This is a genomic window from Deinococcus sp. YIM 134068 (assembly GCF_036543075.1).
In the GTDB taxonomy this organism is placed as follows: domain Bacteria; phylum Deinococcota; class Deinococci; order Deinococcales; family Deinococcaceae; genus Deinococcus; species Deinococcus lichenicola.
In genome coordinates, this window is record NZ_JAZHPF010000001.1 from 328,291 (window position 1) to 384,069 (window position 55,779).

59 protein-coding genes (2 of these 59 cut by a window edge) are annotated in these 55,779 nt (G+C 66.5%); 38 read left to right on the plus strand and 21 right to left on the minus strand.

Going from position 1 to position 55,779, the window contains the following annotated elements:
• The 4 genes from V3W47_RS01780 to V3W47_RS01795 form a co-directional block, all read left to right on the plus strand.
• A protein-coding gene (locus tag V3W47_RS01780; RefSeq protein ID WP_331823427.1) for a S8 family peptidase crosses the window boundary here: on the plus strand, positions 1 to 1,955 show its 3' portion. It extends 463 nt beyond the left edge of the window; only the last 1,955 of its 2,418 coding nucleotides appear in the window; the start codon falls outside the window, past its left edge; its stop codon occupies positions 1,953 to 1,955.
• Between the two features lie 158 nt (positions 1,956 to 2,113).
• Positions 2,114 to 3,682 (plus strand): class I SAM-dependent DNA methyltransferase, encoded by a 1,569-nt coding sequence (locus V3W47_RS01785; RefSeq protein ID WP_331823428.1) that lies wholly within the window; start codon positions 2,114 to 2,116, stop codon positions 3,680 to 3,682.
• A complete protein-coding gene (locus tag V3W47_RS01790) occupies positions 3,675 to 4,862 on the plus strand; it encodes a restriction endonuclease subunit S (protein ID WP_331823429.1) in 1,188 nt (395 codons plus the stop codon). Before V3W47_RS01785 ends, V3W47_RS01790 begins: the two co-directional genes overlap by 8 nt.
• 601 nt (positions 4,863 to 5,463) lie before the next feature.
• Entirely contained in the window at positions 5,464 to 6,453 is a 990-nt protein-coding gene (locus tag V3W47_RS01795) for a hypothetical protein (protein ID WP_331823430.1), read from the plus strand.
• 14 nt (positions 6,454 to 6,467) lie between these two features.
• Here V3W47_RS01795 and V3W47_RS01800 read toward each other — a convergent pair whose 3' ends face one another.
• From V3W47_RS01800 to V3W47_RS01810, 3 genes are read right to left on the minus strand one after another with little or no spacing between them, the layout of a single operon-like run.
• Entirely contained in the window at positions 6,468 to 8,801 is a 2,334-nt protein-coding gene (locus tag V3W47_RS01800) for an argonaute/piwi family protein (protein WP_331823431.1), read from the minus strand.
• Complete coding sequence (locus V3W47_RS01805) at positions 8,798 to 9,193, minus strand: hypothetical protein (RefSeq protein ID WP_331823432.1); 396 nt, start codon at positions 9,191 to 9,193, stop codon at positions 8,798 to 8,800. The genes V3W47_RS01800 and V3W47_RS01805 overlap by 4 nt, the downstream gene beginning before the upstream one ends.
• Positions 9,194 to 9,211: 18 nt before the next feature.
• A complete protein-coding gene (locus tag V3W47_RS01810) occupies positions 9,212 to 9,451 on the minus strand; it encodes a hypothetical protein (protein WP_331823433.1) in 240 nt (79 codons plus the stop codon).
• An 812-nt stretch (positions 9,452 to 10,263) separates the two neighbouring features.
• Here V3W47_RS01810 and V3W47_RS01815 point away from each other — a divergent pair.
• From V3W47_RS01815 to V3W47_RS01825, 3 genes are read left to right on the plus strand one after another with little or no spacing between them, the layout of a single operon-like run.
• A complete protein-coding gene (locus V3W47_RS01815; RefSeq protein ID WP_331823434.1) occupies positions 10,264 to 11,973 on the plus strand; it encodes a PD-(D/E)XK nuclease family protein in 1,710 nt (569 codons plus the stop codon).
• Positions 11,970 to 14,324 (plus strand): UvrD-helicase domain-containing protein, encoded by a 2,355-nt coding sequence (locus V3W47_RS01820; RefSeq protein WP_331823435.1) that lies wholly within the window; start codon positions 11,970 to 11,972, stop codon positions 14,322 to 14,324. The genes V3W47_RS01815 and V3W47_RS01820 overlap by 4 nt, the downstream gene beginning before the upstream one ends.
• 15 nt (positions 14,325 to 14,339) lie before the next feature.
• The gene (locus V3W47_RS01825) at positions 14,340 to 15,293 is read left to right on the plus strand and encodes a UvrD-helicase domain-containing protein (protein WP_331823436.1); all 954 of its coding nucleotides are present in this window, start codon (positions 14,340 to 14,342) and stop codon (positions 15,291 to 15,293) included.
• Positions 15,294 to 15,362: 69 nt separating this feature from the next.
• Here V3W47_RS01825 and V3W47_RS01830 read toward each other — a convergent pair whose 3' ends face one another.
• Positions 15,363 to 15,947: a hypothetical protein gene (locus V3W47_RS01830; RefSeq protein ID WP_331823437.1), complete on the minus strand. Its 585-nt coding sequence runs from the start codon at positions 15,945 to 15,947 to the stop codon at positions 15,363 to 15,365.
• 74 nt (positions 15,948 to 16,021) lie between these two features.
• On the opposite strand from V3W47_RS01830, the gene V3W47_RS01835 reads away from it, so the two are divergent.
• A complete protein-coding gene (locus tag V3W47_RS01835) occupies positions 16,022 to 16,294 on the plus strand; it encodes a helix-turn-helix domain-containing protein (RefSeq protein WP_331823438.1) in 273 nt (90 codons plus the stop codon).
• Here V3W47_RS01835 and V3W47_RS01840 read toward each other — a convergent pair.
• From V3W47_RS01840 to V3W47_RS01850, 3 genes are all read right to left on the minus strand, one after another.
• On the minus strand, positions 16,287 to 17,621 hold the full coding sequence (locus tag V3W47_RS01840) for a zinc ribbon domain-containing protein (RefSeq protein WP_331823439.1): 1,335 nt from the start codon (positions 17,619 to 17,621) through the stop codon (positions 16,287 to 16,289). The genes V3W47_RS01835 and V3W47_RS01840 overlap by 8 nt on opposite strands.
• A 443-nt stretch (positions 17,622 to 18,064) precedes the next feature.
• Positions 18,065 to 18,247, minus strand: coding sequence for a hypothetical protein (locus V3W47_RS01845; RefSeq protein WP_331823440.1), 183 nt, complete (start codon positions 18,245 to 18,247; stop codon positions 18,065 to 18,067).
• Positions 18,248 to 18,371: 124 nt separating this feature from the next.
• Positions 18,372 to 18,587 (minus strand): hypothetical protein, encoded by a 216-nt coding sequence (locus V3W47_RS01850; RefSeq protein ID WP_331823441.1) that lies wholly within the window; start codon positions 18,585 to 18,587, stop codon positions 18,372 to 18,374.
• Positions 18,588 to 18,746: 159 nt separating this feature from the next.
• On the opposite strand from V3W47_RS01850, the gene V3W47_RS01855 reads away from it, so the two are divergent.
• Entirely contained in the window at positions 18,747 to 19,502 is a 756-nt protein-coding gene (locus V3W47_RS01855; protein WP_331823442.1) for a hypothetical protein, read from the plus strand.
• Here V3W47_RS01855 and V3W47_RS01860 read toward each other — a convergent pair.
• Positions 19,447 to 20,136: a hypothetical protein gene (locus tag V3W47_RS01860; protein ID WP_331823443.1), complete on the minus strand. Its 690-nt coding sequence runs from the start codon at positions 20,134 to 20,136 to the stop codon at positions 19,447 to 19,449. The two genes, V3W47_RS01855 and V3W47_RS01860, sit on opposite strands and share 56 nt — an antisense overlap.
• 213 nt (positions 20,137 to 20,349) lie before the next feature.
• Here V3W47_RS01860 and V3W47_RS01865 point away from each other — a divergent pair, with 213 nt between their 5' ends.
• Together V3W47_RS01865 and V3W47_RS01870 are read left to right on the plus strand one after the other, a co-directional pair.
• Entirely contained in the window at positions 20,350 to 20,847 is a 498-nt protein-coding gene (locus V3W47_RS01865) for a hypothetical protein (protein WP_331823444.1), read from the plus strand.
• An 87-nt stretch (positions 20,848 to 20,934) separates the two neighbouring features.
• Complete coding sequence (locus V3W47_RS01870) at positions 20,935 to 21,237, plus strand: HNH endonuclease (RefSeq protein WP_331823582.1); 303 nt, start codon at positions 20,935 to 20,937, stop codon at positions 21,235 to 21,237.
• A 108-nt stretch (positions 21,238 to 21,345) separates the two neighbouring features.
• On the opposite strand, the gene V3W47_RS01875 is transcribed toward V3W47_RS01870, so the two are convergent.
• Positions 21,346 to 24,117, minus strand: a complete 2,772-nt coding sequence (locus tag V3W47_RS01875; RefSeq protein WP_331823445.1) for a phage/plasmid primase, P4 family — start codon at positions 24,115 to 24,117, stop codon at positions 21,346 to 21,348.
• Positions 24,118 to 25,079: 962 nt separating this feature from the next.
• Here V3W47_RS01875 and V3W47_RS01880 point away from each other — a divergent pair.
• Positions 25,080 to 25,763 carry a hypothetical protein gene (locus tag V3W47_RS01880; protein ID WP_331823446.1) on the plus strand — a complete coding sequence of 228 codons (684 nt, stop codon included), beginning with the start codon at positions 25,080 to 25,082 and terminating at the stop codon, positions 25,761 to 25,763.
• A gap of 253 nt (positions 25,764 to 26,016) precedes the next feature.
• Here V3W47_RS01880 and V3W47_RS01885 read toward each other — a convergent pair whose 3' ends face one another.
• Entirely contained in the window at positions 26,017 to 26,148 is a 132-nt protein-coding gene (locus V3W47_RS01885) for a hypothetical protein (RefSeq protein WP_331823447.1), read from the minus strand.
• Positions 26,149 to 26,649: 501 nt separating this feature from the next.
• On the opposite strand from V3W47_RS01885, the gene V3W47_RS01890 reads away from it, so the two are divergent.
• The 3 genes from V3W47_RS01890 to V3W47_RS01900 are packed head-to-tail and all read left to right on the plus strand — an operon-like array spanning position 26,650 to position 29,571.
• Positions 26,650 to 28,320, plus strand: a complete 1,671-nt coding sequence (locus tag V3W47_RS01890) for an AfsR/SARP family transcriptional regulator (protein ID WP_442877196.1) — start codon at positions 26,650 to 26,652, stop codon at positions 28,318 to 28,320.
• A 22-nt stretch (positions 28,321 to 28,342) separates the two neighbouring features.
• A complete protein-coding gene (locus V3W47_RS01895; RefSeq protein WP_331823449.1) occupies positions 28,343 to 28,945 on the plus strand; it encodes an NUDIX domain-containing protein in 603 nt (200 codons plus the stop codon).
• On the plus strand, positions 28,936 to 29,571 hold the full coding sequence (locus tag V3W47_RS01900; RefSeq protein ID WP_331823450.1) for an IMPACT family protein: 636 nt from the start codon (positions 28,936 to 28,938) through the stop codon (positions 29,569 to 29,571). The genes V3W47_RS01895 and V3W47_RS01900 overlap by 10 nt, the downstream gene beginning before the upstream one ends.
• Positions 29,572 to 29,574: 3 nt before the next feature.
• Here V3W47_RS01900 and V3W47_RS01905 read toward each other — a convergent pair whose 3' ends face one another.
• Complete coding sequence (locus V3W47_RS01905) at positions 29,575 to 29,952, minus strand: hypothetical protein (RefSeq protein WP_331823451.1); 378 nt, start codon at positions 29,950 to 29,952, stop codon at positions 29,575 to 29,577.
• A gap of 79 nt (positions 29,953 to 30,031) precedes the next feature.
• On the opposite strand from V3W47_RS01905, the gene ispF reads away from it, so the two are divergent.
• Positions 30,032 to 30,514 (plus strand): 2-C-methyl-D-erythritol 2,4-cyclodiphosphate synthase, encoded by a 483-nt coding sequence (ispF, locus tag V3W47_RS01910; RefSeq protein WP_331823452.1) that lies wholly within the window; start codon positions 30,032 to 30,034, stop codon positions 30,512 to 30,514.
• Positions 30,511 to 30,984 carry a TrmH family RNA methyltransferase gene (locus V3W47_RS01915; protein WP_331823453.1) on the plus strand — a complete coding sequence of 158 codons (474 nt, stop codon included), beginning with the start codon at positions 30,511 to 30,513 and terminating at the stop codon, positions 30,982 to 30,984. Before ispF ends, V3W47_RS01915 begins: the two co-directional genes overlap by 4 nt.
• Positions 30,985 to 31,003: 19 nt before the next feature.
• On the opposite strand, the gene V3W47_RS01920 is transcribed toward V3W47_RS01915, so the two are convergent.
• Entirely contained in the window at positions 31,004 to 31,300 is a 297-nt protein-coding gene (locus V3W47_RS01920; RefSeq protein WP_331823454.1) for a hypothetical protein, read from the minus strand.
• A 212-nt stretch (positions 31,301 to 31,512) separates the two neighbouring features.
• Between V3W47_RS01920 and V3W47_RS01925 the strand changes: the two genes are divergently transcribed.
• The 11 genes from V3W47_RS01925 (at position 31,513) to purL (ending at position 40,821) form a co-directional block, all read left to right on the plus strand.
• The gene (locus V3W47_RS01925; protein ID WP_331823455.1) at positions 31,513 to 32,130 is read left to right on the plus strand and encodes a DUF2087 domain-containing protein; all 618 of its coding nucleotides are present in this window, start codon (positions 31,513 to 31,515) and stop codon (positions 32,128 to 32,130) included.
• A gap of 10 nt (positions 32,131 to 32,140) precedes the next feature.
• Entirely contained in the window at positions 32,141 to 33,382 is a 1,242-nt protein-coding gene (locus V3W47_RS01930) for an aminopeptidase (RefSeq protein WP_331823456.1), read from the plus strand.
• A gap of 105 nt (positions 33,383 to 33,487) precedes the next feature.
• Complete coding sequence (locus tag V3W47_RS01935) at positions 33,488 to 34,075, plus strand: peptidylprolyl isomerase (protein WP_331823457.1); 588 nt, start codon at positions 33,488 to 33,490, stop codon at positions 34,073 to 34,075.
• Positions 34,076 to 34,179: 104 nt separating this feature from the next.
• Positions 34,180 to 34,764 (plus strand): Jag family protein, encoded by a 585-nt coding sequence (locus V3W47_RS01940; RefSeq protein WP_331823458.1) that lies wholly within the window; start codon positions 34,180 to 34,182, stop codon positions 34,762 to 34,764.
• A 26-nt stretch (positions 34,765 to 34,790) separates the two neighbouring features.
• Entirely contained in the window at positions 34,791 to 35,660 is an 870-nt protein-coding gene (prmC, locus tag V3W47_RS01945; RefSeq protein WP_331823459.1) for a peptide chain release factor N(5)-glutamine methyltransferase, read from the plus strand.
• Between the two features lie 274 nt (positions 35,661 to 35,934).
• Entirely contained in the window at positions 35,935 to 36,672 is a 738-nt protein-coding gene (purC, locus tag V3W47_RS01950) for a phosphoribosylaminoimidazolesuccinocarboxamide synthase (RefSeq protein ID WP_331823460.1), read from the plus strand.
• Between the two features lie 57 nt (positions 36,673 to 36,729).
• The gene (purS, locus tag V3W47_RS01955) at positions 36,730 to 36,996 is read left to right on the plus strand and encodes a phosphoribosylformylglycinamidine synthase subunit PurS (protein ID WP_331823461.1); all 267 of its coding nucleotides are present in this window, start codon (positions 36,730 to 36,732) and stop codon (positions 36,994 to 36,996) included.
• Positions 36,993 to 37,364 (plus strand): cupin domain-containing protein, encoded by a 372-nt coding sequence (locus tag V3W47_RS01960; protein WP_331823462.1) that lies wholly within the window; start codon positions 36,993 to 36,995, stop codon positions 37,362 to 37,364. Before purS ends, V3W47_RS01960 begins: the two co-directional genes overlap by 4 nt.
• 127 nt (positions 37,365 to 37,491) lie before the next feature.
• A complete protein-coding gene (gene purQ / locus V3W47_RS01965) occupies positions 37,492 to 38,151 on the plus strand; it encodes a phosphoribosylformylglycinamidine synthase subunit PurQ (protein WP_331823463.1) in 660 nt (219 codons plus the stop codon).
• 12 nt (positions 38,152 to 38,163) lie between these two features.
• Positions 38,164 to 38,508: a hypothetical protein gene (locus V3W47_RS01970; RefSeq protein ID WP_331823464.1), complete on the plus strand. Its 345-nt coding sequence runs from the start codon at positions 38,164 to 38,166 to the stop codon at positions 38,506 to 38,508.
• Positions 38,509 to 38,574: 66 nt separating this feature from the next.
• Entirely contained in the window at positions 38,575 to 40,821 is a 2,247-nt protein-coding gene (purL, locus tag V3W47_RS01975) for a phosphoribosylformylglycinamidine synthase subunit PurL (protein ID WP_331823465.1), read from the plus strand.
• A 77-nt stretch (positions 40,822 to 40,898) separates the two neighbouring features.
• Here purL and V3W47_RS01980 read toward each other — a convergent pair whose 3' ends face one another.
• Positions 40,899 to 41,348, minus strand: coding sequence for an endonuclease domain-containing protein (locus V3W47_RS01980; protein ID WP_442877197.1), 450 nt, complete (start codon positions 41,346 to 41,348; stop codon positions 40,899 to 40,901).
• Between V3W47_RS01980 and purF the strand changes: the two genes are divergently transcribed.
• The 7 genes from purF to V3W47_RS02015 all read left to right on the plus strand — a co-directional run bounded on the left by purF (position 41,347) and on the right by V3W47_RS02015 (position 45,114).
• Complete coding sequence (purF, locus tag V3W47_RS01985) at positions 41,347 to 42,765, plus strand: amidophosphoribosyltransferase (RefSeq protein WP_331823583.1); 1,419 nt, start codon at positions 41,347 to 41,349, stop codon at positions 42,763 to 42,765. The two genes, V3W47_RS01980 and purF, sit on opposite strands and share 2 nt — an antisense overlap.
• 38 nt (positions 42,766 to 42,803) lie before the next feature.
• Entirely contained in the window at positions 42,804 to 43,082 is a 279-nt protein-coding gene (locus V3W47_RS01990) for a BrnT family toxin (RefSeq protein WP_331823467.1), read from the plus strand.
• Positions 43,083 to 43,084: 2 nt separating this feature from the next.
• Positions 43,085 to 43,450, plus strand: coding sequence for a hypothetical protein (locus V3W47_RS01995; RefSeq protein ID WP_331823468.1), 366 nt, complete (start codon positions 43,085 to 43,087; stop codon positions 43,448 to 43,450).
• A 111-nt stretch (positions 43,451 to 43,561) separates the two neighbouring features.
• On the plus strand, positions 43,562 to 44,092 hold the full coding sequence (locus V3W47_RS02000) for a hypothetical protein (protein WP_331823469.1): 531 nt from the start codon (positions 43,562 to 43,564) through the stop codon (positions 44,090 to 44,092).
• Positions 44,093 to 44,120: 28 nt separating this feature from the next.
• The gene (locus tag V3W47_RS02005; protein ID WP_331823470.1) at positions 44,121 to 44,603 is read left to right on the plus strand and encodes a hypothetical protein; all 483 of its coding nucleotides are present in this window, start codon (positions 44,121 to 44,123) and stop codon (positions 44,601 to 44,603) included.
• Positions 44,604 to 44,633: 30 nt separating this feature from the next.
• Entirely contained in the window at positions 44,634 to 44,870 is a 237-nt protein-coding gene (locus V3W47_RS02010; protein WP_331823471.1) for a CopG family ribbon-helix-helix protein, read from the plus strand.
• A 43-nt stretch (positions 44,871 to 44,913) separates the two neighbouring features.
• Complete coding sequence (locus V3W47_RS02015; protein WP_331823472.1) at positions 44,914 to 45,114, plus strand: YwbE family protein; 201 nt, start codon at positions 44,914 to 44,916, stop codon at positions 45,112 to 45,114.
• A 47-nt stretch (positions 45,115 to 45,161) separates the two neighbouring features.
• On the opposite strand, the gene fumC is transcribed toward V3W47_RS02015, so the two are convergent.
• From fumC to V3W47_RS02030, 3 genes are read right to left on the minus strand one after another with little or no spacing between them, the layout of a single operon-like run.
• A complete protein-coding gene (fumC, locus tag V3W47_RS02020; RefSeq protein ID WP_331823473.1) occupies positions 45,162 to 46,565 on the minus strand; it encodes a class II fumarate hydratase in 1,404 nt (467 codons plus the stop codon).
• 9 nt (positions 46,566 to 46,574) lie between these two features.
• Positions 46,575 to 47,372 (minus strand): MFS transporter, encoded by a 798-nt coding sequence (locus V3W47_RS02025; protein ID WP_331823474.1) that lies wholly within the window; start codon positions 47,370 to 47,372, stop codon positions 46,575 to 46,577.
• 3 nt (positions 47,373 to 47,375) lie between these two features.
• Entirely contained in the window at positions 47,376 to 47,828 is a 453-nt protein-coding gene (locus tag V3W47_RS02030) for an MFS transporter (RefSeq protein WP_331823475.1), read from the minus strand.
• A gap of 93 nt (positions 47,829 to 47,921) precedes the next feature.
• Here V3W47_RS02030 and V3W47_RS02035 point away from each other — a divergent pair, with 93 nt between their 5' ends.
• From V3W47_RS02035 to V3W47_RS02045, 3 genes are all read left to right on the plus strand, one after another.
• Positions 47,922 to 48,533, plus strand: a complete 612-nt coding sequence (locus tag V3W47_RS02035; RefSeq protein WP_331823476.1) for an ArsR family transcriptional regulator — start codon at positions 47,922 to 47,924, stop codon at positions 48,531 to 48,533.
• A gap of 94 nt (positions 48,534 to 48,627) precedes the next feature.
• Positions 48,628 to 49,638, plus strand: coding sequence for a YpdA family putative bacillithiol disulfide reductase (locus V3W47_RS02040; RefSeq protein ID WP_331823477.1), 1,011 nt, complete (start codon positions 48,628 to 48,630; stop codon positions 49,636 to 49,638).
• Positions 49,639 to 49,831: 193 nt separating this feature from the next.
• On the plus strand, positions 49,832 to 51,202 hold the full coding sequence (locus V3W47_RS02045) for a VanW family protein (RefSeq protein WP_331823478.1): 1,371 nt from the start codon (positions 49,832 to 49,834) through the stop codon (positions 51,200 to 51,202).
• 65 nt (positions 51,203 to 51,267) lie between these two features.
• On the opposite strand, the gene V3W47_RS02050 is transcribed toward V3W47_RS02045, so the two are convergent.
• The 5 genes from V3W47_RS02050 to mnmG form a co-directional block, all read right to left on the minus strand.
• On the minus strand, positions 51,268 to 52,119 hold the full coding sequence (locus V3W47_RS02050) for a ParB/RepB/Spo0J family partition protein (protein WP_331823479.1): 852 nt from the start codon (positions 52,117 to 52,119) through the stop codon (positions 51,268 to 51,270).
• On the minus strand, positions 52,103 to 52,852 hold the full coding sequence (locus V3W47_RS02055; RefSeq protein WP_331823480.1) for a ParA family protein: 750 nt from the start codon (positions 52,850 to 52,852) through the stop codon (positions 52,103 to 52,105). Before V3W47_RS02055 ends, V3W47_RS02050 begins: the two co-directional genes overlap by 17 nt.
• Positions 52,849 to 53,583 carry a 16S rRNA (guanine(527)-N(7))-methyltransferase RsmG gene (gene rsmG / locus V3W47_RS02060; RefSeq protein ID WP_331823481.1) on the minus strand — a complete coding sequence of 245 codons (735 nt, stop codon included), beginning with the start codon at positions 53,581 to 53,583 and terminating at the stop codon, positions 52,849 to 52,851. The genes V3W47_RS02055 and rsmG overlap by 4 nt, the downstream gene beginning before the upstream one ends.
• Positions 53,580 to 53,897, minus strand: a complete 318-nt coding sequence (locus tag V3W47_RS02065; protein ID WP_331823482.1) for a hypothetical protein — start codon at positions 53,895 to 53,897, stop codon at positions 53,580 to 53,582. Before V3W47_RS02065 ends, rsmG begins: the two co-directional genes overlap by 4 nt.
• Before the next feature lie 85 nt (positions 53,898 to 53,982).
• Positions 53,983 to 55,779, minus strand: partial view of a tRNA uridine-5-carboxymethylaminomethyl(34) synthesis enzyme MnmG gene (gene mnmG, locus V3W47_RS02070; RefSeq protein ID WP_331823483.1) — the 3' portion only. 12 nt of this gene lie beyond the right edge of the window; the window shows 1,797 of its 1,809 coding nt (coding positions 13-1,809); its start codon lies beyond the right edge, outside the window; it ends in the stop codon at positions 53,983 to 53,985.

The window sequence follows — 55,779 nt, forward strand, 5'->3', positions numbered from 1 at the left end:
GGGAGGTGTGGACAAGCCGGGACGGGGCATCCGCGCTGACGAGCGTGGTACGGCAGATGGAGTTACCGGTCGGGGAGGAGCACCTTACATTCCCCGACCGGGAAGTGTTTATCGTGCAGGCCACGTCCGAACGAATGGATCAGTTGTATGTGAATTCCTCGGCCATCGAGGAACTGCGGCTGGCGCTGGACTCTCCCGAACCGTTCATCGATATGCCGCGCTCGGAGCAGCAGGAGTGGACGGACGAATTGCTGGAACGGGTTTCATATGAGGCGACAGACCCCGAGGTTGCGATTCTTCTGCTGGATGGCGGAACGACGCAGGCTCACCCGCTGCTCGCCCCCTTGCTGCACGTGAACGACTGGCAGGCGTATGACCCGACATGGTCCCCCGGTGAGGACTCGCGGTTCCATGGCATTCTCGGACACGGAACGAAAATGGCAGGTCTCGCCCTGTATGGCGACTTGAGAGACGCCTTCCTCGCCACGCAACCTATCCTGATGAAGCATCGGCTGGAAGCCATGAAGGTGCTTCCCCCTACGGGACAACACCGTCCCCACCTGTTCGGCTTCGTGACACAGCAGGCGGTGGAAGGGATGGAGGTCACCAACCCCTTTCGCAAGCGGGTGATCGGGATGGCGTTGACCACGCGCCACGGAACCCGCTCCGGGCGACCCTCCTCATGGTCTGCCGCTCTCGATCAACTGGCATTCGGCAACGATGATGAGGACTACCGCCGTCTGCTTGTGGTTGCGGCAGGCAACATCCGTGACCCCATCGACCCAACTCTATATAGGGATTACACCGATTTGAACCGGGAAGTGACGAGCGAGGTCGAGAGCCCGGGGCAGGCATGGAACTCTCTGACGGTCGGGGCCTACACGGAGAAGTGCAATGTTCCGCCTCAGCTGCACGGGTACCGAGCCTACGGCACGGCGGGTGATCTCTCGCCAACAAGTCGCACTTCCTACGCGTGGGACTCCCAGTGGCCGATGAAGCCCGATGTCGTGTTCGAGGGCGGCAACTTGCTGACGGACAATGTAATAACAGACCCCCATCCTGCGGTGGCCCTGCTCACGACCCACCACGAACCTGCCCGGACCCACCTCACGGATATGGGAGACACCAGCGCGGCCACCGCGTTGGCTTCGCGGATGGCTGCCCAACTCTACGCCGAGCACCCGGTGCGCTGGCCCGAGACGATTCGGGGATTGACCGTACACTCGGCCCGGTGGACGCCCGCCATGCAGGCCCGTCTGGGGCGCACCAAGCGGGACCTCGTGGATGCAATGCGGCACTACGGGTATGGCGTGCCCGATCTGCAAAGGGCGACGTTCAGCGCCGAGAACGACGTCACCCTCATCGCCGAGGAACGCCTCCAGCCTTTTCGGCTCGAGGGGGGCGAGATGCGGTTCAATGAGATGCATTTTCATCCCCTGCCGTGGCCGAATATCGGGTTGGAGAACCTCGAAAACACGATGCTCGAATTACGGGTGACGCTCTCGTACTACATTGAGCCTAACCCCAGTGAGCGCGGCAGGAACATCCGCTATCGTTACGCCTCTCATGGTCTGCGCTTCGATCTAAGGGGCCGAACTGAGGACGAACGAACGTTCAGGCAGCGTATGAATGCTCTCGCCCGGCAAGAAGGAGGGTACAGCTCGGGAACATTTCGTCCACCACCATGGGCCATCGGCACGCAGACCCGGCAGATGGCGGGCTCGATCTTCTCCGACTGGTGGTCTGGCCCTGCCGTGGAGCTTGCGGCGTGCGACTCTATTGCGGTGTATCCGACCGGCGGATGGTGGAAGGCTAAGGCGCGTCTGCCCTATTCCGAGCGACAAGCCAGGTACAGCCTAATCGTGACGGTCAGAACCCTAGACCCCACCGCGACCATTGACATCTACACGCCGATTGCGACACTGCTTGAAGTAGAGAACATCGTAGAGACCTAAGGCTTGTTCCTGGTTTTGTAGGTGCCCAAGATCCGGTCAAGTTTCTGGCGAACAGGGGTCTACCCCGGTGGACGCACACGTTCATGGTGTAACGCGTACCGCATCAGAGGAGTGTTTTGGCCCTCCTCTTCTGTTTTGTGGTGGGAGAATGTCACTCGATGACCCGCACTCGCCCCCCCAAACTCAAGGCTGAGCAGACCACCGCCCAGCGCCTGTCCAGCGTCGTCAAGAGCGTGCGCGACATCATGCGCAAGGACAAGGGCCTCAGCGGCGACGCCGACCGCCTCCCGATGCTGACCTGGCTAATGTTCCTGAAGTTCCTCGACGACCTCGAGCACAACCACGAGGCCGAGGCCGAGTTCGAGGGCCGCCCCTACCGCCCCGTGCTCGAAGGTGTCTACCGCTGGCGCGGGTGGGCCAGGAGCGACCTGACCGGCGACGACCTCCTCGCCTTCGTGAACCAGGAGAAGTTCGAGGTCGAGCCCGGCCAGCCCATGCCCGGCCTGCTGGCCTACCTGCGCGGCCTGCAAGGGGAGGGCGCCCGCGACCGCCGCACCGTCGTCGCCGAGATCTTCCGGGGCGTGCAGAACCGCATGATCAACGGCTACCTGCTCAAGGAGGTCGTGCAGAAGCTCGACAGCCTGGACTTCACCTCCAGCGAGGAGAGCCATACCCTGGGGGCGCTGTACGAGGGGATGCTGCGGGAGATGCGCGACGCCGCCGGGGACGCGGGCGAGTTCTACACCCCCCGCGCCGTCGTGCGCTTCATGGTGACCACGCTGGACCCCCGGCTCGGCGAGACGGTGCTCGACCCTGCTTCCGGTACGGGCGGCTTCCTGGTCGAGGCCTTCGAACACCTCAAGGCGCAGGTGAAGACCACCGAGGACGCCGAGGTTCTGCAAGAGCGCAGCGTCCTGGGGGGCGAGGCCAAGCCGTTGCCCTACCTGCTGGCGCAGATGAACCTCACCCTGCACGGCATGGAGTCGCCGCAGATCGACTCGGGCAACAGCCTGCGGTTCAACCTCGCGGAGATCGGGGACCGCGAGCGGGTGGACGTGATTCTCGCCAACCCGCCCTTTGGCGGGGAGGAAGAGCGGGGCATCCAGAACAACTTCCCCGCCGACAAGCGTACCGGCGAGACAGCGCTGCTGTTCATGCAACTGATCATGCGCCGCCTGCGCCGTCAGACCCCCACTCAGAAGGGCGGACGGGCGGGCGTAGTCGTGCCCAACGGTTTCCTGTTCTCCGACGGTGTGGGCGCACGGGTCAAGCAGGAGCTGTTGGAAGACTTCAACTTGCACACCATCGTCCGGTTGCCCAACGGCATCTTCGCGCCCTACACCAGCATCCCCACCAACATCCTGTTTTTCGACCGGGGCGGCCCCACGCGGGAAGTCTGGTACTACGAGCACCCGCTGCCCGCCGGGAAGAAGAACTATTCCAAGACCCAGCCCGTGCAGTTCGAGGAGTTCGCGCCGCCGCTGGCGTGGTGGGGCAACCGAGAGGAGAACGAGCGGGCGTGGCGGGTGGACGTGAGCGCGATCAAGGCCAACAACTACAACCTGGACGTGAAGAACCCGAACGCGGCGCAGGACTTCGAGCACATGCCGCCCGAGCAGTTGCTGGCTGACATTCTGGGGAAAGAGCGGCGCATCCTGGCCTTGCTGGAAGAGTTGCAGGCCGAGCTGGGGCAGCAGGCCGGGAGTGAAGAAGTGGCCCATGCCTGAGTGGGAACGGGTGAGGTTGGGAGAGGTGTTGGAGCTGAAAATTGATGCAGTTCCGGTCGCCCCCGAGCACACTTACAAAATCTCTGGCGTCTACAGCTTCGGGCGCGGACTTATCGCCCGTGGACCTTTGTCGGGGGCAGAAACCTCTTACAAGGTCTTCCACCGCCTTCACACAGATGACTTCGTGCTCAGTCAGTTGAAGGGCTGGGAAGGGGCATTGGCACGAGTCACACCTGAGTTTGATGGATGGTTTCTTTCACCCCAGTTTCCAACGTTCCGGGTCATGCCTGATCGTCTGGACATCGAATACTTGGAGCTCTACTGCAAGCAGGCTTCCGTCTGGGACGAATTGCGGGGACAAGCCAGAGGCATGGGCGCCAGGCGGGACTCCGTTTCACCAGCACGCTTCCTTGCCCTCGACATCCCGCTCCCGCCCCTGCCCGAGCAGCGGCGCATCGTCGCCCGCGTACAGGGCCTGCTGGGGAAGGTGGAGGAGGCGCGGGGGCTGCGGGGGGAGGCCGGGAAACTTGTCGAAGCCTTTCAAACCACGCAGGCCAAAACCATCTTCGACGACCTGACTGCCACCTACCCCTCAAAGTCTTTGGGTGAAATGGCCAAACACGTAACGAGCGGTCCCCGTGACTGGGGAAGCAACTACACCGACACGGGCTGGCGCTTCTACCGGGCACAAGACCTGACTTCAGTAGGTCGGATTTCAGAGCACAACAAGGCGTTCATTGACGCGAGCAATGATCGGCCATCCGCTAGGGTGAAAGCGGGTGATTTGCTTATGGTCATTACGGGGGCGACTGTAGGACGTTGTGCTTTATTCCAGGATCTCAACGAGCCTGGGTACATCAGTCAGCATGTTGCTCTTTGTCGCCTTGATCAAGACATCATCGACCCCGAGTTTGTGCACCAGGCTTTACTGAGTCCGCTCGGGCAGAGCCAGCTTCTGGAGGGCCGTTATGGACAGGGGAAGCCCGGCCTGAACCTCGGGCAGATCAAGAATCTGCGCGTTCCTGTTCCACCTCTGAACGTTCAGCGGCAGGTCCTCTCCGAGCTGCACAAACATAGACAGAGGAGTGGAGGTCTCCGGGCGCTTGGAGCCGACTCACAAGTTGAACTCGACGCCCTCCCCGCCTCCATCCTCGCGCGGGCGTTTGCGGGGGCGCTGTAGGTGGGGCAGCAGTCCCGCTTCACCTGCCCGGACTGCGACCATCAGGCGGTGAGGGGGGCGGCGTCGGGACGGGGGAGTTCTGCCGCATGAAGACCATTCACTGCCTACTGGGTACGAAGCGCAACTCACGCTGGCATTCTGGCCCCGCCCCGGAACCCGACGGGGCTTTGTGATTCGCAGACCTGCAATCTTGCCGGAAGCTCTCAAGCTGGGCCGAAAAAGAGCGTCATGGACGCATGTGTTTTGTGCGGATTCAGAATTCACAGTCACAAAATTTTGTGGTTTCGCTGGACCTCTGGAGAGAACGTGACTCAACCTGAAGCCCGGCAGCCCAATTACGCCAAGCGTGACCGGTATGCCCGTGCCCATGAGCGGCTGACGCTGGCGCGGGGACACGGCCTACACCCTGAAAAGAAGATAGAGGTTGAACAGCGAAATGTCTGATTGTCGAGCAGAGAAAGTGTCAGAGATGAATGATGACGTGAGAGATAACGGCCTATCGATAGCTGTGCCCCAAACGTTGTTATGGAGGGTACGTTCGCCGACCCACCCGCTTCTAGGGGTGGCCCGACACATTATTGACTTGACGCTATCCTGCGCGTTGCAGCACCGTCAGGCCGCTCTAGAGGAAGCTGAATTCCTCCTGCAGGTTCTACCGCAGGACGAGACTGACGCCCTGTATTTGGATCTGGCGGTCATCCATCACGTGGTCACGCTCCTCACGGGGCAGCCAACGCTGGACCGCATCATCATCCCGGTGTACGACGTGGGACCAGGCCGTTCCTGGCGACATCAGGAACGGTACTTGCCATCTACTGCGGGGCGTTTGCCTGTGCACTTGGTGTTCATGGACCGTGGACAGGAGCCGGATCTGCGCGCATACGTCTGGTTGGTGCATGAGCTGGTTCATGTCGTTCTCGCCCGCTACCTGCACCTGTTCGCGGAGGGTCGCCGGTTGGCCGCTCAGCGCGTTCAGGAGTGGAGGCTCGCCGGACTGGCTTCGGATGACCCAGCAAGTGAGCAACTCGCCGCAGAGTTCTCGCGGTATTGGTCGCCTGGTCATGATCAGGAGGATTGGCCACACGAGATCGTGGTGGACACAATATGCATGCTGCTGCTCGGACCTGCGTATGCAGAAGCACTTCACCATCACTACCGGGAAGTCGCAGCCAACGTTCCTGCTTATTTGATTGAGCCGTCACACATCCCGTTGGAGCTCCGGACCCGGGCCATGATCCGAATGGGCGAGCATCTGGGCTGGGGGAGTGTGATGCAGCCGCTGCGCGAGTTGCAAAGCGCCTGGGAACAGCAGTGGCCGGAGGCGGCCCGCGCGAGCCGGTACCGGGCCCTGCGGGACGACGAGCTGATATGGGAAGCGCAACGCGCTGCTCTGGCCTTCTGTGAGGATAGGCAGCTCAGGCGCCTGACACCCGGCCTGCTCGCCACCATTACCGAGGCGTCCGACAACGTGGAGAGCCTTGAAGGTATTGAGCTGATCATCGCCGCGTGGTGGGTAGGACGTGAGGTGTCGGATGATGAATACCGCGCCTGGGGAGCGCGCGCCGTACGCGGTTACGCGGATCACGCGTGAAGGAGTACGGCCAATCAGATGAGCACGCCAGTACGAGGTTGCTGTCCCTCAGATACAGCCAGCGCTGCACGGTCGGCGACATGTAGGACCCACGGGAGACTGGTACCAAGGTCCGTCTTGCTGAAACTCAGGTCCGCGCCCCACACGAGATCCTGCATGACCGTCCACGGCTCTACGTAACCCGCAAGGGTTGTGACCGTGACGAATAGCGGGTCGGCCGTTCCTTGAGGCAGATACGGTGCGCCCGTGGTTGAGATCAGCGCCTGATTCGGGTTATCGAAAGGGAAAGTCACCGTGCCCACCAGAGGATTAAGTACGGCCTCTCCCTGCTGCCGCAGTTGTCGCCAGTACTCAGCGCGCTTCGAGACTTCCGCGACGGCCCACACGGCCTGCTCGGAGATCAGGCCTTCTGCGGCCCAGCGCGTGTGCAGGGCTTTGAGACCGTCAATCTCCTGCCACACCGGGCCTTGGCCATTCAGGTCGCCGTCGCGGATGAACAGTACCCGCTCAAAGTCCGGGTCAGGAACTCGGTCGCGGATGCGGCGCAGGTCGGTGTCGAGACTCTCACACAGCGAGCCGTCTGGGATGGGTTCCACCTGTGGGCTGTCCACCCGGATGGGGAGCGGTAAGTAGATAGGTTGTGCTGCCGGCGCGGCGAGACCATGGGCGACACAGGCCATTGCGTAGTTGTTTCGGATACCCCCTACGTCAATGCCGACGTGGACGTTAAAGCTGGAGGGGCTAGCGGTGGTGTAGGGAATGTACCCAGCTTTGACAGCCAGCTGTTCCAGCAGCAGCCGGTAGCGGCCTCGTACGGGGCGAGGCAAGTCCTTGAACGGGACGTCTTGGTGGCGCTTCAGGGTGTTGTCGTGTTGGATGCACTGGGAGGGTACGGTCAGCGTGCGTTTGATCTGGTCGTGGGTGTCGCCGTCCTGCTCCGGCCTGTTGCGCCCCTCGGGGAGAACGGCGATCACGGCGTTGTACCCCTGTGTTTCACACTCGGGCTGGATGTCCTGCGCGTTTCTGTAAGTGAAGGTGCTGAACTCGAAGTCTAGGTGCTGCTCATGGGCAAGTTGCGTAAGGTGAGCGGCCAACTGCCGCGTATGCCAGGCACCGTAGCTCCCGTGGACAGCCAGCACCGGGATCAGAGGTCTGGAGCGGAGGTAGCCCGCCTGAGCAAGAGCGGACGTGCGGGCACGGGCACGCTGGCGGATAGCGTCCTCGCCGCTCGCGCCAGGAATCGTCCTGGTGCCGTCCCCGGTCTTCACCAGAAGAGGGGGAAGGGGAACAACGCGGATCTGGTCGTCCGGCACCACGAACAGTTCCTCGGCGAGCTTTACGCTTACACCGAACGCGTCGAAGCCGTCGGATGCCGCACGCACTCGGCGCAGCCATTCGGTGCGAGCCTCCACGCTGAGAATTGTTTCCTGGTGCGCGGATCGCGTGATTTGCGTATCGAGGATCAGCCGGATATTCGCCGGGTCGATGCTGACCTCCTCACGCCCATACGGGCGACACAGGAGCGGCTGTCCGGCAAGGGTGGACTGCTGCGACTTGGAGAGGTCCGCGTGGGCCGCGAACTGCTCGGGCTGGAGCAGTTCCATGACCTGTGGCGCCTGACCGTCGCGCTGCACCAACACGTTCACGGCTGTCGGTTCCAGTGCTCGCGTCTTCCGGTTGACGCGCTTGAGCACCACGCGCTCCGCGAGGCCCTTGCAATCTCCCCTCTGCGCGTACTGTTCGATGGTGAGGCCGTCAACGCTGACGGTGCTGACATGCACCTGCATCACCCAGCGGTGCCCGCGCAGGGTTGTGGGCGTCACTTCGAACCGCCGCGCGAACTGAATGTTCAGTTCATCCGGGTGAGCCTTGGGCAGCTCGCAGAGGCCCCGATGGTGCGCCCAGAGCTGACCGAGGTGTGTTCCGGCAGTCTTCAGATGTCTCCGGAGCGCCACGGCGAGCAGTTCGCGGACAAGCTTCTGCTGCTGCGGGTTATCTCCACGGAGCGTTACGTCCGCGCCACGCCGAACGCTGAATCCCTGGAAGTCCTGGTCTGGCCACGACCATCCGCGCGGCACCAGCACGGTGTGAGGCGACTCCAGCAGTACGAAACCCCGGCCGGGCGCGTCGGACGGCTGCGCTTTCTTGAGGTCCCAGATCAGCTGCTTCGCAGCACCGCTCTCCTCATACGTGAGTTCACCGCCCTGCGGCTGCACGTGGTAGCGCGTAGCGTCCCAGTGCATGGCCTGGGGATTGATCACTTCGAAGGCGTTCAGGATGGGTCGTGCGTCATCGGCATGATCTGCGGCTGGCGTCGCGCGGCCTCGGCGGGTAAAGACACCGCTCACGCGCGCTCCTTGGTGAGGAAGTACGTGACCGCGCTGCCGGTGAAGCCAGTCATGACCGGGAACCATTTATCAAAGATGCTTGAAAGTTGCTGGGCGACATCCGCCTTGTCCTGGCTATAGAGCAACAGCACCGTATGGTAGTGCCACCAGGTACTGGCAGCCAAAATCGCAATGAAGGCGAAGGCCAGAACGATCGCCGTCCACGAGTGCTGCAGGCGGATGCGATTCGCAGTTCTGATAGCCAGATCCCGCTCGCCGAGTCCCCTGACGACGCCTGCATTCACCGTAGCCTGCTCCGGTTCGCTCCGGACATCCGGCGCCGCAAGATTTTGTACGGCGCCGCCGTCGAGGATATCGTCTGGCTGTTCAGGCTGCTGGTCAGAATGACTCACTCGTAGACCTCGGTGGGGTTACTGGTCGAAGTTCTGTAGACGCGGAATAACGACGACGCGCTCCTCGCCATTCTCAGGGTTACGCATGATCACCTCGGTATAGCCGTGCTTCGCCTGGCTCTGCAGGGCGCGGTTGATCTGCAGCGACTCGCGCACGGTATCGGCCATGCTGGCGTACTCACCCTCGCTGGTCATCTGCTCAAGGGTTTTGAGGCTGCGCTCGTCGAAAGTGAACGCCACTCGTTTGCTGTTCGCCATGATCTCCCCTCCTGGGTGTGATTGGCTGCCGCACTCGTCCGCGCGGTCCAGTACCATATTTGCACATAATCGTATGCTTGTAAAGGCGCAAATTGTATGCCAGTATTGCCTCAACTATGGCACGTATTGTGATCAGCTCGACTTTGCCGCTGCGGACCGCTGTGAGCTACGCCGTTGGGCGGCAGGTGGTCGTACCTGCACTTGAGTACGCCCGTACGTTGAGCGAAGTGCCAGTCACCCTGCCTCAGCTTCCTGGGAGTCCCCTGCCCAGCGAGGAGGACTTTCGTCGAGCGCTGAGGAGAGCCGCGCGGCACCTGGAGATCCAAGGCGACCCCAGCCTGTTGCGCACGCCTCTCTTGGAATTGCTGACCCTCAAGCCGGCGGACCGCGAGCGCATGTGTGCCGAGTCCCGCCCACTCGCCGCCCTCTGGAGTGCTTTTGTGGCGGAACTCCCGCCAGGGGAACCATCCCCTACCACATTGAGTTTACCGTTGCTCGTCGTGGGTTTTGCCGCGTTAAGTGATATGGAGTTGCGAACGCTTGACGGCTGCGCCAGCGACGAGAGCGTCATCATCCTGCCTCCACGGGAAGTCCCAGCTGTGAGAGATACAATTGTGGCTCTGGAAGGTCTCGGCTGGATGGCGCAGGATGAGACACTATCCGCCAGCCCGGACGTTGGCGAGCGTTCCGCCACTCGGTTTCTCACTGGGCACGGTACGGACATGGCAGGCGTGACCCTTCAGGCCGCAGCGGACCTCCACCAAGAGTGTGTGGCGGCCCTCACCACACTGACTGCGCTCCCGGGAGAAAGGTTGCTGATCGTACCGGACCTTGCGCTGTACGCGCCGGAGCTTGAGGCAGTCGCCTTTGACCTCGGCGTGACGTTGGACCTGCCGCTGGAACGCTCCATAGCGGACACGCGGCTCGGCGCCTGGCTCGCCGAACTGTTCCGGGTCCTGGGCGGTGACTGGCGCGGCCCAGGGGTGCGCCGTGTGCTTGGCCATCCGCTGGCACGCGATGTGACTCCGGCGCTTGTGCAGGCCGCGTCGCGCACCAGGGCCAGGAGTCGGGAAGCCTGGTTGGAACTAGGGTTGCCTGGATGGCTGCGGGCGTGGCCCGAGGAGGCGACCTACGAGCAGTACGCAGAGCTGTTATTCAACATACTGGAAAGCCTCGACCCACAGCGGCTCGCGCAGGATGACAGCCGGGCCGGTCAGCAGCTGATGAACGAGGTGGACGAGCTCACCGCGCAGACGCAGGTCGTTTCACTGCGCGATTTCGCCGTACAGGTCTTACGGCTCTTGCAGGATTCACTTCCACCGCAGCCCGCTCAGGGGTGGCCAGTAAGGACACCAGAAACCGCCGCAGGACGCTTCGACCACGTGGTAATTCTCGGGCTGAGCGAGGGCCTCCTGCCAGCCCCCCCAGCGAATCCGCCCATGCTGGACTTCTATGACCGTCAGCAGCTCCAGCAAGAGGGAGTACGTTGCCTCACTGCCCTAGACGCTGTAAATGCACGTGATCTGGCCTTCTGGAACGCCCTCGGCACGGCACGGCAATCGCTACGACTCAGCTGGCCTCAACGACTGGGGAAGCGGCAGCAGCAGCCTGGCGTCTACCTCGTCCGCTTGGGCCACGCCTTACCAGAGCTGAACCAAGCGGGCCAGGAAGAACCAGACGGTGCGGCGTCCGTCAGCCCCCCAGACTCGCCTACGACGGAAACTGGCAAAATCGGGCAGTCGTTGCTGCTAGAGACGTACACCTTCTCGGCGACGCAACTTACGCGCTTCAGCCAGTGCCCCTACCGCTGGTATGCGCAGCACGCCCTCGGGCTGAATGAACGGGAGGAGAACAGCGCGCACCTGCTGCCCCAGGAACGGGGGCGCTTCAACCACCGCGTGTTGGAACTCGTCGGCCGCGCCGCGAAGAATCAACCGCAGCCGCGTGACGCAATGCTCAGCAGTTTTCCCATTGCCTTTGAGCAGGCGGAGGCCGAACAGGGCCTCACCCGGCGCTCCGCATGGCCGCAGCAGCGCCCGGAGTTGCGTCGCCGCCTCCAGCGAGCACTGAGTTCCCCGGACTTCATTCGGGACGGCGCGACCGTCGTCGGCGTGGAGCGAGCCTTTGACGTTCAGTGGAACGGCTTGCGTGTGACGGGCAAGATTGACCGCATCGACTGTCTGGACGGCGAACTGTTCATCACAGACTACAAGTCAGGCTCCAGCCCACAGGGCGGATCGCGCAGCGCGCGGGACGTGCAGATGAATCTATACCTTGACGTCATCGCGACCCTACATCCCGACATGCGCGTCGCAGCCGGGCAATACCTGTCCCTCGGTAACACCGAGCGCCGGGTACTCGGCCGAGTGCAGCATCAGCCAGGTGTACTGGACGAGCTGGTGGGTGAACTGAGGGAGGCGGCGGGTGCAGGCTTCTTCCCGGCGAGACCAGGCAGCTACTGCGCCGCCTGCCCCCTCCCCCCACTGTGCCGGCAGTCAGCAAGATCCGGTGAGGATGCATGAACGCTCAGCAGCGGGCCATCACCGCAGGCCGAAGCGTGGCCGTCATGGCTGGCGCGGGGAGCGGGAAGACGCACGTGCTGGTGGAGCGTTACGTAGAATTGCTCCGGCGCGGTCTTCGGCCGATGGAGATCGTGGTCGTCACCTACACGGAGCGGGCAGCGACAGAATTGCGCGCCCGCATCCGGCAGCGCGTGACGCAGACATACGCCGACCATCCGGACCTTCTCGCGGAAGTGGAGGTGGCACAGATCAGCACCATCCATGCGCTGGCTGCACGCATCTGCCGGGATCACCCCGCTGCCGCAAGTGTTCCCAGCGGATCGGTCGTGCAAGACGGGCCGGACGCGCACCTCCGCTGGGAAGAATTGAGAGACGACGCGATGCTGGAGGTGGATCTGCCCACCTTCGGTGTCCTGGAGCACGGTCGGCTGCGGCGAATGCTACAGGCGCTGCATCAGGAGCCACACGTGGCACGCGCTTCCCTGGCACGCAGGACAGACGACTGGGCTGCCCTGCTAAAGCGGGCGCGCCAGGAGGCCTGGGATGCGCTTCAGCGGCACCCCCGGTGGTTGGCCGCGTCGGCGCAGGTGCACGGCGACTGCGGGAATGATGGGGACGCCATTGAGAAGTCTCGCCGCGAAGCCGTGCAGGGGCTAGCGCTGATCGCATCGGGCGAGATGCAACGCGGTGCGGCGCTGATTGAGGGCATCGCCTTGAAAGGCGGCAGGAAAGTCCCTTGGCGGGACCTGCCGGGCATGAAGGAAGCGCTCGGGACGCTGAGAGAGCTGATCAGCTCGCCCCTGCTCACCCTGCGGTACGGTGAGGGAGACGCAGCACTCGGCGCACAGTTGCCGCTCCTCGCCGACGCGTTCCGCGTGACGACGGATGAACTGGACCGCCGGAAACGTCAGTCGCGCACGCTGGAGTACGCCGACCTTGAAACGCACGCGCTGAGTGCGCTGCGAAACCCTGAGGTTGCCCGGCACTATCGTCGGCGGTGGCGGCATGTGATGGTCGATGAGGCACAGGACACCAGTCCAGTGCAGACGGAACTGCTGAACCTTATCGGGGCGTCCTGTGACCTGACGGTGGTGGGGGACGACCAGCAAGCCATCTATGGCTTCAGGGGCGCTGGGCGGGACGCACTCCAGCAACTCGAGCGGCGCGTTCTGGAGGCGGGCGGGAGCAGCGTGACGCTCACTGAGGGCTACCGCAGCCACAACCAGTTGCAGGAGCGTCTCAACGACGGCGCCCGCGCGATCCTGGGCGAGGCCCGCCTGCTCACGGCCTCCAGGGGCAGCGGCGGGACGCCACTGAGCCCAGTAAGCGGCTTGATCTCCACGCCAGAAGGGGAAGCAGATGCGCTCGCCGATCACCTCGCACAGCTGCTTCTCGACGCCCCAGAGATCCAAGACCCGCGCGACCTGCGTCTCAGGCCGCTACAGGCGCGGGATGTCGCAGTTCTTGCACGACGATGGTCGGACTTGGATGACCTCCGGCGCGCCCTCACGGCACGGGGTGTGCCTTGGTTCACGGCTGGGGGCGGCGACCTGTTGAGAACTCCAGAAGCACTGGACACCTGGGCCCTCCTTCGGTTCCTGTCGGATCAGGAAGACAGCGCAGCGCTGCTTTCGCTGCTGCGTAGTCCGCACTTCGGCGTGAGTGACGGAGAAGTCGAGGTGCTGCGGCGCGCTTGGAGCACGGGCGAAGCATGGTGGCTGACCATCCAACGCAGTGAGAACCCTGTTGTTCGTCGGGCGGCAGCCGTCCTTACCATGCTTCTGAATGAACTCGGCGCGCTGACGCCCAGGCAGGTACTGCAGCGTACGGAGCAGTTGAGCGGGTATCGGGACGCACTGGTGCGACTCCCGGACGCGAAACGGCACCTTGTGGACCTCCAGGCATGCCACGAGTTGATCGGCACCCTGGAGGAACCACTGCGGAGTTGCACTGAGGTGTCTGTGCGGCTTACGCGCCTCATCACCGCGCGGCGGCCGGTGCCGCGACCCCCGCCGAGCAGCGGTGACGCCGTCACGCTCAGCACCATCCATGGCGCGAAGGGCCTGGAGTGGCCAGTCGTTGCCCTGGCTGGTCTCGGCCGCTTAGGGCGGGGCTTTCCCCCGGCACTGCGCCTGGACGCCGAAGTGGGCGTCGTCTTCGTCCCCGATGATGAAGAGGAGCCCGGTATGTATACCTTATTGAAGGAAACAGACCGGTACCGTGAGCTGCAGGAGGAGGCGCGGCTTGTTTACGTAGGCATAACCCGCGCACGCGACGCCCTAATCTGTAGTGCCGTCCGGCAAGACGCTCCACTCGTGATCGCGTTAGTGAATGCAGAGTTTTTCAAGTGAGCGGGAAACTGAAGCGTGCACTCTGGGTGGCGCCGTAAGTGTTCGGGTGCTGCCGCCGACGAGGGACAGGACCTGTCGCCGCTGCAATATGACCTCCTGTCCTCCTTCGTTCGTCCGGGGCACGCGGCCGTCTTCGGAGACCTGCGCCAGAGCATCCACGGCTACCGCGGCATTCGGGACTGGCAGGTCGTCATCGACGCCCTGGGCACCGGCCAGGAGCAGGTCGAGCAACTTCACCTCACCTTCCGCTCCTCGCAGGAGATCACCGAACAGGCCAACCGCGTGCTGGAGGCTACCGGTTCCGCCCAGCCTCGGGCGCAGGCGGTGCCCCGTCCGGGTCCCCCGGTCCACTTCGTGCGCTACGGGCGTGAGGCGGACCTGGTGCCCCTGCTCGCCCACGAGGTGCGCCGCCTGCAGCGGGAAGGGGCCAGGAACATCGGCATCATCACCCGTTCGCCCGAGGAGAGCCAGGGCCTCTACGAGCGGGTCAAGGACCGCAAAGCCTTTCCCATCGACAGCCGCACCCGTAACTTCGAGAACTACTCGGGGGGCATCGCCGTGGTGCCGATCGGCGTGGCCAAGGGCCTAGAGTTCGACGCGGCCATCCTGATCAGGGCGGACGCGGCCACCTACTCACCTGGCACACCCTATGACGGCCCCCTGCTGTATACGGCCGTGTCCCGCGCCCTGCACCACCTGACCATCTTCGCGGCGGAGGCGTTCACGCCACTGCTGGGCGAGGTTCCCGCGGCCCAGCCCGGACCCTGCCCGATCAGTGGCCTGGAGATCAGCCCGGCCGGGTTTCACAGGCCGCCGCCGCACCTCACGGGCCGCGCCCGCAAGGCCGGGCAGGAACGTGGCCCCGGCGCGAACCACCAGGAGATGGTCCGCACCTATGATGGCCGTTTCGACTCCACGCCGAGTTACGAGGGGGACGGCTCGAGGGAGAATCCCTGGCACGACCGCTAGGTTCGCTCATCTGCGCCCAGAAGCTGGGTGACGGTCGTGGTCACCCAGGTCAGCCCGCCCTCCTGCGACTCAGCGCTTGTCGCAGCGCCACTCCCCGCTGCGGGTGCAGACCATCGGGATGGTCTGGAACATCGGGTCGTTGGGGTTGGTGATGAACAGGCGCCGGACCTCCTCGGTGGCCCAGTCGGCGTACTCGATCCGGGTCACGCCCCGGGCGATCACCTTGTCGGGACCGGACTGCTGCGCGACCCGGACCTCCTGCACGCGCGCCTCGCCCAGGCACAGCCGGGTGGTGTCGGCCTGCGGGTTGGTGCTGCGCGCGATCAGGTCCTTGTACTTCTGGGTAAAGGCGAAGCGGAAAGGGTTCTGGCTCACCTGGTAGTACCCCGCCTGGGTCCGCGCGACGCTGTCTTTTGCGCTGGCAGTGAACTTGTTGAAGTACTTCTCGCCGTCCAGGCCTTCCAGAATCACGCAGGCGCGGCGGCTGGCGGTTTCCGGATTGGCAAGCGCGGCGGCCAGCAGCGCGCTGGCCTGCGGGGACGGGGCCGCCTCACGGGCTGTGGCTGCCGTGCCGCCGCTCTGGTCTTTCTCCATGCAGCTGCTCAGGGACAGAGAAAGCAGGGCGAGGGCCAGCGTCATGGGAAGTCTTTCCATATCACCGATAGTATATGGAGTTATAAGATATAGAGTGCATGGATTAGGCCATGACATAACGCGACGCTGGGCGGGTGCCCCGACCCCGCAAGCAGCCGGTTGCCAAGGAGGCCAGCCCGTCCAGGCGACGGTTCGCGGTGGCCTTGCGGGCCGAGCGCCACCGGCAAGGGCTGACGCTGGAGGACCTCGCGGAACGCAGTGGCCTGACCTGGAGCTATATCAGCCAGGTGGAGCGCGGCCTGCGCAACATCACCATCGACAACCAGGACGCGCTGGCCCGCGGGCTGGGCGTCGAGCTGCGCGACCTGCTGCCCCCGGACGAGGACGCCGGGCCGGGCGTCAGTTGACCACCCGGTCTCCAGGGACGCGCTGACGAATCAGGGCGGCGCTGTTGTGGTCCGCGTCGGTCCAGGTGCCGCAGGCGGGGCAGTGGAAGTGCGTGTACGGCCAGGGCCGCTCGCCCGCCCCGCCGCAGCGCCAGCAGGTGCGGCTGGTGCCCGCCGGGTCGATCAGGTGGACCCGCGTGCCGCTGGCCGGGGCCAGCATCCGGAGCCAGCGCGTGAAGGTGGGGGCGCCGAGCAGCGCCATCGCCTCCGCGGCCCAGGGCGCGCCGCCCCGGTCACGGATGCCCGCCCAGTTGATCGCCTCGATGTTGACGTCCGTGTGTGTGAGGGCCTGCCGCAGGAGGGCCTCCAGCTCCTCCCGGTGGGCGTCGAGCACGCAGCGGCGCAGCGTGCTGTCCACGTACAGGGCGCGGGCGTCGTCGGCCGGTGCGGGCAGGCCGGCACGGATCTCGGCCCGCCGTTCCACCGAAGTCACCCCGGCAGCGCTTGCCGCCGTGACCACCCGGCGGTACCCCAGGTCGACGCCGAACCCGTCGCCCCGCCGGGCGGGTGGCAGGTACCCCGCCGGGACCCGGACCGTCCAGTCAAGGGCCAGGCCGCCCGCCTGCTGGACCAGGGAGACATGCTGATAGCGGTGGGGGCGGTCCGGGTCGCGGGTGAGCTTCGGCTGTCGGCCCAGCCACGGCCAGGCGGTCTGGTGCAGGCGGTACAGCTCGGAGGCGGCCCCCGTATCCCCGCACAGCACGCGGGACTTCAGGACGTCAGCCAGGGCCGCGGCCCTCGCGACCTGCTCGTCGGCCTCGACCAGCAGGGCCTCGGCGATGTCGTCGGGGAGGCTCCACACGTCGGCCACGACCGGCTCACTCAGACCGGCGATCAGGACGTGGTGGGCATCGACCGGCCGCGCCGCCGCGTCGAGGGCCAGCCGCGAGAGGGGCAGCAGCGGAAGCGCCCGGCCCGCCCGGACCCCGTGGCCGAAAGGCTGAAGCCGCCGCACCTCGATGTCAAGCAGTCGCTGGAGCACCTCCCCCGGAATGGCCCGTTGCCAGGGGGGCGGCAGGTCGGCGTGCGTGACCTGGGACAGCTGGTGCAGCGCGTCGAGGCGGATATCGATCAGGCGGTGGTCGTCGACCCGGGGCAGGAGGTGGCCGTCGCTGACCTGCCAGAAGGCCTCACGGACGTGCAGGTGCAGTCCCCGGCCGACCGCCCGCAGCCAGCCGCGCACGGTGAGGTGGAGCCCCTGCGTGGCCGACCACATGGCCCCGAGGGCCTGGGCCTGAGTGGAGGTGGGGTGCAGAGGAGTGGAGGCGCTGATCAGCGTGTTGGGCATGCCTGCCGCTCCCCCGACGAGGGGTGACGCCACTCCCCTGAAAACGAAGGCCAGCCGCAGCAGGCTCCCCATGGAAGAACCGGAAGGGCGACCCTCGTGTCTTGAGGGGGGTCAGCAGCTAATACCGGCCAGGACTGCTGAGCCATCTGAAAGCTGAGGGGCGTGTGCAAGGCCGGCCTTCAGGCGTTGCCTTCACTGAAAGCGTGTGGACCCCGGTATCCCCACTCACCTCGAGGCTCAAGACCCGTACCAGCCCGGTCAGCTCACGTCCGCCGCCCCGCTCCCGGACGGCCAGGCGCACGGCGAGCGCCCGGTTGCAGTTGGCTGGCACCCCGGCTGGCAGCATCACGACCGCCAGCATTCCACCCTCTTTGCCCAGGAAAGCGCTGAGGGGTTGTCGCCCCGGCGGGCAGCGCGGGGCGGCAGACGGGCCAGGCGCGGGCTTACCGCTGCTGGACCTTTCCAGGACGGTCAGGCAGCGGAATCCCGGCTTGCAGGTGCTCTGGAGTGGTGAGGCCATAGAGCCATTCACTGCGCGCCAGGGTATCCAGGCGGCGGCGCTCCAACTCCGGGTCGCGCAACTCGGGCCGCAGAATCAGGAGCGCGTCGTGTTCGGTGATCTTCATGATGGCTCCTGACCTCTTCTGGCGTGGCCAGATGTGGGCCGACGCTGCAGCCTCTCCGCCCACAGGGAAGCCTCCCGCTCCCCGGGGAGCAGGGCGCTCAGGACGCTGGTGCTGACACGGCCCGTCATTCCTCGTGCCCCCGTTCACGCCGGTAGTACGTGGCGCTGTCCACATCCAGGGGCGGCAACACGCCGATAAAGGCGGCAAAGGGTTGCCGGGCTTCCCGGTCGGGCAGGTCCAGGGCGATCACGACGGTCTGACCTGGGCGGAGCTGGCAAGCCAGGTCCTGGGGCAGTATGAGCCGGCCCTGCTCGTCGACGGTGGCGGTGATGCGGGTCATGTGCCGTGACCTCCTGTCGCAGGCAGTGTAGGACGCGGGGGCCTGCGGGTCAGGTGCACCGCCCTCAGTCCAGTCTCCTGGTCCCCGAAGAGGGGTGACGCCGCTCCCCTCCCCCGATCCGTCTGGAAAGACACACCCTCGCGCACCTACGGTGGAGCCATGAGCACACCACTCAGGCCGAAGGAAAAAGACGTGCTGCACGCTGTCGCGAAAGCTGGAGCCCTGACCTCCAGGCGCGTCGTGGAGGCGTACGGCCCCCGCCCCAACTGGTACGGCCTGCTGACCGGCGGTCTGCTGACCGAGTCGGGCACGCTCTACGGCAAGGTGCTGCACCTGACGGACAGGGGGCACAAGCTGCTCACGCAGCCGGACCTCCCGAAGCTCACATCCCCCAGCACCGCGGTGGACCGTGCCTATCAGAACGACGCCTTGCAGCAACTCCTCGCCGAGGGCTACACCGTTGACAAGTACGAGTATCAGGGGGCCGGGGGCCAGCAACGGGCGGCGCTGCTGGCCCAGGGGCGTCCTCCCTACACCAGTGCCATCACCTCTATCACCCTGCAGGTGCCGCGCAGGGTAGCCAACCAGATCTACGTCGATACCCGTTACCAGGTCGCGCCTTACATCCACCGCCATGACAGCCAAGCTCAATCGGAGCAGCGCGGGCATCCCCGGCTGTACGCCAGTATCCGGGGCGGCGGCATCACGCTGCCCGCCCTGCGCAAGCTCTACAAGCGGCATTACCTGGATACGTCCATCTGGCACCACCCGCTCCTCCTGGCGGTGCCCGACCCGCGGCCCCTGCAGATGTACCTGCGGGCGCTGGAGGTCAGGCGTAAGGAATCCGGGGAACAGTGGGCTATCGGCTACCCACTCGTGCGCCTGATCCACTTGCCCTTGGTCTGTGCAGGGTGACCGTGTACTTGTCCTTGCGCTGGCTGTAGCGCCGGGCAGCATAGGGCTTACCAGGTGACCAGAAGTCGATGTAGATGCCATGGATACTCTGTAAGCCAGGCAATTCGTTACGCATCTCGCGGGCAAACAACGGGACTGTCGCTGCTCTTGCGCGGACGCTGGTCCCCCAGATCAACCCGCTATACCCCGCGTTGCTCGCGGCACGTAGCTTGGCCGCAATCACCTCCCTGGGGTAGCCAGCGTCAAACTCCACCGCTACTACCCTGCCGTCGGGCACGTGAATCTCCGCATCGGGGAGGTGACGGCGCTCGCGGCCAGTCAGGGTATTGAGTTGAAGCAGCGGTCCATAGGCCTCCCCTATGTGTCCTCGCGTTTCTGCCACACCTGCCCAATGCATCAGTGTCGAGGAGGGCAGGGACTGATAAGACGGGTCGGCCACAACAAACCGCAGCTCGGTCTGCGACCCAGGCTGTGTCACCCGTGTCCGGCAGGTACGGTCAACGGTCACCAGTCCCATTTGTTGGGCGGTCGTCAGGAGATCAAGCCGCTCCAGTTGAACGGTCGTCAACGTCCGGTCAATGGCGAGCATCTCCCGCAACTCTTTCTTTCTCTTGGCCGGGTGGCGGACGGACATGACCGACTCTGGCACGGCGGCAAATGGCCGTGTGCTGAACTGCGCATCGAATGGCGTGCAGGACATGGAAGTCCGCCACCCGGCCAGGTTGATCTATAGGTTAGTGTTTAGTATTTTTGCACAGTTTCCCTGTCCAGAACAGCGATTTTTGTCTTTCCTTATAAGGTGGCAAGCCAGGTAACAAGTGAATGGCAAGACCTGTAACGTGCGCCCATGTTGGCATCCGAACTGGCAGAGGAATTGGGCGTCGATCCGAGTGTCATCACCAAGAGGCTGACGGCGTACCGGGCAGAGACGGGGCAGGAAAAGACCCGGCTGCTGGACGCGCAGACGGCGGAGCACATGCGGGAGGTGCACCGGCTGCTGCAGACCCAGACGGCCACCACGACGCGTGAGGCGGTGCAGCGTGCCCTGGGCCGGTGGGTGGGGCCACTCTCGACGGGAGAGGCCCACCAGCTGTCCCGCCGCATCGAGCAGGTCGACACCCGGTTGCAGCAGATCGGGCAGATGGTCGGGGAGATCCACGACATCGTGACGACCCGCCAGCGGCAACGTGGATTGCAGGCAGAGCAGCGGCCGCCCCTTCAGGTACACGGACAGAAGCTGGACGTGGAGGAAGTGCTGGAGGAAGCGGCCCTGGATGGTGACGAGACGCCGGATGGGGATTCACTGGCGGCTTTCCGGCAACACACGCTCGGCACCACCTCGTGACCCTGGCGGCGGCAGGCCATGGCGCGCCGCGCATCTCGGCAGCACACCAAGCGGTACTGCCGCGTGTGGGACCCGGCACTGCGGAAGATGGTCCTGCTGCACCGTCAGCTTGCGGCTGAGATCCTAGGCCGCCCCCTGCGCCCCGAGGAGGTCGTGCACCACCGGGACGGCAACGGCCTGAACAACGCTCCTGAAAACCTGGAAGTCCTGCCCGACCAGCGGCATCACGTCCACGTTGAATACCACCAAAAGCGCTGGCGGGGAGGGCAACTCCCGTTGTCGCCGGACTGGTTGCCTGCGGTTGCACTCTCGCAAAGTGGGTCCGTGGGGGAAGGTGAGGGTGCAGCTTATCCCTCCAACCCGCGGCAACCGAGGCACTTCCACCGCTGACCGTTTTGACCACTTTGACCCTGTTTTCTGAAAAGTCTACTTACGATCCTCTATAGGAGAAGAAGGAAAGAGACTTTTGGGAAAACGGCACCGAAATGGTCAAAATGGTCAGTTCCTGTTCACGCCTGATGCGCCGGGCTGGTCAGCCACCGAGGGGAAGGCGGAGGGCTTGGTCAGCTTCCATCCCTTCACCTTGCCGTTGCTGTGAGAGTCCAGCCCCACTGAGCGGCAGGCGCGGTTGAACTTCTGTGCCCCCAGCGGGCGGGTACCCACGCTCTCGCACCAGCTTTCGTACTCCCTCCGGAACGCGGTCACGCCCACGCCCTGCACCAGCTCGGCGGGGTCGAGGGTCGCCCAGAAGTCGCGCAACGGATCTACGTCGCCCCAGAAGGCCCGCGTCGCAGCCCGGCACACGACGGCCCGGTGAACGTCGCCCGCCCGGTGTACGCGCCCCAGGCCCTCGACAGCCCACGACGCGAAGCCCAGCACCAGGGCGCTGCTGGGGTCCTGCCTGAGTTCCTCCAGGCGCCGCCCGCCCAGCAGCGGCCCGCCTCCCCGCAGCGGGTGGGAGAAGGGCAGCGCCAGCACGCGGTCTTTCAGGGCATCGTCGTAAGCCTCGACCCTGGGCGCATCGTTCGCCACCATCAGCAGCACGTGCGAGGCCCGACCGGTGAAGCTTTCGGCATACAGCCGCCGCACGGCCAGGCGGTCGCCCCCGCTGAGGGTCTTCAGGCTCTCGGCATCGAGGCGGGCGTTTCCAGCCTCAGCGCACAGCGCCACGCGCTTCCCCCAGATCACGGCGCCCAGGCGCTCGCGGTCGGCATCTGTGGCGAGGTGCTTAGGGCTGATCGTGGCGGCCATGTCACCCAGGACCGTCGCCAGCAGCTCGGCGAAGGTGCTCTTTCCCGTTCCCCCCTCGCCGTAGAGCCAGGGCAGCAGCCGCAGCGAGGCGGCCCCGCTTAGGGCGTACCCGGCCACGTCCTGAAGGGTGAGCGCGAGGTCAGCGTCCCCACCCGTGATCCGGTCGAGCACCTCCAGCCACTCGCCCCGATCCGCGCCCGGCTGGTATGCCACAGCCGCGAGCGTAAGCATGTGATCCTCGCGCCGCGCCTCGCGGAACTCGCCCTGGGCCCATACGCCGTTCTCGAACCCCACCAGCCAGGGGCGTGGCTCAAAGTTGCGGATGCTCTGGATGGAAAGGGTCTGCGCCGCGCTCAGGATTGCCCGCTGGCGCGAGTCAGATTCCGTGGCTTTGGCCGCGCGGGCGTGCGCGTAGTACGCCTTTTCCATCGCCTCTGCCCGGCGCCTCATCACCTTGACCTCGCGCGAGTCCGGGCCGTGCTCCTGGGCCAGCCGCTTGGCGGCCACGTCCAGACGGCTGTAGAGGCTCAGCAGCCGCTCGACCTCCCGCCCCATCGCCACGCCCAGCCCCTGCACCCGCCGCCGCGCCTCCACCTGGCCCGCCCCATCCTTGCCGCCGCTAAGCCACTGCTTCCCGTTCCAGGCCACGTACCCGCCGAACTCAGCAACGTACTCCAGGTCATCCCCAGCCAGCTCGCGCAGCCGGTGGGCGTGCGCGTTGTCCGTATCGGCGGCCACCACCGGCCAAGTGATGCCCAGCAGCTCGCGCACCTGGGCGCTGCTGTAGGTGCCCCCCTCGCCTTCCGGGTCGGGAAGCTCTTCAGCGGAGGGTAGATCACTGGCGGACTGCTCGACCCTGGCCGCCGCTTGCCGGAGGTTGCCGCTGGGCTTCTTCCCGCCCTTCTTCACGCCCACGAACTGCGCCACTCTCGACGGGTCCACCGGCTTTCCCTTCCCTGCTTCCAGGCCGCTGCTGACCGTCCGCTCGACCTCGTGCCCTTCCAGACCCACGCGCTGCCCCACAGCGGACAGCTCAGCGCGGGCGCGGTCCTCGTCCAGAAAGCCCCCGCCCACCATCTGACCGGCGCGGAAGGCGGCCCAGTTCAGCGCCTTATTCCTGCTGCCCTCCCCGGTGCCCAGCACATCGGCGCAGACGTTCAGCAGAGTGATTTCTCCGTACTTGCGCTGCACCTCTGCCCTTGTCCCCGCTGTGCCGCTTCTGATTTCCCCGCACAGCCGGTCGGCCTCCGCCCGGCGCTCGGCGGCATCCTGCTGCTGGTGCTCACGCTCAGCCTGGGCCGCGGCCAGGGCGTCGCTGAGTCCGGGGAAGTTGCCCAGCAGGTCGGCGCGGCTGTACTGGGCGTCCGGGCGCGTCTCCAGAATCCGCGTCAGGAAGCCCGGCTCTTTCTTGCCGTGCCAGTACCCCGGCAGGCGCATCACGCGCGGCAGATCGTGGACGGATGTGTCCCCCCCGTACAGGCCCGCGAGGTGCTTCTGGGCCGTGCCGAACTCGTCGAGGGGCAGGTCAGCCACCGCCCAGTAGGCGTGATACCGACCGGGGCTGCTCTCGACCACGGCAGTCGGGGGCAGGTGGAAGCCGCCACTCGGCAGTGGCGCGCCGTCAAGGTCCACAAACACGGCGGCCACCCGCGCCACCTCATGCGCCTGGCGGCGCGTGGCTTCCGGCTTCAGGACGTTCACCGTCCAGAACACGCCCACGCGGGCGAGGCCCTGCCGTGTGTACTGGCCCGCCCCGATCTCTTCCAGGGTGAAGCTGCTCCCCGTGGCTGTGGGGCCGGACGTGCGGCCCTTGCCGCCCGCTTTCGCCAGCGCGTACATCTGCGTCTTGCGGGGCTTGCCGCTCCTGTCCTTCCAGGAGTCGAGCCAGTACAGCTCATCCGGCCCGTCCTTGAAGGTCTGGAGGAACGTGGACTCGTCCGGCAGCCGAAACAGGCTGATCAAGCGGGCAGCCTCATGGGGGTTAATCTGCTCTGCCAGGTCGTGGGCGTACTTATGCACAGGCCGTGTCATGATCGTCCCAGCCGTGAGCCATCTCCTGGCTCTGCAGGGTCCCACGCGGAGCAGCTTCCGGCAGAGCCAGATGGTTTGACACCCGAAAAAATTAGCCTCGCAAAGAGGATTGAGATAAACTGGGATGGCAGCAGCCGCTGCCGCTGGAAGCCCCGCCTCTCGCCCAGGCGGGGCATACTAATTGGTGCTCACTAACTGCATTTGTGCTCCCAGGGTTGGTTTGCGCCAGCGGAGCTGGTGCTCTATGTCCGCCTATCTGCCTGTCGTCCCGGAATGTCGCCCGATGAGCAGTGCATCGATTGCGGCGGCGGGAAACCAGAGGCGCCGAGGACCGTTACGTATGACCGGGATCTCCCCACTCTTGGCCAGGGCATAGAGCGCGTCTCTCCCGTACGCCACAACGCCATATGCCTCTCGTTGATACGCAATCGCATCCTGCACGCTCAACACTCTCGGCGAGGACTGCGGCTGGGGGCAGTCAGTGGAACTTGCGTGCATCTCTCCTCCAAAAACAGGGCTACGACGGCCAATAACGACAGGCACTGACACAGACGTACAAAAACGGCCCCTGACGTTTTCGATCTGTTCGGAGCGTACCCAACCGGAGAGAACCGTGTTTCCACGGAAGTGTTACGCTTCTGTTACACATGCTGGCTCACCCAACCCGCGAAGCGACCCTAATTTTCACCTGGCCGGTGTATTCCTGCCTCGATTGGAGTACCGGAGCTGTGACGCTAAGTGACCCCCAGGATGGGGGCTCCTGGTTTTGTCCTACAGCGCAGGGCCAGCCGACCCTGCGGCCCACGAAGCCGGGGACTTGGACGGTCAAGGAAGCCAACTTGCCACACCGGGCGTGGCAAGCGTTTGCACTTGAAGCGCCCTCGCGGGCCACAGTGCACAAGCTTGCTCAACGCTACGGACTTTTGCGGAGGGTAAGAACGGACGAACTGGTGGACGCTGAGTTCAACGAAGAATGGCCCGGTGAGATTCTGCATTTAACCCGGGGGCGTGCTCTGATTTTTGAAGAAACATTCGAGACTTGGAAGACGGAGCTCAATCTTTTGTGGACAGTGCGGCAGTTGTATGCGGCCCTCTCCATGCCGGGAGAGGCTGTACCTATCAGGCTTAAAAATGCCAGATTGTTTCTACCGCCGAAGGAAATTCTTCCTGTCTCCCCTTTAACACCCTATATACGCCAGGCATCCCATATACCCGAATGTCCCATCGATGATTACTATGATCTGTTGGATTCTGCTAGGGACTCTCTAAGCTCTGAGGATCTTGTGACAGTAGTCAACAGTGTTATAAATGATAGAATTCGCGGGGCTGCCATAACTTCGAGACTGTCGGATCGCACCGGCCAGCCGGAGATTGTCTTCTCGCCAGATGATCTTGTCACAGCAATCTGGGTTCAATTTGCCCAGTCCATTACTCCGCAGAAAAACATCAAGCGGTGTGCAGCCTGTGGAAAGATCATGCTTTCGTACAAGGCAAATGCCAAGACCTGTGGTGGCAGGTGCCGTACCCGTGCGTCTCGAAACCGCAACCTGGAAGACAAGGTGTCACTACGCGGTCACAACCATACTCGGGCACAAGCGGACAGCCCCGGTCGCAAGCGGAAGACAACCCCGTAAAAACGCTTTAATCCCCAGGTCTACGAATGATGCCGAAGCTTCCCGAATAACTTCTGGGCAACTCTTAATCAGCGGGTTGTAGGTTCGATTCCTACACGACCCACCAGAAGAAAGCCCGCCTCGCGCGGGTTTTTTGTTGTCCGCCGCAGAGTTCGAACGTGATACAGACCGGGCGGCGGATTCTTCACTCCGGGGCACAAAAAAGAGGCGAAGCCGCCTGACAGACGGCCCCCCTTTGCTCTAGTATCCATATTCAGATGACGCCGAAATCCACGCTGGGGCCACGCAGGACGGGAAGGGTGAGGTCGCGCGGTTTCTGCGCCGTGGGCCGCTCGGCCTTCACGGGCTGCGGCTGGGGGGCCGGGGTCACTTTGCGAACGAGCATGTCAGGCCGCCTCGGCGAGCGTGAGGAGGAGGGTCATGACGCCGTAATCCCGCGCTCCGGCTCGCATCACCCCGTAGTCACGTGCGCCCGCTTTCATGACACCATAGTCACGTGCGCCAGCTCGCATCACCCCGTAATCCCGCGCTCCGGCTCGCATGACTCCATAATCACGTGCCCCACGCAAGTTGTAGGCAGGCCGTGACAGTTGCGTAAGAGCTGTGGTGTTAGCTTCAATGATCATGCGCCTAGCATAAAAGGGCAGGCATGAGGAGACGGATGAACTCGCTGGACGCAATCAAATCAGCGTTTGAGGCGGGCAATTACCGATCCGTCATCACAAGTGCCATCTATGCCGAAAAGTTCACATCCGAACTCTGGCGTATGCTTGGATTGTCTCATCTTAGACTACGCGAGTTCGAGCTAGCTGAGACGCCCTTAACCAGAGCCAGTATTTTAGGTGATTCAGAGGCAATGGTTGAGCTAGGGAATTTGTTGCGGCTTATGGGTCGGTTCGATGAGGCCATCGAGCAATTTCAACAGATCGAGCCGCTCCTCTCGGACGAATTATCTCTTCGTAACCAACGCTGGTGGGGCACGACCGAGTTTCAGATGGGACAGGTGGAATTTGGTCTCATGCGGTGTGAGAAGGCTTGGCATGGATACATCGCTCTCGGTGACGAGGAATTGACGGGACGCATCACCCAGACGCTCGGACAGATGTACACCGTCATCGGGAATGACCGTCGGGCGCTCCAGCTTTACAAGGAGGCGCTCAAGGTCTTGCAGGTTGACCCTGTTCCGTATCCAAGAATCACCGCTCTCCATAGTGCGGCCACCCTTTATCTGGAGTTCCGGGACCTCGACGGCGCGGAGATATATATTAAAGAGGCCCGTGCCATCCTCGCACGGCCTGAGTACGTTGCCGACCAGTGGCTCACCCTGATTCTCACCGTAGAGGCTGATCTCTACCGCCTGCGTGGGGATCAGCACAGACTCCACTCGACCCTCTTGCATCTTCTGGAACTCGTTCAACGCAGCGGAGATCACGAGGTTCGCATCTGGACTGCCTCCCGCCTCGCGGAGTTCTACAGCGAGCAGGGGCAGCACGCCAAAGCGATGGACGCGCTGCACAAGGGGGCGGGGCCGGGGCAGGACCTCCCTCCTCCCCTGCTCGTCACGCGGGCCGTGGTGATGCGGCGGCGGGGGCAGGTGGAGCTGGCGCTCTCGGACTTCGAGGCGGCGCTTCCCAGCGTGCGGGCGATGCAGGACGCCCACCTCCTGACGCGGACGCTGCTGCATCAGGCAGACGCCCTGCGGCGGGCGGGCCGGGCCGAGGAGGCGGTGGACAGCCTGCGCGAGGCACTGGAGCGGCTGCTCCAGGACCGCGATCAGGGACGGTACAAGCCCGACATTGAGGAACTGTCCGAGCTGACCCACAGCGCCCTGCTGGAGCCGGAGGTCGCGCCATTCATGGAGGCGGTGCTGGAGAAGCTCTCGGCGGTGGCGGGCGGCACCCTGCTGGACGACGAGCGGCTGAGCCACGTACAGGTCCAGACGCTCGGGCGCGTGCGGGTGACGCGCGACGGCCAGCCGGTGCCCTTCGAGTTGCACGGAAGCGCCCTGCTGCTGGTGTACCTGAAGCTGTATCCGGGCCGCACCCGGCAGGAGATTCAGCTCGACCTCTACCCCGACAAGGAGCCGACGGCGGGGTCGAACTACATCCGCAGCGCGATCCGCGAGTTGCGCGAGGGGCTGGGGCGCGAGAGCGTGGTGCATTCGGGGCCGCACAACCAGCCGCGCTACTCGCTGGGATCGGGGCTGAGCCTCACGCTGGACGTGGAGGACCTGCGCCGCGCCGTGGGCGAGGACGACGCCGCGCGCATCCTCGCACTGTACCGGGGGCCGTTCATGCCGCCTGTCACCGACAGCGAGTGGGCCGATCAGCTCCGCGACGAGTTGCAGACGGCGGTGACGCTCGCCCTGCGCGGGCAGATGCGCGCGGCACAGGGGCGGGGCGACCTGCGCCGGGCGCTCCTCCTCGCCAACCAGTACCTGCGGGTGGACCCCTACGACCCCGAGGTGCTGGAGGAACGGGTGGAAATCGCCCGCCGGGTGGCCTCGCCGCAGGAGGTGGCCCGGTACGTGGTGGAGTTGCAGCGGATGGGCGGGTAGGGGACTGGGGTAGCCTGCGGGTATGGCGGAGGAGCAGGGGGACGGGCACCAGAACTGGGCGGGGCTGGTGGCGGACGAGGCGCAGCCGTGGGAAACGCTGGCATCGCGGGCGCTGGTGAGCGGCTTTCGCACGGTGCTGGAGGACCGGGTGCGGACGGCCTCGGGCGTGGAGGTGGTCTACCAGTACCGCCCACGCGGGCCGCGCGCCGTGTTCGTGCTGCCCGTGACGGCGGCGGGCGAGGCGGTCCTGATCCGGCAGTACCGCTACCCCCTGCGGGCGACCGTGTGGGAGGTCGTGGCGGGCGGGGTGGAGCGGGGTGAGGACCTGATGGACGCCGCCTCGCGCGAACTCGCCGAGGAGGTGGGGGGCCGCGCTGCCGAGTGGATCGCCCTGCCCGGCTTCTACCCACAGCCGAGCATCAGCGGGGTCGTCTTCTTCCCGCTGCTCGCCCTCGGCGTGACGCTGGGGGACACGGCCCACGAGGAGAGCGAGGTCATCGAGCGGGTGGTCCTCCCCCTCCCCGAGGTCTACCGGATGCTGGAGGCGGGCGAGATAGGTGACGGGCCGAGCAGCCTCACCCTCTGGCACGCGCGGCGGCACCTGCAGGAGCGCGGATGGCTGTGACCCTGCCCGACCTCCCCGCCACGCCTCCGCTCTTCACGACACTGGCGACGGCGCACCGTCTCGACGCCGTAATCGAGGGCAGCGAGTTTCTGGCCTTCGCACAGCGGGCGGACACGCCGGAGGAGGCGCTGGCACAGTTGGCGTCTCTCCGCGCCCGTTACCCCGACGCCACGCACCACTGCTGGGCCTACCGGGTCGGCCCCCTCACCCGCTTCTCGGACGACGGCGAGCCGGGCGGCACGGCGGGGGCACCCATCCTGCGGGCGACCGAGGGGCAGGCGGTGGATCACGTCATGGTCGTCGTCGTGCGGTACTTCGGCGGGGTGAAGCTGGGCACGGGTGGGCTGGCCCGCGCCTACGGGGGCACGGCGGCGGAGTGCCTGCGGACGGCCCCCCACGAGACGGTGCGGCCCCGCGTCACCCTCGTCGTGGGCGTGCCCTTTGAAGGGCTGGGTGCCCTCTACCATCTGCTCGGCACGCTGGATGTGGAGCGGGGGGAGGAGACGTACACGGCTTCGGGAGTGATACTGCCCGTCCATCTCTTCCCGGAGGACGCGCCCGCCTTCGTTCAAGCTCTGACGAACGCCACGCGCGGGGCGGCGACGGTGGAGGGAACCGGGGAATAGCCTTCAGCGTCGCCAGACGAGAAACATGGCGGCGAGCCATAGCGGCCAGAGGAGCCCCACAACGGCCAGGCCGGGGCGGCGAAGCTCCGGCAGCTTCAAGAGCGGCGTACCGAGCCACACGGGCAGCCACAGGTTGATGTACAGCAACAGCCGCAAGGGCCAGGCTTCCGACCCGCGTCTTGACTGTGGGTGTGCCTCCAGCAGGGCGTCTCGCCAGAGTTCCGGCGGCGTCAGGGCGTGCAGCCCAAGCAGAATGAGGACATTCACCGGCAGGAGGGCCAGCCCGGCCCAGCCCAGACGCTCCCGTCCAGCGGCACCGAGGGCCAGACGGGACGCCTGCCAGAACATCCACAGGGAGGCCCCCGCCAGCAGCAACGTCATCCCCCACTCCAGAGGCACCACGCGTCATCTTTGAACGAGAACTCTCTCGTCATCCTTTCACGGCCTCTACACTCCCCGCATGACACTGCCCTACCGCATCGGGTTCGGGGAGGACGCGCACCGCCTCGCCGCCGGACGCCCGCTCATCCTGGGGGGGGTGCCCGTGCCGCACGCCGAGCGCGGGGCCGTGGCCCACAGCGACGGGGACGCCGTGCTCCACGCCGTCGCCGACGCGCTGCTGTCGGGCCTGAGCCTGGGGGACATCGGGGCGCACTACCCGGACACCGCCGCCGAGAACGCGGGACTGGACTCCCGCCTCATCCTCACGCGCTGCCTGGACCTCGTGCGCGAGCGGGGCTACGTGCCCACCAATGTCGCCCTGGTCGTCACGCTCGACCGCCCCAAGCTGGGGCCGCTGCGGGCCGAGATCGCCCGGAGTGTGGCCGACCTGCTGGGCCTCGCCGCGCCCGAGGTCGGCGTGAGCTTCAAGACCTCGGAGGGGCTGGCTCCCGACCATGTTCAAGTACGGGTGACGGTGCTCCTCGCGCGCGGGGAGGGGTGACAGAGGGGACCGCCCCGCCCCTCCTGCGCGTCGTCCTGTTCGAGCCGGAGAAGGCGGGCAACGTCGGCAACGTGGCGCGCACCTGCGCCGTGCTGGGGGCCGACCTGCACCTCATCCGGCCCTTCGGGTTCCACCTCCACGACCGGGAGTTCCGGCGGGCGGTGATGGACTACATGCAGGGCGTGACGTTGCACGAACATGCGAACTGGACGGAGTTTCAGGCGTCGCTGCCGATGGGCGCACGAGTGTGGGCCTTCAGCACCCACGCCACCGCCCTCCACACGCGGGCGGGCTTCCGGCGCGGCGACTTTCTTCTCCTCGGCCCGGAGTCGCGCGGGCTGCCGGGATGGTTGCGGGACGCGCTCCCAGCCGTGAAGCTGCCCCAGCCGGGCGGGGGCCGCAGCCTCAATCTCGCGGTGGCGGCGGGGGTGGCGGCGTTCGAGGCGGCGCGGCAGATCGAGGGGTGGTGAGGAAGTCAGGCGTCAGGCGTCAGGAACGAGGGGGAGCATCACGTCTCCGGGCCATGCGGATGAGCCAGAGAATCACACCCACGAGGCCCACGACGGCTCCCAGGGGAATGGTGACGAGCATCAGCCACCCCGCGACGAAGAGGGTGGAGAGCAGCCCGCCCACGTCCATCCCGGCGACCACGCAGGGGTAACTCCCCGCCTCGTCCAGACGGCAGCCGTTCGCCCCCGCCACCCACGAGGCGAGGAGGACGCCGAGCAGCGGCCCGAACGTGAACAAGGCCCACACGAGGACGAAGGGCCAGACGGGGCGGCGCATGGCGAAAGCGTACCCGGACGCCGGGGAGGATAGGCCGTTTCGCTCATTTCGAGAATTGTCGAACCGTGTAGTTTTGATTCGAGGAGGATCGAAGTGAGGCGAGCTAAGGAGACACAGACGAGGCTGGATAATTTGCAGGCCGCATCAAGGATGCACACCGCCGCGCACTTCCTCACGTACAGGGTGGGGCCGTGGCGAAGGGGGACCGTCCGATGAGCACTGATCTCAACGCCCGCGCCGCCGTCTTCCGCGCCCTATCGCATCCGGCGCGGCTGGCGCTGCTGCGGCTGACGTGGAGCGAACCCCTCTCCGGCGAAACGCTCGCGCGGCTGATGAACCTCGCGCCCGCGACGGTGAGCCATCACCTCGCGGCGCTGTCAGAAGCGGGGCTGACGACCGTGCGCTCGGAAGGGCACCACCGCCTCCACGGGGCGAATCAGGCGGCGCTGGACGTGACGCTGGCGGCCCTCGTGCGCGGGGAGGGAGCCACCCCCACCGCCGAGGACCCCTACCGGGCGCGGGTGCTGCGGGCCTTCGTGCGGGACGGACGGCTGACACGCATTCCCGCCCAGCGCAAGAAACGGGACGTGATCCTGCGCGAACTCGCCGCCCTCTTCGAGCCGGGCCGCACCTACACCGAGCGCGAGGTGAGCGACGCGCTGGCCGAGTATCACCCCGACTTCTTCACCCTGCGGCGCGAACTCGTGGGGCTGGGGCTGCTGACGCGCGAGAACGGCGTGTACTGGCGGGTGGAGGGCGGGGGCCGAACGCCGCAGAGGTCGGACGACCACACCCTGAAGTTGGACCACGCCCCGGAGGAGACGCCGTAGAGTGACGCCCATGACCTCCAACCCAGACTTCGAGGCCAAGCTCGCGCGCTACGCCGACCTTCTCGTGCGCACGGGGGTAAACCTCCCCCAGGGCGGGAAGGTGCGCGTCAATGCCCCCGTGGAAGCCGCGTCCCTCGCCCGGCTGGTGGCCCGCGCCGCGTACCGGGCCGGGGCGGCGGATGTGCGCGTCGTGTATGGCGACGCTTCTCTCGATCTCTCGCTGTATGAGGACGGCAGCGACGAGGCGGTGGACTTCCTGCCCGAGTGGGTGGCCGAGCAGAGTGAACGCCTCGTCGCTGACGGGTACGCCTTCATCAGCCTGACCGGGGAGGACCCTACCCTCCTCGCGGGTGTGGATCAGGGGCGGGTGGCCCGGCGCTCGAAGGCGATGGCCGCCGCCATGCGGAACGTCAGCCGCGCCACGGGCGGCATGGAGGTCAACTGGACCGTCGCCGCCATGAGCACCCCCGCCTGGGCACGGGCCGTCTACCCGGATCTGCCCGAAGCGGAGGCCGTCGCCCGGCTCTGGGACGACATCTTCGCCGTGTGCCGCGCGGACCTGCCCGACCCGGGGGCCGCGTGGGAGGGGCATCTGGACCGTCTGGAGCGCCTGACCGCCCTCCTCAACGAACGGCGGTTCGCGGCCCTCCACCTGCGGAGCGAGCTGGGCACCGACCTCACCGTGGGTCTCGCCGACGGGCACATCTGGCAGGGGGGCGCGGAGACGGCGAAGACCGGCGTCCGGGGCGTGCCGAACCTTCCCACCGACGAGGTGTTCACCGCCCCGCACCGTGAGCGGGTGGACGGGGTGGCGGTCGCTTCCAAGCCCCTGAGCGTGCGCGGCCAGCTTGTCGAGGGCATCCGCGTGCGTTTCGAGGTGGGCCGCGCCGTGGAGATCAGCGCCGAGAAGGGGGAAGATACCCTGCGCCGACTCATAGAGACGGACGAGGGGGCTGCCCGACTGGGAGAAATTGCCCTCGTGCCCGCCTCCGCCCCCGTCGCGCAACGGGGCACCCTCTTCCTGAACACCCTCCTCGACGAGAACGCCGCCTCCCACATCGCCCTGGGCCGCTGCTACCCCACGAACGTGCAGAACGGCGAGAACCCCGAGGCCCTGATCGCGGCGGGCGGCAACGACTCCCTCATCCATGTGGACTGGATGATCGGCACGCCCGGCACCGATGTGGACGGGGTGCGGGAGGACGGGATGCGGGAGGCGCTGATGCGGGGCGGGGAGTGGGTAGTGGGGTAAGCCGTCAGCGATCAGCGGTCAGCCCTCAGCGCAGGAAGCCGAAGCTTAAGCCTCCGTGGCTGACGGCTGACGGCTGAGAGCTGACCGCTCGTTACAATGCCCCCCATGACCCCCTCTGACGCCTACCAGCCCGCCGGCTTTACTCAAACGCCCGAACTCTCCGCCGAGCGCAAGACACGCTTCACGCGCGCACCCGAACTCGGCGACGGCATCGACCCCGGCAAGAGCTACCGCGCGGTGCTGGAGACGAGCAAGGGCCGCCTCGTGGTGGAGCTGTTCGCGGACGACGCGCCCGTGACGGTGAACTCCTTCGCGTACCTGATCCGCCACCACTACTACGACGGGATCAAGTTCCACCGGGTCATCGACGGCTTCATGGCGCAGGGCGGCGACCCGACGGGCACGGGGTCGGGCGGCCCCGGCTACGAGTTCGAGGACGAGTTCGGCAGCGACCACCGCCACAGCGGCAAGGGCATCCTGAGCATGGCGAACCGGGGTCCGGGCACGAACGGCTCCCAGTTCTTCATCACCTTCGGGCCGACGCCGCACCTCGACGGGCGGCACACCGTCTTCGGGCGGGTGGTGGAGGGGCTGGACGTGCTCGACCGCCTCAAGCGCATCCAGCCGGGCATGGGCGGCACGCCGGACGTGATCGAGCGGGCGTATCTCGTGGAGAGCAGCGCCGGGAGCTGAGGGCGGAGAACCCGCGCCGTCATCTCATCCCTGAGCAGAACTTCCCCGTCCCTTAACGCTGAGCCGTGGGAACAGCGTGAGAGGGGCGGGGTAGACTGCTGAGTATGGATAACCGCACGAACCTCGACGACTACCTCGCGGGGCTGGGCATCAGCGACGCGGATGAGAGCGCCCCGCCGCCCCCCGCGCCGGACGCCTCTCAACCCGCCGTGCCCGCCCTCGAGGCCGCGCACGAGGACCCCCGCGCGGTGCTGGAACGCTTCTTACGGGGCCTGACGAGCCGCATCGACCCCGACCTGGGCGTGACCGTCCGCGAGGCCGAGGACGCGCTGGAGGCCGAGATCACCGGGGAGAACGCCGCCCGGCTGGCGGGACGGGACGGGCGCACGCTGGGGGCCATCGAGGTCATCGCCTACACGGTCCTTGCCAAGCAGGCGGGCCGCAACGACCTGCGCGTGCGGGTGGACGTGGGCGGCTTTCGCAAGCGGCAGGCCGACACTCTCGCCAAACTCGCCGAGCGGCTGGCCGTGCAGGTCGCCAAGAGCGGCGAACCCCACGAACTCCAGCCCATGCCCCCCGCCGAGCGCCGGGTCATCCACATCGCCCTCAAGGAGCATCCCGACGTGACGAGCGAGTCCATCGGGGAGGGGGCGTCAAGGCGGCTGGTGATCAAGCCCCGGCATGGGTAGGGGTCAGGGGTAGGGAGCGAGACATAATGCCGACCTCTCCGGCCCACGTTCCGTCCCTCAGCCTCCGCGTCTGGGTCCAGCATGCCGCCCAACGTCTGCGGGAGGCGGGCGTGCCTTCCCCCGAAGCCGATGCGCGGGCGCTCGTGCTGCATGTGTTGAGGCTGGACGGGACGGCCCTGCTGACGCGTGGGGCGGAGGTGGTCACGCCCGAAGACGGTGAGCGGCTGGCGAGCCTCCTCGAACGGCGCGCGGCCCGCGTGCCCCTCCAACACCTGCTCGGTGAGGTGGAGTGGGGCGGCGTGCGGCTGAGGACCGACGCCCGCGCGCTGATTCCGAGGCCGGAGACGGAGTGGCTGCTCCACCTCACGTTGGAGGCCCTGCGCCCCGTGCCGACGCCGCGTGTGCTGGACGTGGGCACGGGCACGGGTGCCCTCGCGCTGGGGGTGAAGGCCGCCCGCCCGGACGCGACCGTGACGGCCACCGACCTCAGCGCCGAGGCGTTGGCCCTCGCCCACGAGAACGCTGTCCTGAACGGCCTGGATGTGGCGTTCGTGGAGGGCAGTCTCCTCGCGGACCTCTCCGGTCCCTTCGACGTGATCGTGAGCAACCCGCCCTACCTGCCCGACGCCGACCGTGCGGGTGCCGACCCGGAGGTGGGGCACGACCCGGCCCTCGCCCTGTACGCGGGGGCGGACGGGCTGGAGGTCGCGCGACCGCTGGCAGCACAGGCCCGCGCGGCGCTCGCCCCCGCTGGCGTCCTGCTCCTCGAACTCGACCCGCGCAACGCCGTCCCCTTCGCCGCCGAACTGCGCGCGGTGGGCTGGCGGGCCGAGGTGCTGGCTGATCTGGTGGGGCGGGAGCGATTCGTGCGCGGGTTATTGGAATCGCCCCCCTGAACAGCCCCCCGATACGTCCATGTCAGCGGTGTTAAGGTGATTCATGGCAGCCCCGCGCCCCCGCTTGGGCCGGGTTGCACAGGCCCCGCCCCACACCCCCGTCCACCCGCGTCCCGTGAGACGCCCCGCGTGCCCGAGCAGCGGTAAGCCCGCCCGAGAGGCGGCGATGGAGACCAAGCATGACCAGCCCCGCGACCCCCGAGCGTCGCCCCGCAGCCGTTGGGGTGACGCCCGTCCTCCTTGTTCCCCAAGCACGTCGCCCCGGAGTCCCCGCATGAGCCGTGAGCCGCTGTACGAGGGCAAGGCCAAGCGCGTCTACGCCACCGCCGACCCGCACGAGTACGTCGTGGAGTACAAGGACGACGCCACCGCCTTCAACGGGGTCAAGCGGGCACAGATTCCCGGCAAGGGGGCCGTCAACAACGCGATCACCGCGCACCTCTTCCCCCAGTTGGAGGCGGCGGGCATCCCGACCCACTTCATCGAGAGGGTGTCCGACACCGAGCAGCGCGTCCGGGCCGTGACCATCGTACCCGTCGAGGTCATCGTGCGGAACGTGGCGGCGGGCAGCTTCTCCAAACGGCTCGGCGTGGAGGAGGGCACGCCCCTCGCCCGCCCGGTCGTTGAATATTGCTACAAGTCGGACGCGCTCGGCGATCCCCTCATCAACACGGACACAGCCATTGCCCTCGGCTGGGCGAGCGAGGAGGACCTGACGCGCATCCGCGAGCTGGCCCTGAGGGTGCGCGAATTCCTGACGCCCTACTTCTTCCGCCGGGGCATCCGCCTGATCGACTTCAAGCTGGAGTTCGGCAAGGCACCGGGCGGCCAAGTCGTCCTCGCCGACGAGATCAGCCCCGACACCTGCCGCTTCTGGGACGCCGAGACGGGCGAGAAGCTCGACAAGGACCGCTTCCGCCGCGACCTCGGCGGGGTGGAGGAGGCGTATGCGGAGATGCTGAGGCGGGTGACGCAAGAGGTCGAGGAGTCAAGGGGTCCAGAGGTCGAGTAACCGGCCTCTCTCGACCTTCCGACCTCTCGACCTCTCGACCCCTCCGAAGGAGTTCCCATGCCCACCTACCACGCCAGAGTCTTCGTCACCCTCAAGCCCTCCATCCTCGATCCGCAGGGGCGTACCGTCGAGCGGGCGCTGTCGCATCTGGACCACGCGAACGTGGCGGGCGTGCGGGTCGGCAAGTACATCGAGCTGACGCTCTCAGGCGAGCGGGAGGCGGTGGAAGCCCAACTCGCCGACATCACGGGGAACGTGCTGAGTAATCCCATCATGGAGGACGCGCGCTGGGAATTGAGCGAGGTCGAGTCGGTGGGCGCGTGAGCACGCCGCAGAAGGTCAATCTGACGGAGAAGTTCGGCCTCTTCGCCGAACACTGGACACCGAAGGTCGTCGGCGAAGTCAATGGGCAGCAAGTCAAGCTCGTCAAGCTCGTCGGCGAGTTCGTGTGGCACGCGCACGAGGACGAGGACGAGCTGTTTCTGGTCGCGCGTGGCGTTCTGCGGATGCGCTTCCGGGATGGTGACGTGCGGCTGGAGGAGGGCGAATTGATCGTCGTCCCGCGCGGCGTGGAGCATCTGCCGGTCGCCGAGACCGAGGAGACGTGGATCATGCTGGTGGAACCCGCGAGCACCGTGAACACGGGCAACGCGGGCGGCGAGCGCACCGTGACCGAGCTGGAGCGCCTGTGACACACGCGACCTCCACTTCCGCGTCCTGCGGAACAGCGCCGCAGGCCACTCCAGTTGCGGTCGCGTGCGCCTTTTCCCACTCGCTCCGCTCGGGTTTCGCCGCCGATGCGGCCTCAACCGGAGGCTTATGAACGTCGCCGTCATCCAGTTCCCCGGCTCCAACTGCGACGCCGACGCCCTGCACGCCGCCCGGCTCACGCTGGACCCCGACGCGCGCTTCGTGTGGCACACCGAGGACGGGTTGCCCACCGGAACCGACCTCGTGCTGTTGCCGGGTGGCTTCTCCTACGGCGACCACCTGAGAAGCGGGGCCATCGCCGCGCGCAGCCCGATCATGACCGCCATTAAGGAACATGCCGAACGCGGCGGCTACGTGCTGGGCGTGTGCAACGGCTTTCAGGTCCTCACCGAGGCGGGATTGCTCCCCGGTGCGCTGAGCCGCAACCGTGAGGTGCATTTCCTGTGCAAGCCCGTCCACCTGCGCGTGGAGAACACGGGGACGGCCTTCACGGGCGCATACCAGAAGGATCAGATCATCGAGGTTCCCATCGCGCACGGCGAGGGCAACTACTACGCCGACGCGGGGACGGTCGCCCGGCTGGAGGACGAGGGCCGGGTAGTCTTCCGCTACGTGGACAACCCCAACGGCTCCCTGAACGACATCGCCGGAATCGTGAACGAGCGCGGCAACGTGCTGGGCATGATGCCCCACCCCGAGCGGGCGGTGGAGGCCCTGCTGGGCAGCGAGGACGGACGGGGCGTGTTCGAGTCGCTGGCCGTTCGGTAGGGAGGAAGGGGCGTGACGTGGGACGGGCTGCTCCTGGGAGCGTCGGCGGCGCTGGGCCTGCTGCTCGTGCTGATGCCCGCCTACTCGGCGGTGCGTTCCCCGGCGGCCCTTCCGTGGGGGCGGGCGGCCCTGGTCCTGGGAGCGTCGCTGCTCGCCGTGCCCGTGCTAACGCTCGTCTTCAGCCTTGTGTTCACCCTCGTGGGCAACCTCGTGCCGGGACTGAATCCGTTCAGGGGTCCTGCCTTCGAACCCGTGGACGCCGGGCTGTTCTCGCTCTTCGTCGGCCTCGCCGTCGCGCTGACGGTGATCTGCCTCGTGCAGTTCCGGTGGCTGCGGGCACGAGTCGGACGCCGATAGCATCCGCCGAATCCCTTCTCCCTCATACCCACCACGGACGACATCTCGCCCCCTCAAGGAGTTGACGTGACCCAGACCCAATCCCTCCGCGACCGCGCCCCCACCTTCGGCCTCACCGCCGAGGAATACGACCTTCTCGTTTCCGGCATCGGGCGCGAGCCGAATGCGCTGGAGGCGGCCATCGTCGGCGCGATGTGGTCGGAGCACTGCGGATACAAGAACTCGCGGCCCCTCTTTTCCGCCTTCCCCACCACGGGGCCGCAGGTCCTCCAGGGTCCCGGCGAGAACGCGGGCGTGGTGGACATCGGGGAGGGGTGGGGCGTGGCCTTCAAGATGGAGAGTCATAACCACCCGTCCGCCGTGGAACCCGTCCAGGGAGCGGCAACCGGCGTGGGCGGCATCCTGCGCGACATCTTCGCTATGGGCGCGCGGCCCTTCGCGGTGCTGGACTCCCTGCGCTTCGGCAACCCCGACTCGCCTCGCACGCGCTTTCTGGTGAACGGCGTCGTCGAGGGCATCTCCCACTACGGCAACGCGATAGGTGTGCCCACGGTGGGCGGTGAAGTGACATTCCACCCGTCCTATCAGGAGAACCCGCTCGTCAACGTCATGGCCCTGGGCCTGCTGCGCCACGAGGATTTGGCGAAGGGGACGATGGGCGCGGTGGGCAACCAGATCGTGTACGTCGGCTCCAGGACCGGGCGCGACGGGCTGGGCGGCGCGGTGTTCGCCTCCGCCGCCCTCAGCGACGCCTCGCAGGCCGACCGCCCCGCCGTGCAGGTGGGCGACCCCTTCATGGAGAAGCTGCTGCTGGAGGCGACCCTGGAGGCGATTCAGGCCGGAGTGGTCGCGGGCGTGCAGGACATGGGCGCGGCGGGCCTCGTCTCCTCGACCTGCGAGATGGCCTACCGGGCGGGGCTGGGGATCACCATGAACCTCGACCTCGTGCCCACGCGCGAGACGGGGATGGTGCCGATGGAGCTGTGCCTCAGCGAGTCGCAGGAGCGCATGATCCTGGTGCCCGTGCCGGGGCGCGAGCAGGAGTTGCTGGACCTCCTGGCGAAGTGGGAACTCGACGTGGTGACGATTGGCGAGGTCGAGGCGCACGACCGCTACCGCCTGACGTGGCGCGGCGAGACCGTGTGTGATCTGCCCGTCGCTCTGCTCAATGAAGCGCCCAAGTACACGCGGGAGGGCGTGGAGTCCGAGGAGATCAGGACCAGGCGCGAGCGCGACCTGAGCGGCGTGCCCGTGCCCGGTGATCTGGGTGCTGTGCTGGTGGACTTGCTCAGCCACCCCACAATTGCCAGCAAGCGCCCCATCTTCGAGCGGTACGACCATCAGGTGATGACGAATACAGTGGTCGCCCCCGGTGCCGCCGACGCCGCCGTGCTGCGGGTGAAGGGGTCGGGGTTGGGGGTGGCCGCCACCTCCGACTGCAACCCGCGCTTCGTGTATCTCGATCCCTACGTGGGAGCCGCCGCCGCCGTCGCCGAGGCCGCGCGCAATCTCGCCTGCGTGGGGGCGACGCCGCTGGCGATCACGGACAACCTCAACTTCGGGAATCCACACAGGGCGGACGTGTACTTCCAGCTTCAGCGGGCCGTGCAGGGCATCGCGGACGCCTGCCGGGCACTCAACACACCTGTGACCGGGGGCAACGTCAGCCTCTACAACCAGTATGCCGAGGAGGGCCGCACCGTCGCCATCCACCCCACACCGACGATTGGCATGGTGGGCGTGCTGCCCGACGTGACGAGGCGGGCCACCCTCGCGCTGAAGGAGGGGCCGTACAGCCTCTACCTGCTGGGCCACCACGCGGAGACCATCGGTGCCTCGCAGTACCTGGAGACGATGCACGGGCTGGAGGCGGGGGAGGTGCCGCCCCTCGATCTGGACCTCGAAGCGCGCGTGATCGCCGGAACGCTCGCCCTGATCCGCGCGGGCCTGACAGACACGGCACACGACTGCTCGGAGGGCGGGCTGGCTGTCGCCCTCGCCGAGATGGCGATTGCGGGCGGTCGCGGCCTTAAGGCGACGCTCGCCGCCCCCGATGGGATTCGCCCCGACGCCCTCCTCTTCGGCGAGGCACACAGCCGCGTGGTGGTGGCCGTTCAGGTTGGACGGGAGGAAGAAGCGCAGGCGCTGCTGGACGAATTGGCCGTGCCCTGGACCCTGCTGGGCGAGAGCCTGCCTACCCAGGGGGGGGAGAGCGTCACCATCTCCGTTCCGGGCGCGAACGTACACTTGAGCGTGAATCTTGGGACGCTGACCACCGCCTACACGACGCCGCTTCGGGGGATTCTGGGGTGAGTGTGGGCGGTTGGGCTGGTGGGACGCCCCCTCACCCCCGGCCCCTCTCCCACGAGGGGAGAGGGGAGCAGGGCGGCTCAGGGCAGGTGAGTCTGGATCACCTCAAGGACGCCTTCGAGGTTGAACCTCACCTCGTTGTTCCAGAAACGCAGGACTTTAAAGCCTCCAGCCTCAAGGAACTCCGTGCGAACGGCGTCATAAGCGCGGGCCGCCTCCTCGGCATGTTGAGAGCCGTCCAGTTCAATGACGAGATGTGCCTCGTAGCAGACAAAATCCGCTATGTACGGCCCGATGGGCTGCTGGCGGCGGAACTTGAGGGTCAGGAAGCGGTTTCGCAAGGCCCGCCAGAGCATCTGTTCTTCGGGCGTCTGCCTACCTCTCAAGTCTCTTGCCTTCTGCGTCTCCCGTCTCACCTTGCGAGTCGCCACACCAGAACTTACCCACATACTCCCCTCTCCCCCCGTGGGAGAGGGGCCGGGGGTGAGGGGGCGTGTGACCACCTCCCCCGCCCCAAAGGACCCCACCATGCTCTTTGACCCCGCCACCGACAAGCCGCAGGACGAGTGCGGCGTTTTCGGGCTGTACTCGCCCGAGCCGAACGACCTCGCCTGGCTGACCTATCTCGGCCTCTTCGCCCTGCAACACCGGGGGCAGGAGGCGGCGGGCATGTGCGTCTCGGACGGCGAGAAGTTCCACGTGGACAAGGACCTGGGCCTGGTGACGCAGGTGTTCGACGAGCGGCGGCTCGACGGGCTGCGGCTCGCCAACGCCCGCGTGAGCATCGGGCACGTGCGCTACTCGACGACGGGGAGCAACCTGCGCTTCAACGCCCAGCCGCTCACCACCCGCACGAACAAGGGCATTCTGGGCCTCGCGCACAACGGCAACTTCGTGAACGCCCGCGAGGTTCGGAACGCGATGCTGATGGAGGGTGCCCTCTTCCAGACGACGAACGACTCGGAGGTCATGCTCAACCTGATCGCCCGCGAGAGCCACATGGACCTCGTGGAGGCGACCGCCAGCGCCATGCGGAAACTCAAGGGCGGGTACGCCTGCGTCTTGATGAGCCGCACGCAGCTCCTCGGCTTCCGCGACCCGCACGGCGTCCGGCCCCTCGTGATCGGGCAGCGGGAGGACGGCGCGTGGGTCCTCGCCTCCGAACCCTGCGCCCTGTACGCGGTGGGCGCGCGGCTGGTGCGGGACGTGCAGCCGGGCGAACTGGTGTGGATGGACCGGGACGGCCTGCATTCGCTGATGGTGGAGCCGAAGAGGCCCACGCCCTGCGCCTTCGAGTGGATTTACTTCGCGCGCAGCGATGGCGAACTCGACGGGGTGGACACCCACGCGAGCCGCATCCGCATGGGCGAGAGGCTGGCCCGCGAGCGCCCGGTGGAGGCCGACATCGTGGTGCCCGTGCCCGACTCCGGCATCGGGGCGGCCATCGGGTACGCGCGGGAGAGCGGCATTCCCTTCGACTACGGCCTGTACAAGAACCCCTACGCGGGCCGCACCTTCATCGCCCCCACCCAGGAGGCGCGCGAGCTGAAGGTCAAGATGAAGCTCTCGCCCACCAGCGCCGTGCGGGGTAAGCGGGTCGTACTCGTGGACGACTCCATCGTGCGCGGCACCACCAGCCGCCAGATCGTGAACCTGCTGCGGGAGGCGGGGGCGCGGGAGGTCCACTTCCGGGTGAGCAGCCCGCCCATCAAGCACCCGTGCTTCTACGGCATCGACACTGCCGCCCGCAAGGAACTCGTCGCCAGCACCCACACCCAGGAGCAGATTCGGGAGCTGATCGGCGCGGATACCCTCGCCTTCATCAGCGAGCGCGGGCTGAGGGAAGCCATCAGCGGCCCCGGTCTGTGCCTCGCGTGCTTCAACGGCGAGTACCCGGCGGGAACGCCCCTGCTGAACGATGTGGACAAGCTGGCGCTGGAAGTGTAGAAAAACACCATACGAACGTATACGCTAGGTCTCAGCCGATGGAATTCGATTGGGACTTTGCCAATTTGGAGCACATCGCCCTTCACAAGGTGGAACCGGAGGAGGCAGAGGAAGCTGTGACCGACCCAGCAGCTATCCCTGGCGAACAGGTTCACCGAGGACCGAGAGGACAGCGCCGCTTTGGCGTGATCGGGGCTACCGAAGCCGGACGGGTTCTCTTCGTGGTGTTAGAGAGACGGGGCGAGAAATTCCGCGTCGTGACCGCTTACACAGCCGAAGCCGTAGAACGCGCCGCTTACTACGCGCAGGAGGAATGACCATGACCGACACCGCCGAGACCATCAAGCGCATTCCCCTGGACGTGGGCGACCCCGTGCCGGAGAACATGACTACCGAGGAAGCCGCCGAGTTCTGGGACACGCACGCCCCGACCCGTGCACGGATCGCCGCCGCGCATAAGGACGAGGAAGCCTGGGCACTCCTCAACGAGATCGCCCCCCGCCAGCGCCCCCGGCAACCGCGCCAGCCCAAAGCCACGCACGTCACCACCCTGCGTCTGGACGAGGACATGGAGCAGCGGCTCAAGCACGTCGCCGCGCTGAAGAAGGTGCCGTACCAGACGCTGCTCAAGCAGTTCGTGGGCGAGCGGCTGTATGAGGAGGAGAAGCGGTTGGGGGTGGTGTAGTTATGTATGCTTTTTCCAATATTTCACCCTTTTTAAAGAGAGGCGTATTGATAATCAACCTATTTATGTCTCTTCGATATGTTTATATAATTCAGGTCGCGTCCTATATAAATGGAGCGTTTATTAGTGAAAAATATTAAGGAGTTGGCGAATAGTACATGGGCGGTGTCCATTGTTACAGGATTGTTGGTATACTTTTTTACAGCAGGATTAAAGCCAATCGGTTTTGCGGCTGTTTTATCGTCACTAAGTGGCAGCTACTCTAAAGCGGTTGCCTCGGCATTCACTGAGATTGTTGCTGCCGGGTTTTCCAATCACAATAGCTGGGTTGTGTGGACATATGTTGCGGTATTGACTAGAATTAGTATAGAGGCTGCCGTTGACTTCTCGAATCCAAAATCTATAAGGCTCATAGCATATGTTATGACAGCCAGTATGTTTTTGTTTGCGTTCTATTACAACTCTGTTAACTCTGCCGCCCTCTCTTTGTACAGAGAATATAGGTCTTCTGTAATAAATTACAGTTTATTGAGTGAGAGAGAAGCGGGTAAGAGGGCATTGAATGTTGCCACTTTGGGCGACATCAAAAAGCTCACAGAAACTATTCAGCAGCTCGGCAAGAAGGGGTCTCTGAGTAATTAGGAGCGATCAAATTTTTGGTGAGGGAATCTTGGCACCTTCTTTTCAAGCCCCTTCTCCACCCGACCTCCGCTACGCCCTCGCCCGCATCCACCCTCCCCCCGACGCCCGCCTCTCCTGCATCTGGGCGGCGGAGTCGCGGCCCAACGGCCATCTGGACGTGCCGCCCGGCGTGCGGGCGTGGTGGCTGTCCCTGACTGGGGAGTTGCTGGGCGAACCCCGGTGGGGGCGCGTGGTGCTGGTGCAGGACGCGGGGTATCGGTGGTTCCGAATGCGCCATGACGTGCGGGAGGCGACGCCCGAGCGGATGCTGGCGGCGGTGGAGGGGGACCACGGGGCACCGTCGTCTGCCGGGTCGTTCACGCTGGCGTGGGGGGCGAGCGTGGAGCGCGGGCGGGTGGTCTGCCGGGGCGCGGCGTTCAGCATGGGCGATCAGCTCGGGGTGTGCCTGTACGCGGTGCCGGACGATCTGGAGCGGCTGGAGGCGTGGGCGGATCAGGGGCGGTGGCTGTAAGGTTCGGCGTTGCCGCTTCATATCCCTCCCGTGCGCGTCTCCATCTCCCTGGACGAGCAGACCTTCGCCGAGGCCGAGGCGTTGGCCCGGAAGCTGGGCCTCAGCCGCAGTGAGCTTTGGCGGGCTGCCCTGCGGGAGTATCTGGAGCGGCACCGTGGGGAGGACGTGACGGCGGCGCTCAATCGCGTGTACGGCGAGAATGCAGGGACAGACGAAGACCTGCGGCGTGAGACAGCGCGGCGAGTGTTCAAGGCGAACGAGTGGTGAGGAGGAACCTTGCCGTCCACCTTCTCTCCCCTATCCTCCCCCCATGACCCCTTCCCGCTCCCAGATTCGCCCCGGCGTGACCGTGGACATCGTGCAGAAGCAAGATCAGCTCACGGGCAGGCTCACGCGCGGCGTGGTGGCGCAGCTTCTGACCCGCTCAGCCACCCATCCGCACGGCATCAAGGTCCGCCTCACGAGCGGGCAGGTGGGTCGCGTGCAGGCGGTGGTCGGGGCCGAGAGTTAGGAGGTTCGGTTCCGGCTCGTCCGCCGAAAGAGTTGGACCATGCGACCTCAGCTCCGCGTCATCTCCAGCGGCACCACCCAGGCGTCGAACTCCTCGGGGGTCACGTAGCCCAGCGAGAGCGCCGCGTCCTTAAGGCTGCTGCCCTCCTTGTGGGCCTTTTTGGCGATGGCGGCGGCCTTGTCATAGCCGATGTGCTTGTTCAGGGCCGTGACCTGCATGAGGTTGATCGAGAGGTTGTGCTCGATCTTCTCGAAGTTCGGCTCGATGCCTACCGCGCAGTTGTCGTTGAAGGCGAGGGAGGCGTCCGAGATGAGGCGGATGCTCTCCAGCACGGCGTGGACCATCACGGGCTTGAAGACGTTGAGCTGAAAGTTGCCCTGCGACCCCGCAAAGGCCACGGTCGCGTCGTTGCCGAAGACGCGGGTGGCGACCATCGTCAGCGCCTCGGATTGGGTGGGGTTCACCTTGCCGGGCATGATGGAGGAGCCGGGTTCGTTCTCGGGAATCACGATTTCCCCGATGCCGTTGCGCGGGCCGGAGGCGAGCCAGCGCACGTCGTTCGCCATCTTCATCAGCGCGCCCGAGAGCGTCCGCAGCGCCGCCGAGGTCTGGACGAGGGCGTCGTGGGCCGAGAGGGCGGCGAACTTGTTCTCGGCGGACCGGAAGGGGAAGCCGGTCTCGGCCTCGTACTTCCGCGCGGCGAGGTCGCCGAACTGCGGGTGCGCGTTCAGACCCGTGCCTACCGCCGTTCCCCCGATAGCGAGATCATACAGGCCCGTCTCGGCGTGCTTCACCTCCGCGAGCGCGTAGTCGAGTTGCGCCACCCAGCCGCCGATCTCCTGCCCGAGGGTGATGGGCGTGGCGTCTTGCAGGTGGGTGCGCCCCACCTTCACGAGGTCTCGGTACTGCTCGGCCTTCGCCGCCAGCGTATCGCGCAACTTGCCGACGCTGCCGTACAGCCGTTCGTTCAGCTCCAGCACGACGGCGATGTGCATGGCGGTCGGGAAGGTGTCGTTGCTGCTCTGGCCCCGGTTCACGTGGTCGTTGGGGTGGACGGGCTTCTTGCTGCCCATCTCGCCGCCCGCGAGCTGAATGGCGCGGTTGGAGATGACCTCGTTCGCGTTCATGTTGCTCTGGGTGCCCGAACCCGTCTGGAAGACGACGAGGGGGAAGTGGTCGTCGAGTTGCCCGGCGATCACCTCGTCGGCGGCCCGCACGATGAGGTCGGCCACCTCCTGCGGCAGCTCGCCTAACTCCGCGTTCGCCTGCGCCGCACCTTTTTTCAGGATGCCGAGCGAGCGGATGACCGGACGACCCCACACGAAGGTGTCACGGCCAATCGGGAAGTTGTGGATGGAGCGTTCGGTCTGTGCGCCCCAGAGGCGGTCGGCGGCGACTTCAAGCGTGCCCATCGTGTCGGACTCGGTGCGCGTCGTCGTGCTGGTGGTCATGCGCCGAGTCTAATCGGCGGCGGTGGTCACGGGGCCGGGAACAGGGGTGGGGGCACGCAGGTCCGGCGTCACGCGCTCCGACAGGGCGACGAGTATCCAGGCGAGGGCACCACCGAGCATCAGGACCGAGGCGACGCCAAACCACAGGGCCGGAGCCGTGCGGTCGAGCAGCGGAGAGAGGAGGAGCAGGCTCAGCGGCATTCCCAGCGTGGCCCCGGTGCCCAGCACGCTGAAGACGCGGCCCAGGTACTCGGCGGGCACCATGCGCTGCATCAACGTGTTCAGCGGCGTATTCAGGATGCCGAAGGCGAAGCCCAGCACCACCGCGCAGGTCAGCAGCACGGGCAAGGCGGGCCGCCACCACATCACCGCGTAGACGAGGGCGGCGAGGACGAGTCCGGCGGCGGTCGCGCGGCGGGGCGGGAGGCGGTTGCCGAGGACGGCGATGAGTGCGCCGGAGAGGAGCATCCCCCCGCTCTCCAGCGCGAGGAAGAGGCCGTAGCCCTTCGCGCCCGCCCCCAGCGTCTCCATCAGCTTCGGCGTGATGACCGTCACGGGGGCCAGGGTCGCGTTCAGGACGAAGCCGATGACGGGCACCAGCGTCAGCACGCGGGAACGGCGCATCAGGCGCAGGCCGCTCACCACGTCAGTCACCACACTCGGACGGGGACCGACGTTCGCTCCTCTCCCCGGCAGCCGCACCGCCAGCAGCAGGGCCGCCATAGCGAGGAAGCTCAGCCCGTCGAGCACGATGGCGACGGGCGGCGAGAAGACGGCCACGATCCAGCCCCCGGCCAGTGTGCCCACGAGCTACGCCCCCTGTCCCACGCCACCGATTAGGCCGTTTGCTCGGGCGAGGTCGGCGGGCGGCACGAGGCTGGGGGCGGCGGCGCTGCTGGCGGGACCCGCGAAGATGCCCGCGAGGCCCATCAGCACGGCGGCCCCGTTCACCACCCACAGCGGCACCTCGCCCCACGCGAGCGCCAGCCCGCCGACGAGAAGCTGGAGCAGGCCACGCGCCACATCCGCCCCGATCAGGGGCAGCTTGAGGTTCACCCGGTCCACCAGCGCCCCAGCGAAAGGCATCAGCAGGTTGGGCGCGACGGCGCAGGCGAGCGTTAAGGCCATCTTTCCCGCCGAACCCGTCTGCTCCAGCACGAGAAAACTCAGCGCGACCGAGGCGAGCGCCGAGCCGAACTGCGACTGCCCCGAGGCGACCAGCCACAGGGCGAAATTGCGGTTTCGTAAGGTCGTCGGCTGCATGGGTCGAGTATGGGTAGGGACTCCTCGAAGGAACATGCGCCGTTTGAAGTAGGAACCTCCTAAGCTGGTTCAATGTCCGGGGAAGCGCCGAGAGTGGCAGACAGCACGCAGGCCGCCCTGCTGCTGGACGTGGAGCTACGCCCGCTCCTCAGCCTCCTCATGCAATCGCCCCATACGGCGAGTGAGGCGGCGGCTGGATTGGCGGTCAACCTCCAACGCGCCCACTACCTCCTCGGCAAATTGGAGCGGGCGGCCATCGCGGAGGTCGTGGAAGTCCGTCCGCGCGCTGGGCGGGCGGTCAAACGCTACGGGGTGCCGCCGCGCTGGTTCATCCCCTACGAGGTCACGGGGGCGGAGACGCTGGAGGCGTTTCTGGGCGGTCAGATTCTCCCGCGTGTGGAGCGGTTCACCCGCCTGAGCATCGGCCTCCTGCGCGACGCCGACGACCGCTGGGGCTTCTGGCTGGAGCAGGGCGAGGAGGGCAGCACGCTCAGCATGGGATCACCCAGCCGCAGGGGGAACGAAGTCTTCGACCAGGACGAGCCGTTTCTCCTGAACATCGGTAGCCTGCGCCTCACGCGCGAGCAGGCGGGCGACCTCAAGCGGCGGCTCCTTACCGTGCTGGAGGAGTTCCAGATGCAGGACACACCCGAGGCCCCACTCCACACCGTCGCCCTGATGCTTGTGCGTGGTGACGTGGGCTGAACTCCCTCGCGTCCTGGCTGACGGCTGATCGCTGACGGCTTCCCCCCGACTCGCCTCACCGTCCGTTTTGCGTCCCTCTGACACAATGTGGGGCATGAGTGGACTCTTCGACGTTGCCATCGTGGGGGCCGGGCCGGTGGGCCTCGCCGCCGCCATCGCCTGCAAGCGCGCGGGATTGACCTACGTGGTCCTCGAAAAGGGCTGCGTGGTGAACGCCATCTTCGAGTACCCGACGTACATGACCTTCTTCACCACGGCCCCCGAGCTGGAGATCGGCAATCACCCGATGGTCACGGGCCACGACAAGCCCGACCGCCGCGACGCGCTGATGTACTACCGCCTCGTCACCCAGCGCGAAGGGTTGAACGTCCGGCAGTACACGGAAGTGACGGCGGTCCACGCGGCCCCGGCGGGCTTCACGCTGGAGGTCGAGACGCAGGACGGCACGCCGGGCGTCGTCGAGGCACGGCGCGTGGTCGTGGCGACCGGGTACTACGACAACCCGCTTCACATCGGCATCCCCGGAGAGGACAGCGAGAACGTCTCGCACTACTACACGGAGGCTCACCCCTTTATGGGCCTGAACGTCACCGTGATCGGGGCGGGCAACTCGGCAGCGGACGCGGCCCTCGACCTGTGGCGCGGCGGGGCGAACGTGACGATGGTGGTGCGGGCACCTGAGCTGAAATCCACCATCAAATACTGGGTGCGCCCAGACCTCGAAAACCGCATCAAGGAGGGCAGCATCGCCGCGCACTTCAATTCGCGGGTGGTGGAGATTCATCCCGGCCACGTCCTCGTCCAGCGGGAGGACGGCACGACCTCCCGGCTGCCCACCCATTTCACCTTCGCGCTGACGGGCTACCGCCCCGACCTCTCCTTCCTCGCGGGCCTGAACCTCGCCACCCAGCCCGACGAGTGCCTGGTCATGAGCGAGCATTACGAGAGCAGCGTCCCCGGCCTCTTCGTGGTCGGCTCGGCGGGCTTCGCGGGGAAGACGAATCAGGTCTTCATCGAGAACGGGCGGCACCACGCCACCGCCGCCGTCACCGAAATCGTCCGGCAGCTTCAGGACGTGCGCGAGGTCGCCCCGCTGGTCCGCTGAGGCCCGCCTCTCCCCTTCCCCTCTTCGAGGGTTGCCCCTCGTTCTCTTCGGTCGGCGAGGGGTCTTCTTTGGTGGGTGACCTGATTGAGCCGCGCTGAGGAGGCGAGCGAGACGCGACTCACGCCCCATCACTTCTCCTTATCCTCAGTACCCCGTCACTTTTCACGTGAAGAACCGTGAAATACTCCCCTTCATGGCCCTGTTGCATAGGAGCGCCGCCGTCCTCGTGAGCGTGTTGCTGGGAGGTGCGTTCGCGCAGACGAGCGTGGACATTCCCGCGCTGCCCCTTCCGACTGCGCCCACCACGCCGACGATCCCGGCCCCCGATCCCGTTCCGGCCCCAGTCCCGGCCCCCGTGCCCGCCGCGCCGACGCCCGCGCCCGTGGCCCCGGTGACGCCCGCACCCACTCCGGCACCCACGCCGACGCCCGCCCTGACTCCGGCACCAGCGGCCACACCCGCGCCCGCCCCTGTCCGCGCCTCCGCCCCGCTGCTGATCACGGTGGAGGCGCAGTGGCCCGCGCTGGTCGGCGGGAAGAAGACGACGGTACCCTTCAGCCGCACGCTGACGCTGCCCGGCCCACGCGTGGCCGAGTTGCGGGCGCGCGGCACGGTCACGCCGAGCCTCGACGCCGACCTGCGAAAGTTCCTGAGCGAGTTGCCCCGCACCCCGCAGGACGCCCGCTTCGAGAACCTGTGGAACGGCTGGGCGGTCGTGCAGCGCAACGGGCTGAAGGTGGACGAGGCTCGGACCCGCGAGAACATTCTTGCCGCGCTGAAGGACCCGAGGGGCGTGAAGGCGAATATCGTCGTCACCGGGCAGGCGGCCCCGAAGCGTACGCTCGACTATTTCCTGTCGCGCGGCATTACCGCCCACCTGGGGACGGGCGAGACGAACTATCACGGCAGCAGCCCCGAGCGCATGACGAATATCCATGTCGGGGCCGTGCGCTTCCGCGACCGCCTGATCGAGAGCAAGATGGTCTCCTTCAATCAGATCGTCGGGCCGGTGACGGCGCGGGGCGGCTTCGTGCCGGGTCTCGTGATCGCCGGGGAGCGCACCGCGAGCGGCCTGGGCGGCGGTATCTGCCAGGTCAGCACGACGGTCTTCCGCACCCTCTACAACGCGGGCCTGCCCGTGCTGGAGCGTCAGAACCACTCGTATCAGGTCCATTACTACGAGCCGCAGGGCCTCGACGCCACGATCTACCAGCCCTATCTCGACCTCAAGTTCGCCAACAACACGGGCGGCGCGCTGTGGTTTCAGAGCGAGTGGAACGACGAGGAGTCGCGCCTCTCGATCTCCGTGTTCGGCAAGGCGCGCGACTTCACGGTGGAGGTCGGTACCCCGCGCACCCTCAGGACCACGCCCGCCCCCGCCGACCGGGTGATCCGGGACGCCAGCCTCCGCGACGGGGAGCGCAAGCAGGTGGACTGGGCCGCCCCCGGTGCCGTGATGGAGGTCACGCGCAAGTTCATCCGCAACGGGCAGACCTTCAAGCAGGACACGTTGAAGAGCAGCTATCGCCCCTGGCCGAACATCTTCCTGGTCGGCACGCGGTAAGAGGGAAGAGAAGGAAGGCGGGGCAGAGACTTGGATGCTCTGCCCCGCCTTCCCTTTCCTCTCCCCTACTCCGCCGAGTAGCCCAGCAGGTCGAGAATTCGGTCGAGTTCCTCGCGGGAGGCGTAGTTCAGTTCCACCCGGCCCCTGTCCTCGCCCGTGATGCGGACGCGCGTACCTGTACGGCGGCTGAGGTCGAGTTCGACTTGCCGAAAGGGGCGGGGCGGGTTGACAGCGATGGGTGCGGCGGTCCTAGTCTCCCGCCTCAGCGCCTCGGCCTCCCGGACGCTCAGGCGTCGGGTGCGAATCTGGTCGAGCGCCCACGCGCGGTCGGCCTCCGGCTGGGCGAGGACGGCGCGGGCATGTCCGGCGCTGATCTCCCCGGCGTCGAGGGCGCGCAGGGCGGGTTCGGGCAGCGTGAGCAGCCGCAGGGCGTTCGACACGGTGGAGCGGCCCTTGCCCACCGCCTGCGCCACCCCCTCCTGATTCAGCCCCTGGTCGAGGAGCGCCTGGTACGCCCGCGCCTCCTCCAGCGGCCCGAGGTCCTCGCGCTGGAGGTTCTCGATGACGGCGATCTCCAACGCCTCCCGGTCGCCGAGGTCGCGGATGATGACGGGCACCTCGGCCAGCCCCGCGAGCTGTGAGGCCCGCCAGCGCCGCTCGCCCGCCACGATCTCGAACTCCTCGCCGCGCGGACGCACGAGGAGAGGTTGCAGCACGCCCTTCTCGCGGATGCTTTGGGCAAGTTCGGCCAGCGCCTCCGGCTCGAAGACCTGCCGGGGCTGATACGCCGCCTGCACGATGCGGTCCACTCGAACGGTCTGCACCGTGTTCCCCGCGCTCCCCGTGGGGGCCGCTGCCTGCGGTTTGCCGAGCAGGGCGTCCAGCCCGCGCCCCAGACCGCTAGATTTTTTCGACACGCTGCATCACCTCCTCGGCGAGTCGCTTGTACGCCGCCGCCCCGCTCGACAGGGGCGCGAAGGCGTTGATCGGCTTGGCGAAGCTCGGTGCCTCCGAGAGCCGGACATTGCGCGGCACGACCGACCAGAACACGAGGTCCCCGAAGTGCTGCCGCACCATCGTCTCGACCTCCTGCCCGAGGTTCGTGCGCCCGTCGAGCATGGTGATCGCCACGCCGAGCACCCGCAGGCGCGGGTTAAGGCCGCCGCGCACCCGCTCGACGGTCTCCATGAGGCCCGCCAACCCCTCCAGCGCGAAATATTCGGCCTGAAGGGGGATCAGGAGGGCGTCGGCGGCGGCGAGGACGTTCACCGTCAGCGGCCCGAGGCTGGGCGGCGCGTCGATCAGAACGAGGTCGTAGCCCTCCACCTGTGCGAGCAGGCGAGTCAACGCCCCCGGATCGTCGGCGAGTTCCACACCCGCACCCGCGAGGTCCGGGGTGGCGGGCAGCACGTCCAGCCCGCTCTGGGACGAGGGCACCGTCAGCTCCAGCGCCCGCCCCGGCTCGCCCAGCGCCTCGTACAGCCCCTCCTCCGCCCCGCGCAGGCCGAGGCCGCTCGTCGCGTTCCCCTGGGGGTCCATGTCCACGAGGAGCACCCGGCGTCCGCCCACCGCCAGGTATGCGGCGAGGTTGATGGCGGTGGTCGTCTTCCCCACTCCGCCCTTCTGGTTCACGACTCCGAGGATTCTCACGTCGCCCTCCAGAATAGCGGCTGCTTGTTCGGCACGCCCTCCCGGCGCGGGTAACGCTGGGGCGTCGGCCCCGTCTTCTCGATTACCACGAGCGTCCGCGCGTCGCCGAGGACGGGCAGCGTGAAGGTGTCCACCGCCCGCACGTCGCCGCCGACCTCCGCCGCCGCCCGTGTGCCCGCCTCCAGCTCCCCGGCGTCCAGCACCCCCTTCTGTGCGACGAGGAAACCGCCCAAGGCCAGGAAGGGCAGGCTCAACTCCGCGAGGATGGGCAAGGCTGCCACCGCCCGCGTGACGACCCGGCTGTACCCCTCGCGTTGCCCCGGTTGACGCCCCAGCGTCTCCGCCCGCCCGACGAGCGGCTCCACGTTCGTCAAGCCCAGTTCCCGCGCCGCGCGCTCCACGAACTCCACCTTCTTGTGGGTGGCGTCCATCGCCGTGATGTGGAGTTCCAGTCGCACGATGGCGAGCGGCAGGGCCGGGAAGCCTGCGCCCGTTCCGAGGTCGAGGACCCGCTGCTCCCCGTCCAGCCAGCCGCCGCGCAGGCAGGTGAGCGAGTCAATGAAGTGCTTGAGCACGATGGCCCACTCATCCCGGAGCGACGTGAGGTTGGTCCGCGCCGACGCCGTGACGAGCAGGTCGAGCAGCCGCCCGAACGTCTCCGCCTGCGCCGTGAGATCGAAGCCCAACTCCGCTCCCGCTTCTAAGAGCAGTTTCTCGTTCTCGGGCTTCACAGGCCGTACCTCTCCTTCATCGCCCGGTACCGCTCGAAGACGTGCCCGTCGATCTCCTCCAGCGGCAGGCGGTCGAGCAGGGGCACGAGCCGTTCACGTAACACGTCGCCGCGTGCCATCCATTGCAAGTAGCTACGCCCGCCGTGATGGTAGGGGCCGTACAGGCGCGAGCCGGGGCACCACTCCTGCAACCGCCCGAACAGCCGCTCGTGCCGGGTGTGCATCCGCACCGTGACCTGCGGCTGCTTGCCGTCCCCGCCGAAATGCCCCTCCCCAATCAGCACGCCGAGCAGGACGCCTTCTTCAAAGTTCAAATTGCCCTCCTTGTTTCACCGTCGAGTTTCCCGTGAAACAGGAGGAGCGTCAAGCCAAGTGTAGAACAGCGGATTTGTTTCACCGTCAGGTTTCCCGTGAAACACCCGTTGTCCGCTTCACATGAACAAGGAGGGCGCTGATGTCGGCATGACGGACACCAGGCACCCGCGCCGCCTGAGCCACTGTCTCCGGTTTGACTCGACCAAGCTTCTCCCGTGCTTCCCTCGAAAGGGTGGGAACAGCAGCGAAGTCAACGTTCTGCAGATTCACATCCCGCGCCCGCTCCTCTGCGGCCAATTGGCGCTCGGCACGTTCGATGTAGCCCTCGTACTTCACACGGATTTCAAGAGCGCCGCGTTCCTCCGCGTCGAGGTCTGGGAGCGTAACGCCGAGGGCTTCTACGTCGCTGAGAGTCAGTTCGGGACGGCGTAACCAGGCGTCACCCGTTTGCCCTTGCACACGCTGGGTCTGGAGGGCTTGCAGTCCTTCCGCCACCCGCGCGTACTTCTCGCGGACAGCGCGAAGCTGGGGCGCGTCCACCAGCCCGACTTCGGTCCCCAACTCCGCCAACCGCTCGTCCGCATTGTCCTGCCGCACGAGAAGGCGGTGTTCCACCCGGCTCGTCATCATGCGGTATGGCTCGTCGCTCCCCTTGAAGACGAGGTCGTCGAGGAGAACGCCGAGGTAGCCCGTTTCACGTGAAATCTGACGCTCCTCCAGACCCGCCGCCCGCCGGGCCGCCGCCGTTCCTGCCACAAGACCCTGCGCCGCCGCCTCCTCATAGCCGCTCGTGCCGTTAATTTGCCCAGCGGTGAACACACCGGGGAGAAGGCGCGACTCCAAGTTGAGTGTCAGCTCCGTGGAGTCCACCACGTCGTATTCCACGGCGTAGGCGTACCTCTGGATGACCGCCCCCTCGAAGCCCGGCAACGTCCGAACAAGTTGATCCTGAAGGCGGGGCGGGAGGCTGGAGCTGAAGCCCTGAAGGTAGACCTCGCTCGTCTGCACCCCGTCAGGTTCCACGAACAGAAGGTGACGGTCGTGGTGGGCAAACCGCACCACCTTGTCCTCGATGCTGGGGCAGTAACGCGGTCCCAGGCCCTCAATGTCCCCCGCGTACATGGGCGACTCGTGCAGGTTCTCGCCGATCAGACGGTGGGTCTCGGGGGTGGTGTGGGTCTGCCAGGTAGGAGACTCGGTGGCGCGTGGGCCGGGACGCCCCGTGAAGCCGCGCGGCTGCGGATCGGCGGGAATCTCCAGCAGGTCGGCGAAGCGCACCGAGTCGGCGCGGACGCGGGGCGGCGTGCCCGTCTTGTACCGCTTGAGGACGTGACCGGCGCGGGCGAGCGGTGCGCTCAGGAAGCGGGAGGGCGGCTCACCCTGACGACCCTCCGCGCGGGAGGAGCGACCGTACCACGTCACCGCGCGCAGGAAAGTCCCTGCCGCAATCACGACGCTACGGGCGGCGAGGCGGCGACCGTCTGCCGTGACAACGAACCAACCGCCCCGACCGTCCGGTTCCAGGTCGGCGGCCTCACCTCGCACCACATCTATGGCGGAGTGTCCGAGAATTACGTCCTGAGCACGCTCGGCGTAAGCATCCCGTTCGTTCTGCACCCGGAGCGACTGCACGGCGGGTCCCTTGCTGGCGTTGAGGACGCGAGTGTGGATGGCGGTCTCGTCCGCGAGACGACCCATCAGTCCACCGAGGGCCTGAATCTCGAAGACGAGTTGGCTCTTGCCGGGACCGCCAACCGCCGGGTTGCAGGGCATCCGACCGATGGTCGCCGGATTGCCGACGAGCAGCGCCGTGCGGGCGAATTTGGCGGCGGCCCAGGCAGCCTCCAGCCCCGCGTGTCCCCCACCGATGACGATGACGTT

Coding starts and splice junctions, on each gene's coding strand:
- V3W47_RS01895 (WP_331823449.1), top strand. CDS start 28,343: ATGGCGGAGGAGCAGGGGGACGGGCACCAGAACTGGGCGGGGCTGGTG.
- V3W47_RS01845 (WP_331823440.1), bottom strand. CDS start 18,247: ATGAAGATCACCGAACACGACGCGCTCCTGATTCTGCGGCCCGAGTTG.
- V3W47_RS01885 (WP_331823447.1), bottom strand. CDS start 26,148: ATGCTCGTTCGCAAAGTGACCCCGGCCCCCCAGCCGCAGCCCGTGAAG.
- V3W47_RS01900 (WP_331823450.1), top strand. CDS start 28,936: ATGGCTGTGACCCTGCCCGACCTCCCCGCCACGCCTCCGCTCTTCACG.
- V3W47_RS01840 (WP_331823439.1), bottom strand. CDS start 17,621: ATGCCCAACACGCTGATCAGCGCCTCCACTCCTCTGCACCCCACCTCC.
- V3W47_RS01830 (WP_331823437.1), bottom strand. CDS start 15,947: ATGGAAAGACTTCCCATGACGCTGGCCCTCGCCCTGCTTTCTCTGTCC.
- V3W47_RS01980 (WP_442877197.1), bottom strand. CDS start 41,348: ATGGTGGGGTCCTTTGGGGCGGGGGAGGTGGTCACACGCCCCCTCACC.
- purQ (WP_331823463.1), top strand. CDS start 37,492: ATGAACGTCGCCGTCATCCAGTTCCCCGGCTCCAACTGCGACGCCGAC.
- V3W47_RS02040 (WP_331823477.1), top strand. CDS start 48,628: ATGAGTGGACTCTTCGACGTTGCCATCGTGGGGGCCGGGCCGGTGGGC.
- V3W47_RS01860 (WP_331823443.1), bottom strand. CDS start 20,136: ATGTCCGTCCGCCACCCGGCCAAGAGAAAGAAAGAGTTGCGGGAGATG.
- V3W47_RS01865 (WP_331823444.1), top strand. CDS start 20,350: ATGTTGGCATCCGAACTGGCAGAGGAATTGGGCGTCGATCCGAGTGTC.
- fumC (WP_331823473.1), bottom strand. CDS start 46,565: ATGACCACCAGCACGACGACGCGCACCGAGTCCGACACGATGGGCACG.
- ispF (WP_331823452.1), top strand. CDS start 30,032: ATGACACTGCCCTACCGCATCGGGTTCGGGGAGGACGCGCACCGCCTC.
- V3W47_RS01870 (WP_331823582.1), top strand. CDS start 20,935: ATGGTCCTGCTGCACCGTCAGCTTGCGGCTGAGATCCTAGGCCGCCCC.
- V3W47_RS01820 (WP_331823435.1), top strand. CDS start 11,970: ATGAACGCTCAGCAGCGGGCCATCACCGCAGGCCGAAGCGTGGCCGTC.
- V3W47_RS01990 (WP_331823467.1), top strand. CDS start 42,804: ATGGAATTCGATTGGGACTTTGCCAATTTGGAGCACATCGCCCTTCAC.
- V3W47_RS01925 (WP_331823455.1), top strand. CDS start 31,513: ATGAGCACTGATCTCAACGCCCGCGCCGCCGTCTTCCGCGCCCTATCG.
- V3W47_RS01855 (WP_331823442.1), top strand. CDS start 18,747: ATGAGCACACCACTCAGGCCGAAGGAAAAAGACGTGCTGCACGCTGTC.
- V3W47_RS01930 (WP_331823456.1), top strand. CDS start 32,141: ATGACCTCCAACCCAGACTTCGAGGCCAAGCTCGCGCGCTACGCCGAC.
- V3W47_RS01920 (WP_331823454.1), bottom strand. CDS start 31,300: ATGCGCCGCCCCGTCTGGCCCTTCGTCCTCGTGTGGGCCTTGTTCACG.
- V3W47_RS01905 (WP_331823451.1), bottom strand. CDS start 29,952: ATGACGTTGCTGCTGGCGGGGGCCTCCCTGTGGATGTTCTGGCAGGCG.
- purC (WP_331823460.1), top strand. CDS start 35,935: ATGAGCCGTGAGCCGCTGTACGAGGGCAAGGCCAAGCGCGTCTACGCC.
- V3W47_RS01850 (WP_331823441.1), bottom strand. CDS start 18,587: ATGACCCGCATCACCGCCACCGTCGACGAGCAGGGCCGGCTCATACTG.
- V3W47_RS01810 (WP_331823433.1), bottom strand. CDS start 9,451: ATGGCGAACAGCAAACGAGTGGCGTTCACTTTCGACGAGCGCAGCCTC.
- V3W47_RS01785 (WP_331823428.1), top strand. CDS start 2,114: ATGACCCGCACTCGCCCCCCCAAACTCAAGGCTGAGCAGACCACCGCC.
- prmC (WP_331823459.1), top strand. CDS start 34,791: ATGCCGACCTCTCCGGCCCACGTTCCGTCCCTCAGCCTCCGCGTCTGG.
- V3W47_RS02045 (WP_331823478.1), top strand. CDS start 49,832: ATGGCCCTGTTGCATAGGAGCGCCGCCGTCCTCGTGAGCGTGTTGCTG.
- V3W47_RS01935 (WP_331823457.1), top strand. CDS start 33,488: ATGACCCCCTCTGACGCCTACCAGCCCGCCGGCTTTACTCAAACGCCC.
- V3W47_RS01790 (WP_331823429.1), top strand. CDS start 3,675: ATGCCTGAGTGGGAACGGGTGAGGTTGGGAGAGGTGTTGGAGCTGAAA.
- V3W47_RS01890 (WP_442877196.1), top strand. CDS start 26,650: ATGGGTCGGTTCGATGAGGCCATCGAGCAATTTCAACAGATCGAGCCG.
- V3W47_RS02015 (WP_331823472.1), top strand. CDS start 44,914: ATGACCCCTTCCCGCTCCCAGATTCGCCCCGGCGTGACCGTGGACATC.
- purS (WP_331823461.1), top strand. CDS start 36,730: ATGCCCACCTACCACGCCAGAGTCTTCGTCACCCTCAAGCCCTCCATC.
- purF (WP_331823583.1), top strand. CDS start 41,347: ATGCTCTTTGACCCCGCCACCGACAAGCCGCAGGACGAGTGCGGCGTT.
- V3W47_RS02000 (WP_331823469.1), top strand. CDS start 43,562: ATGGAGCGTTTATTAGTGAAAAATATTAAGGAGTTGGCGAATAGTACA.
- V3W47_RS01940 (WP_331823458.1), top strand. CDS start 34,180: ATGGATAACCGCACGAACCTCGACGACTACCTCGCGGGGCTGGGCATC.
- V3W47_RS01995 (WP_331823468.1), top strand. CDS start 43,085: ATGACCGACACCGCCGAGACCATCAAGCGCATTCCCCTGGACGTGGGC.
- V3W47_RS02030 (WP_331823475.1), bottom strand. CDS start 47,828: ATGCAGCCGACGACCTTACGAAACCGCAATTTCGCCCTGTGGCTGGTC.